This window comes from Paenalicyclobacillus cellulosilyticus (assembly GCF_014647315.1).
In the GTDB taxonomy this organism is placed as follows: domain Bacteria; phylum Bacillota; class Bacilli; order Alicyclobacillales; family Alicyclobacillaceae; genus Alicyclobacillus_J; species Alicyclobacillus_J cellulosilyticus.
This window is the reverse complement of sequence record NZ_BMOY01000020.1, coordinates 1-51,230: the sequence shown is the minus strand read 5'-3', so window position 1 is coordinate 51,230 and position 51,230 is coordinate 1. Positions and strand designations below refer to the sequence as shown.

Sequence of the window (51,230 nt, the reverse complement as noted above, 5' to 3'; positions counted from 1 at the left end):
CGCGCAGGCTGCGGCGCGGCTGCTTGCGGACCCGGCCTTTGTGGCGCCGGGCCAACCGGCGGCCGCGGCGGCGCTGGCGCGCGGCACCGCGTTCCACCAGGTGCTGCAGCACCTCGACTGGCGGATTGAACCGACGGAGGAAGCGGTGGCGCGTGCCCTTGACGATCTCGTCGCATCCGGACGGCTCGCGGCCGATGCGCGCCAACAGGTCCGTCTGGCGGACATCTGCCGCTTCCTCCGGCATCCGCTCGCACAACGCCTGCGCCAGGCGCGGCGGGTGTGGCGCGAGCAGCCGTTCTACCTCCGGCTGCCCGCCGGCGCGCCTGGCGCGCCGCCGGAGCACAGCGTCATCGTCCAGGGCGTGATCGACTGCCTGGCGGAAGAAGCGGACGGCTGGCTGGTGGTGGATTACAAGACGGACGAGGTGACGGAGGCGGAGGCGCCGCGGCGCGCCGCAGCATACCACGCCCAGGTGGCCGCATACCGGGAGGCGGTGCGCGCGGCGACCGGTGCGGCCCGTGTGGAGGCATTCGTGTACTTTGTCGGGCCCGGGGCGGCGTTCCCGGTGCCCGCGGTCGATCTCGCCGCCGTCTGGCGGGCGGCGAGCGCTCGTGCGGAAGCGGCGGGGACAGAGGAGGAATGCGTGTGAGGGAACGGTTTGTCATGGCCGTGGATCAAGGCACGACCAGCACGCGGGCTGTGCTGGTGGACCGCCACGGCACCATCCGCGGCATGGCGCAGGAAGAGCTGCGGCAGTACTATCCGCAGCCAGGTTGGGTGGAGCACGACCCTGTGGAGATTTGGGAGTCCACGCTGCGCGTGATGCGGACGGTCTTGGCGCAGACCGGCACGGATGCGTCGCAGGTGGCGGCGCTGGGATTGACCAACCAGCGCGAGACCACGGTGGTGTGGGAGCGGGCGACCGGAAGGCCACTGTACCGGGCGGTGGTGTGGCAGAGCCGGCAGACGGCTGATCTCTGCCAAAAACTGCAACAAACCCCCGGCGTGCCGGAACTCGTCCGTGCGCGCACGGGCCTGGTCATCGACGCGTACTTTTCGGCGACGAAGATTCGCTGGCTGCTCGATCACGTCCCGGGTGCCCAGGCGCGGGCGGAGGCGGGTGAATTGCTGTTCGGCACCATCGACGCCTGGTTGTTGTGGAACCTCACCGGCGGGCGCGTGCACGCGACCGACGTCACGAACGCATCCAGGACGATGCTGTACAACATCCGCGACCTGCGGTGGGACGACGACCTGTTGCGCCTGCTCGCCATCCCGGCGCCCATGCTGCCGAAGGTTTGTCCCACGAGCGGTTTCTTCGGCGAACTGGACCCGCGCTGGCTGGACGGCGCGCGCATTCCGGTGGCCGGCATGGCGGGCGACCAGCACGCTGCGCTGTTCGGCCAACACTGCTTTACGCCGGGCACCGCGAAAAACACTTACGGGACCGGGTGCTTCCTGCTCATGCAGACCGGGGCGCAGCCCGTATGGTCCCGGCACGGCCTGCTCACGACGGTGGCGTGGGCCATCGGGGATGCGGTCGAGTATGCGTTGGAAGGCAGCGTGTTTGTCGCGGGGGCTGCGGTGCAGTGGTTGCGGGATGAACTGGGCCTCATCGCGACTGCGGCCGAGACGGAGGCGTTGGCGCAGAGCGTCGCGTCCACCGGCGGGGTGTACGTGGTCCCGGCGTTCGCCGGGCTTGGGGCGCCGTACTGGGACATGGACGCCCGCGGCGCCGTCTTCGGCCTGACCCGCGGCACGAGCAGGGCGCACCTGGTGCGGGCGGTGTTGGAGTCATTGGCGTATCAGACGCGGGACGTGCTGGAAGCGATGGTTAAAGACGCAGGCATCGCGCTGCAGCGGCTGCGCGTCGACGGGGGTGCCGCCGCGAACAACTTTCTCATGCAGTTCCAGGCCGACATCCTCGGCGTGCCGGTGGAGCGGCCCGTTCATGCGGAGACGACGGTGCTCGGCGCAGCGTTTTTCGCTGGCCTCGCCGTCGGGTTCTGGCAAAGCCGGGACGAGATCGCCAGCCTCGGCGGGACAGAGCGGGTGTTCCTCCCGCAGATGCCGAGCGCGGAACGGGAGCGGCTGTACCGCGGCTGGCTGGATGCGGTATCCCGCACCCGGTCGGTGCGCCCGTAAGCGGGCTGGCGAGGAAGGGACCGCCGCGGATGCACCCGCGGGCTGCGGTTGTACCGCGGATGCACCGCGGGCTGCGGTTGTACCGCGGGTGCGGCGGATGCACCGCGGGCGCCGCGTCAGCGGATGACGGAGAGGTCGCGCAGTGGCCACACGACCAAGTCCGCCCGCCCGACGATGGCGGAACGGGCGACGAACGGGTGTTTCCAGAAACGGCTGTCGAGGGAATCGTTGCGGTTGTCGCCCAGCATGAAATAGTGGCCGGGCGGCACCTTATAGGGACCGTAGGTGCCGTCGGTGGTGGTGTGCAGGTACGGCTCAGCCAGGCGCTTGCCGTTGATGTACACATGGCCGTCGTGGATGCTCACCACGTCCCCGGGCATGCCGATGATCCGTTTCACAAAGATCTGCGACGGGTCGTCCGGCCAGTGGAACAGGACGACCTCTCCCCGGTACGGCGCAGCCAACTCGGTCGCCAAATGGTCGACGAGGATGCGGCTCGGATACGGGATGGTGGGATACATCGATCCGCTCGGCACGCGCGCCTGGCCGATGCCCCAGGTGGTGATGCCTTTCGCAGCCGCGACGCCGATGGCGATAGGGATGAGATAATTGACGAACAAGCTCTGCAGCCACGCGGTACGGCGGCCGCCGACGGAACGTGCGGATGGCTCGGCGGGCACGCCGGTGGGTTTGAGACCAGAGTAGTCGGACAAGGTGACACCCCATTTACGGTGGCATGGGCCTGGGGATCTCCGCAGAAAGGTGGGCGCGAGGCGGTAGACAGTGAGATCGCGTCCTCTGTATGTAACGACCGCATGCCGCACCAGAATCGTTCTCTCCCAAGTATATCATGAACGCGTGCACGGGCGGAGGTGGTGTGCACCGATGCCGAACATCCAAAGATTGAGCGAAGGCTGCGTGTTCATCCAGTGGACGGAGACCCATGCCCCGGGTCCGGCCGCCCTCGCGGCGTGGGCGGCGGCGTGGGAGGAGACCCCGTTTCGCGGCCTGCGCGAGATTGTCCCTGCGTACACCTCGGCCGCCGTCCACTTCGATCCTCGCCAGGCCGGACTGGATTGGGTGTGCGCGGAACTCAAGCGCCGCCTGGATGTACTGCCGGAAACCGCGGCCGCCCGCGGCCGCACTGTCCTGGTGCCGGTCCGCTATGGAGGCGAGTATGGTCCGGACCTGCCGGAGGTGGCGCGGCGGCTGGGTATGAGCGAAGAGGAGGTGGTGCGCCGGCACGCAGGTGCGGCCTACACGGTGGCGTTCCTCGGTTTTGCGCCGGGCTTTCCGTATCTGCGCGGCTTGCCTGCGGAACTGGCGCTGCCGCGCCGGGATACACCCCGCTTGGCCGTGCCCGCTGGTTCGGTCGCGCTGGCGGGCGGGCAAACGGGCATCTACCCGCTCGCGACCCCGGGAGGATGGCACATCATCGGCCGCACGCCGCTGCGGCTGTTTTGTCCTGAGCAAGACCCGCCCGTGCTGCTGCGCCCGGGCGATGAGGTGCGGTTTGTGCCCATCTCACCCGCGGAATTCGCGCGCATTGCGGATGCGACGGGACATCACGCGTGCTTGGCTCCGGATGGGGCAGGCCCGCGCAACCAAGCGGAACCAGGCGTGCACGGCCAGGCAGCCTCCTGTCCCGCCGGCGGCCGGTGGTTGCGCGTGCTGGAGCCCGGGTTGTGGACGACGGTGCAGGACCTGGGACGATGGGGGTATCAGAAGTACGGGATATCCGTCGGCGGAGCGGTCGACCCGTGGACGCTCCGCATCGCCAATGCTTTGGTCGGCAATGAGGACGACGCCGCGTGCTTGGAGGTGACGATGTCCGGCCCGGTGCTGGAGTTCGGGCACGATGCGCGGGTGGCGGTGTGCGGCGCAGAGTTTGAGGCGTGGGTGATGCGTCCGGGCGGCAGCCGGCGCCCTTTGCCCGGTTGGTGTGCGGTGACGGTGCGGGCGGGGGAGCGGCTGGTACTGGGTTCCGCGCGCTGGGGGGCGCGCGCGTATGTGGCGGTCGACGGAGGGGTGGACGTGCAGCCGGTCCTGGGGAGCCGCAGCACCGACGTGCGTGCAGGGATAGGCGGCCTTGGCGGAAGGCCGTTGCGCGCGGGAGACCTGATACCGGTCGGACCTCCGCGCATGTCGCCGGGTGCTGAGGCGGGCGGCACGGGCAGGCCGGTCTCGGCGGTCTGGCGGCGCCGGCTGCTGTCCGGACGGGTCCGGTTGTTGCCCGGTCCGGAGTGCGGCTGGTTTTCGCAGACCGACCGGCAGCGCCTGGTGAGCGCGACCTATACCGTCACCGGCCGCCAGGACCGCATGGGTATCCGCCTGGAAGGGCCGCCGCTTTCCGCCGCGGGGGCCGGCGGGATGGTTTCGGGTCCGGTCACCCACGGGACCGTCCAGGTTCCGCCCGACGGACAGCCGGTGGTTTTGGCGGCGGATCGCCAACCGACCGGCGGGTATCCGCGTCTCGCCCAAGTGGTCATGGCCGACTGGGCCAAGGTGGCGCAGTGGCGGCCTGGACAGCATGTCCGGTTTCGCTGGGTGTCGCTGCAGGAGGCGCTTTGCGCCATGGCGGCGTGGGAGCGCCTGGTGGCGATGGTCCGTGCGGGTGTGGTGTATGCGCGAGACGGAGGGATGCGCGGTGTACGGTGAACACGTGAACGGACGACGCACCATCGACTTAAATGCCGACGTGGGCGAAGGTTTTGGACGCTACCGGGTGGGCGACGACGCGGCGCTCATCCCTTGGGTCACGTCGGTGAACATCGCCTGTGGCATGCATGCGGGCGACCCGGAGACGATGCTCGCCACCGTGCGGCTCGCCAAGCGGTACGGTACCCGCATCGGCGCTCATCCCGGGCTGCCGGATCTTGTGGGATTCGGGCGGCGGGAGATGCGCGTCACGCCGCGCGAGGTGTACGCGCTCGTGGTCTACCAGATTGGCGCGCTGTGCGCCTTTTGCCGCGCCGAAGGCGCGCGGCTGCACCATGTGAAACCGCACGGGGCGCTGTACAACATGGCTGCGGCGCATGCGGAGTTGGCGAGAGCCATCGCGGAGGCGGTGCGGGATACCGATCCGGACTTGGTGCTGGTCGGGCTCGCCGGCAGCCATCTGATTTCCGAAGGAGAAAAGCTGGGGTTGCGGACGATGAGCGAGGTCTTCGCCGACCGGAGATACCGGCCGGACGGCACCTTGGTGCCGCGGCACCATCCGGACGCGGTCCTCACCGACGAGGAGACAGCCATCCGGCAGGTCGCAGAGATGATCCGGAGCGGCCGGCCGCCGGGATGGGATGCCGCGTCCGCCGCTGCCGCCGCTACACCCGCGCCGTGGCGTGCAGAGACGGTGTGCGTCCACGGCGACCATCCGCAGGCGGCGGCGTTTGCGCGCAAGCTGCGCGCGCGGTTGGAAGAGGCGGGCATCCGCGTCGCACCATGGTCCTAGCTCACACGGGCCTGGCTCGTGTGGTCCTGGTTCGCACGCATGGTCTTGGCTCGCGTGGTCCTATCGGTGCATCCGCTTATCGGATCACGGTTGGCTCATCAACTTCGGGAGCCATTGCTTCATGTCGCCCGACGCGTCCTTGTTCGCCACCAACACCTGGTTTTCGTGGCAGACGACGAGCAGGTTGGACACGTCGTACAGATAGACCTCATGATTCGGTGCAAAGACAATGGAGTCGTGTGCCTGCAGCGACTTGACGGCGCCCAGGGTGCAGTTGCCGTTTTGGTCACGGCTGAGGACGCGCTCCAACGCCGACCAAGACCCCAGGTCGTTCCAGGCGAAGAACGCCGGGACGACGAGCAGGCTGTCCATCTTCTCCATGAGGCCGTAGTCGATGGACACCTTCGGCAAGGCCAGGAACAAGTTGCGCTGGCGCGCCTTGTCCTCTTCCTCGATGAGGCGGTGGTGGTCCGGCAGGTGTTTCGCAAACCCCGCGAGGGCGGCCTGCACCGGGATGGCGAAGATGCCGCAGTTCCACAGGTACCGGCCGGAGCGGACCATCTGCAACGCCGCTTCGCGGTCCGGCTTCTCATGAAAGCGGACGACCGGGCAGACCGGGCCGTCGACCCGTTCATACTCGACGTATCCGTATCCGGTCTCCGGGTAGTTGGGCACAATCCCGAGCAGCGTGATGCGGTTTTGCCGCCACGCCGCTGCGAGCGCGGTCTTGAGGGCCGTGTCCCATTCATCCCCGTCCTCGATGTGATGGTCCGCCGGACAGAACAACAGCACGTCGCGCCGCCGCTTCAGCTTCGCGATGGCCAGCGCGATGGCGCCCGCTGTGTCGCGGCGGGCCGGTTCTTCGATGATCTGTTCGCCGGTCACCGTCGGCAGTTGATGGAGGACCGTGTCCCGAAACGCCCGTTGCGTGATGATGTAGATGTCGTCCGCCGGGAAGTGTTTGCGCAGGCGGGCGTACGTTTCCTGCAGCATGGATCGATTGCCGAGCAGAGGCAGGAACTGCTTCGGGTATTGAGCGCTCGAATATGGAAACAGCCGTTCTCCGGAACCTCCCGCAAGAATGACAGCAGCGGCATTCATGCGTTCATCATCTCGCTTTCTTCCATAGTCTTGCACGCAATCCCCGTGCCCCATGCGAACCGCGCACGTTACGCACGCGCGTGTCCGCCGGAGCCAAACGAGTTCACCGTCAACCGCAATCCGGGTTGTTGCTGCAACCCTTGGTTGACCTGCTCGACGACGGATGCCGCCAGGCGGGGATCCGCCATGGCGAACGAGATGTTGGCGCGCAGCCAGCCTTCGAGATGGCCGATGTCGTGACGAATCCCGGTAAACTGGTACGCGAACGCTTGGCCGCGCAGCGCAAACTGCTGGATGGCGTCCGTGAGCTGCAATTCTCCGCCGTGCCCCAAGGGCGTGCGCTCCAACACGTCGAAGATGGAAGGCGGCAGGATGTACCGGCCCAACACGGCCAGATTCGAGGGCGCTTGGGCGACGCTCGGCTTTTCGATCACGCTGCGGACCGGGATCACACCGCCTGGGGCGATGTCGGCGCCGCCGGGATCGACGATGCCGTACTTTGACACATCCTGCGCCGGCACATGCTGGACGCCGAGCAGAACACTGTCCGGGCGGTCGTATTGTTCCATCAACTGCTTGGTCACGGGAACATCCGATTGAATGATGTCGTCTCCGAGCAACACCGCGAACGGTTCTTGCCCAACAAACGAACGCGCACAGAGGATGGCATGACCGAGACCGAGCGGCGTCTTCTGCCGCACGTAGTGAATGTCCACCAAGTCCGAGATGGCCTTCACTTCGGTCAAGATGGAGGATTTGTGGTTCTGCTCCAGGTGAAACTCAAGCTCTGGTGAACGGTCGAAGTGGTCTTCGATGGCCTTCTTGGTCCGCCCGGTGATGAGCAGAACCTCTTCGATGCCCGCGTAGACCGCCTCTTCTACAATATATTGTATACAAGGTTTGTTGAGAATTGGCAACATCTCTTTGGGAACCGCCTTGGTGGCTGGCAACATGCGGGTCCCAAACCCTGCTGCCGGAATGACCGCTTTGCGAACTTTCACGTCATCACCCCGTTTGACCGGTTCCCGCAACCCCTGTGCGCACAGCCGCGCGCTCTGTCCGCACGCGTGTCTTTCTGCGCCGTTCGCAGGCGTTTCTCACCATTTCCATTCTCCAATCTTACACGAGATTCCTCTTTCCCCCAAACGCGACGGCGTTTGGGGGCGCAAAACTTTTGCCACGCGGAACGACGCGCTGTCCTCGCGGCCCGGGACGCGTTTTGGGCGTGTATGCTGAGTTTTGGCCTGCCATCAGGGGTTCAGCGCCTGAGAAACAGCGTGTAGAATGAGGGGGAATTCCAAGGCCGGAGGCGCGCGATGCAGGTCTGGCAACGAAACCTGTGGGTGTTGTGGGTCGGCGCGTTCGTCACGTCGGCCAGCTATTCGATGGTCATCCCGTTTCTGCCCCTGTTTTTGCTCCAGATGGGGGTCCACCGTCATGTGGAATTGTGGTCCGGGGCGCTCTTCAGCGCATCGTTTCTCGCCGGGGCCGTCGCATCCCCGTACTGGGGTTCGCTCGCTGACCGGTACGGGCGCAAGCCGATGATCATCCGGGCCGGATTGGTGTTGTCGCTGATTTACACCGGCACGGCGTTCGTTCACCACCCGTACGAGCTGTTGGTGCTGCGCATCCTGCAGGGATTGTTGACCGGGTTCATCCCGGGGGCCATCGCCCTCGTGGGGACCAACACGCCGGAGGACCGCGTGGGATACGCGCTGGCCATGATGTCGACCGCCACGGCGACGGGCGGCATCTTGGGCCCGCTGTTCGGCGGGGTGTTGTCGCAGTTGTTCGGTTCCCGGATTGCCTTTGCGACGGCTGGCCTCATGGTGTTTTGCGCCACCTGGCTCGTCGTCTTCTGGGTCAAGGAAGAGCGGTTCGTCCCCGGCAAGGCGCGTGTTTCGGTCTTCCAAACCGTCGGCGAGGCGGTCAGAAACCGCCGCCTGCTCATGGTCCTGTTGCTCAACGTATGCACCTCGTTTTCCATCATGACCATCGAGCCGGTGCTGCCGCTCTACATCGCAAGCCTCGGCGGCCAGAGCGCTGCCCGGCACGCCTCGCTGTACGCCGGGATTGTCTTCTCGCTTTCGGGCGTCGCGAGCATCGTGTTTGCACCGCGCTGGGGGAGGCTCGCCGACCGCATCGGCTTTCGCAAGGTGGTCATCGTCGGCCTCATCGGCGGTGCCCTCGGCAACCTGGCCCAGATCCCGTTCCACCACATCGTGGCGTTCGCCGCCGTGCGCTTTGCGTACGGCGCGTTCTTCTGTGCGGTGTTTCCCGCCATCCAGGGCCTCATCGTCCACTGCACGGAACCGCGTTTTCGCGGCCGGGCGTTCGGCCTCAACCAGACGGCCAACCAGATTGGCAACATGCTCGGCCCCATGATTGGCGGCTGGGTGGGCGGAGTCTGGTCGGTGCACGCGGTGTTCTGGTTGACCGGCCTCTTGCTCGCCGCCACCGTGGGTTTGGCCGTATGGACGGTGGACGTGGCGCCGCGCAACTCCCAGGCGGCTCCGGCAACCGTCCGTCACGGCGGATAAGGTGCGCTTGGGCGGGTCCGGCGGCCATGGTAATCTGGAAAGGACGACGGCTTGTGGAACAGGAGGTCGCGGCCATGGAAAAGACGAAAATCATCCTCGATGTGGACACCGGGGTCGACGATGCGCTGGCGGTGTTGTACGCGCTCGCCAGCCCCCGGCTGGAGGTGCTGGGGCTGACGACGTGCTTCGGCAACGTGGACGTCGATACCGCCACGCGCAACACCCTCGCGCTCGTCGCGTTGTCCGGGCGGGATGTTCCCGTGTACCGCGGCTCTGAGGCACCGCTGTTGCGGCCGTGGTCAGGTCCCGTGCCGTGGATCCACGGAGAGAATGGGCTCGGCAATGCACCGGTGACGGCCAGCGGGCGTCCGGCTGAGGAAGACGCGGTCCATTTCATCCGCCGGGTGGTGCGCGAGCATCCGCACGAGGTGGTGCTGGTGCCGGTTGCGCGGCTGACGAATGTCGCCAAAGCATTCCTGTTCGACCCTGAACTGCCCCGCTTGGTCCGGCGCGTGGTGGTGATGGGAGGCGCGGCGTTTTGCCCGGGCAATGTGACGCCGGTGGCGGAGGCCAACATCTGGGGAGACCCGGAGGCTGCCCGCATCGTGTTTAAATCCGGTGCGCCTGTCACCATGGTGGGCCTCGATGTGACCATGCGCACCCTCCTTGTCCACGAACAACTCGCCTCGATGGCAGCACGCCCGTACCGGGCGCTCGTCCAGGAGGCCGTCCGGTTCTACATGCACAGCTACTATGCCGCGGGCCGCGTGCCGTCGCTGTCCTGTCCCCTGCACGATCCGCTCGCCGTCGGGGTTGCGGAAGACCCCGCGCTCTGCACCGTCCGCCGTTATGCGGTCGACGTCGAGACGCAGGGCGAACTGACCGCAGGCATGACGGTGGTCGACGCGCGCGCGGACAGCGCTGCGGAGAAGAACGTCGACGTGTGCGTGGACGTCGACGCGCCCGCCTTTCTGCAGCGCTTCTGTGCGGTGCTCGGGATGGATGCCTCGGCGTGAGGAGGTCGTCCGCATGGGCGAATGGACGTGGCTGCACGTGTGGTTTCCGTTGGCCGACGTGGAACTGATGTCGGGTCCCATCGATGCGAAGACCGCCAATGTCTTGGTGCGGGCGGTGCGCCGTTTGCCGGAGGCGGAGGCGCAAAAGCTCGGTCTGCCGGAAGGTGAGGCGTGGTATGAGGTGCGCATCGCCCCGCACCACGTGGCCCCGTTTCGCGGCGGCCCTTGGTTGGGCCGGTTTCCGGAATCGGCGTTGCGCCAACCAGACACTGCCCTGTTCCAATTTCGGGAACGCCTTGCGGCGGCGGTGGAAGCAGCAAAGCGCGCGCAGACGCAGTGAAGCATGCGCGCCCGGCACAGCGTCATCCGGGCGCGCGGTGTGGATGCGGGGATGGTTGCGACGGTTGCGGCAAGGTCAAGCCGCGGCGGAGTGTCAAGCCAGGATGGCCTCAATCTCCTTCAACGTCTCTTCATCGAGCTGGATGCCGGAAGCCTTGGCGTTCTCGACCACCTGCTCCGGCCGGCTCGCTCCGATGAGCGCGCAACTCACGCTCGGCAGGCGCAACACCCATGCCAACGCGAGCTGGGCCAGGCTGATTTCGAGCCGTTCGGCCACCTGGATGAGCCGTTCCACCTTCTCCAGGTTCGCTTCCGTCAGGTAGCCTTTGATGAAATGGCTGACCTGTTCGGTCGTGGCGCGCGAGCCTTCCGGCAACGGCTTGCCCTTGCGGTATTTGCCGGTCAACACACCCTGCGCCAGCGGCGAGAACACAACCTGGCCGATGCCCGCCTCGTCGCAGATGGGGATGACGGCGTGCTCGATGTAGCGGTTGAACATGTTGTACACCGGTTGGCTGGCGGCGAACTTGCGCAGCCCGAGCTCACGCTGGATGCGCACCCCGAGCGCAATCTTGTCGGCCGGCCACTCGCTCAAGCCGGCGTACAACACCTTCCCCTGCGCCACCAGGTCGTCGAGGGCGCGCAGCGTTTCCTCCAGGTCGGTCTCCGCGTCGTAGCGGTGACAGTAGAAGATGTCGACGTAATCGGTCTTGAGCGCCTTGAGGCTCTTCTCGACCTCGCTGAAGATGTGCTTGCGGCTGAGGCCGCGGTCGTTTGGGCCGCTTCCCACCGGCCAATACGCCTTGGTCGTCAGGATGTAGCTCTCCCGCGGATACGGGGCCAGCGCTTCGGCCAGCACCTCTTCCGCCGCGTGCGGCCGGGCGCCGTAGACGTTGGCGCAGTCGAAATGGTTGATCCCCAGGTCGTACGCTTGTTTGACGCAGGCGATGGCTTGCTCCCGTTCGGTTACCGTGCCGTATGTCAACCAGCTGCCGAGGGCAATCTCCGATGTCTTCAAACCGCTTTTTCCCAGTCGCCGATACTGCACGCGCGGCCACCTCCATGATCAGGATCACGTCCCATCATAGGCGGATTTTTCCGGAAAGGCAAGCCGTGCATCCGGTTCGGGCATCATCCGGCACGGCAGGCCGCGCCCGCAAGGCTCTCTTCACCCTTTTTCGCGATCCCGGTGTTCCGAAGCGTGATCGGCCACGGGGTCTGGATGGAGGAGGGGATCAACCCGCCGCCATGTGTTCAGCTCGTTGATGCGGCTCGCATAGTCCGAGATTTCGGCGAACAACGCGGCAATCTCGTCCCAGTCCTCCCGTTCGTGGACTTGGCGCAGCTTGTCTTCAATCACCGCTTCAAACTTGAGGATCTGTTCGGGGATGCGCGCCTTGATGCGCTCCCACTGCGCGATGACCTCTTCCTGCTCGGCAGGCGTCAGTTGCTCGAACTCGAGCTCGGGATTGGGCAGCGGGATGCCCAGCCGCTCGTCCAGCAAGAACTGCACTGCCTCCACCTCCTCCGGGGGCATGGCCACCGTGTTGCAGGCTCACACCATCAATTTATCTGATATCTATGATAAAATCTGTGGCGCAAGAATGCCAGGCGTTCATGCCCATGTTCATGCTGGGAGGAGTTGGCCGGCTTGGATGAAGCGCAGGTGACGGCATGGCTCACCGGGATGTTGGACTGCGGCGTCTTGTGCGATCCGCTGCTGGCAAACCACTTCGCCCTGGCGTCGGATGCGTCCGTGTGCGACACGGCTCGCCAGGACGCGGCGCTGCTCGCCGCCCGCCACGCGCCGGCGGACGGCACCCCGGCGGTGCTGGGGACGGTGCCGTTCGCGCCGTCGCTGTTCCCGCGGGCGGTCTTTTCGGCGCTCATCGCCACCGCGGTCCATCTCGCCCGTGAACAGGCGGGCCGCCTCGCCCGCAACCACGACATGTTGCGCACCATGTTGCACACAGCTTGCGGCAAGGTCGCCGCGTTTTTAAGCCGATACGGCGGGGAGCCGCTCTATTTCATCTACCTGTTGGTCGCCGGGTACGACATGATGCAGCCGCTGTGCCGCCACCGGCAGCTGGAGGAGGCGGAGTGGCTGCAGGGCATCCGGCATCACCCGTATCCGCCGGAAGAGTTGGAGACGCTGTTGCTCATCGCCTTGGCGATCGGTGCCATCCGGCTCAAACCTGCGGCAGGGCGGGGCGGCCGCGTGGTGCAGGTCACGCAGGCCGGAATGCGTGCCTGCCGGTGGCTCACCGGGATGTTGGAAAACTCCGGTTATCAGGCGGCGCGGGCGGCGTATGCGTATCTGTACCACTTCGATCACGTGATCGATTGGGATGACATGTGCCGGGAGGTCTGGCCGGACGCCGTGTCGGTGCGGTCCCGGTTTGTGGAATGGATCGGCGTGTCTGCGGGCGCGCGTGTGCTGGAACTGGGATGCGGGACCGCAACCATGGCGTGGGAGGCGGGGTTGTCCGCGGCCGTCGGTCCGCACGGCCGCTTGGTCTGTCTCGACGAATCCGCATCCGCCCTGGAACGCGCAGCGCGGAAGCAGGCACCTTGTCCGGGCGGCGCGTCCGTGACGTTCCTGCACGGGAGGTACGACGATCTGCCGTTTGCGGACGCCTCGTTCGACGTCGTGCTGGGGGCGGGGTTCCTCCACGAGCGGAACGGGCAGGCCGTGGTGCGCGAGATGGCGCGCACCGCGGTCCCGGGCGGCGTGATCGCGGTGTTGCAAGGGTTGCAGACCCACCTCTTGCGGCCGTTCTTTCGCGAGTGGTTCGCCCCGTTGTTCGACCTGGCCGGTATCCGCTGCCCGACGGCGTTTCAACAAATTGCGCCGACGGAAGCCGACATTCTCGCCTGGTTTGCCGGCGCCGGGCTGACCTGCATCGAGGTGGCGCGCGTCGAGAGCCGCTGGGTGTTCAACCAACCGGACGTGGTCGTCCAACACATCATCCGCGGGTTTGCGTTCTTTCAGACGGCGTTGATGGGACTGCCGTGGGATGACCGTCGCACCATCCTCCATGAACTGGTCGACCGCGGGGTCGACGTCTGTCGCCGTTACCCGCTGGCCGAGCGCACCGTCTATGTGCCGATGCTCATGGTCCGCGCCGCCCGTCCCGGTGCCCGTCCGCCCCGGGCGGACGCGGGGGAGCGGCGCGTTGTGGTATGATGGACGCAAAAAGGGGTCGGACGGATGTCGGGACGCGTCGCGTTTGTGACGAGCGGTGCCCGCGGATTGGGACACGCCACGGTGCGGGCGTTGTTCGCCGCGGGGTGGGATGTGTTCTTCACATTCGGGAAGAGTGAACAGGAGGCGGCGAACCTGATTGCGGAAGCGGAACGCCTCGGGCGGCGCGCGGGCTGCCGCCGGACGGACCTGTTCAACCCGCACCAGGTCCGCGCCGCCCTGCACGCTTGCGAGGCATTGTTCGGCCGCGTCGACGCGGTCGTTCACAACTTCGGTCCTTTTGTCTTCGAGCGGGTGGCCTTGGCCGATTACACGGACGATATGTGGCGGATGATGGCGGACGGGAATCTGACCAATTTCTTTTGGTTGTACCGGGACGCCGTCCCGGGCATGCGCGCGCGCCGGTTCGGCCGCTTCGTGACCCTGGGCTTCGACGGTGCCGGGCGGGCGGCCGGATGGGCGTGGCGTGCCCCGTACGCGGCGGCGAAATCCGCCTTGGCGTCTCTGACGCGTTCCATCGCGCGCGAAGAGCGGGAGCACGGCATCACGGCCAACATGGTCTGCCCGGGCGACATCCGGGGCGAGGCGAAGATGCAGCGGATTGTGGAGGCGCCGCGCGGCCCGGACGGAAGACGCCTGCCGGTGGGCGAGGATGTCGGCCGGGTGGTCGCGTTTTTGTGCAGCGAGGAGAGCGCGTACATCAACGGGACTGTGATTGAAGTGACCGGCGGGGAGGACGTGCTGGGGATCCGCCGCGAGGGGAGGGATGCGCGTGACGCTCGCTGACAACCTGCGCCGTCACTTCCCGGTGGTCCGCCATACGGCGTATTTGGCGACCTCGGTGCGCGGTGCGGTGCCCGACCTGGCGTTGGAGGCGATGCAGAAGGCGCTGGCGTGGGAAGCGGAATTCGGCGGCGGGCACCCGGAGTACGCGCAGCGGTTGCAGCAAGCCCGTGCGCGCGTGCGGGAACACCTGGCTGCGCTGCTATGTACTCGTCCCGACCGGATTGCGCTGACGGACGGCGCAGCGCATGCGGTCCAGCTGGTGTTGCACGGGTTGCCGCTTTGGCCTGGCGACGAGGTGGTGGTCAGCGACGACGTCGACGCTGCGGTCTGGCTGGCGGTTCATCTGCAGCGGCAACGGCGGGGCATCGTGGTGCGCGTGGTCGATGGCCGGCTCGCGCCGGACGACCTGGTGGCGGCGGTGAATGCGATGACCGGGCCGCGGACACGGTTGGTGGTCACCGCGCACGTCTCGCCGGCGACCGGGCAGCGGCAGCCGGTGGAGCGTTTGTGCGAGGTGGCGCATGCGAAGCAGGCGTTTCTCTTGGTGGATGGCCGCCAGGGCGCGGGCGTGGATGCGGTGGACGTGGAGGCCGCAGGCATCGACTTCTACGCGGTGGACGGCGGGACGTGGCTGTGCGGGCCGGAAGGCGTGGGCGCGCTGTATGTGCGCCGCGACGCATGGTCTGTCCTGGAGCCCGCGTTCGCCGGTCCGTCGGCACTCGCCGCGCCGGGCGCCGTCCAGCCGTACGGCGGGTTTTGGCTGGCGCCGAATGCGGCGCGGTTCGACTGTGCGCACGCCGGACTGGCCGCCTGGACGGGCTGGGCGGAAGCGCTCCGCTTCCTGCGCGCGGAGGCGGGCTGGGATTTCATCCGTACCCGCGTCCGCGGCCTGTCCGGCTATTTGCTGGATCGATTGTTGAGCATGGACGGGGTGCGCGTATGGACGCCGCGCGAAGGCCGGGCCGGGTTGGTCGTGTTCCAGACGGCGCGGCTGGCGCCGGACGCGGTGGCGGCCGCCTGCGCGGCGCGCGACGTCCGGGTGGAGGTGCTGCCAGACGCCGTGCGCGCGGCGACCGCCATGTACAACCAGGAAGCGGACATCGACCGCTTGGTGCAGGCACTGGCTGAAGCCGGATCGTTGCGCGGCCGGGACAGTGCGTCGCTGCACGGCCATGACGGAGCGGCAGCGGCGGGGGCCGCTGCGGCGGGGACCGCGGCGGCCGGGACGGAAGCGGCTCACGACCTGTCGTCCGGCGCGCGGCCGGGGCGCTGACCAGCGCTTGACTGTGCCTCGTGGGCACGGCTGGTCGCCCGCGCTGCCGCGCGCAGGCGGCGGCTGAGCATGTACTGCAACCCGGCCGCAAACAGCACGGCCGCGGCGAGGTAAAACGGGTGTTGCCGCACGGGCCCGCATCCTCCTTTTGCATGATGTCCCGGCGTTTTGACCCGGGCGTCTTGACACGGGCGTCTGTGAGCAGGGCGTCTTGACCCTTGCCTGTTGACCCGAGCGTCCCAGGTTGCCCGGGCTGCCCGCGTGTAGCATGGCCGGTTTGCGGCGGCGCATGCGCCGGATGCCCGGATGCCCGGTCGGGGCGCGATGTCCGGGTCAGCGGCGGATGGAGATGTGGCCGTTGCGGGTTGCGCAATGCAGGTGCACCACGGTTTCCTCCGCCGCGCCGAGACTGCGGAAGCTGGCGAAGCGGGCGGCCTTCGGCTGTTGCGGGTCGTCGTATTCGACCTCCATCCCCTCGCCGCTCACCTCCACCCGGCCGAGCCCCGTCTTGGCGCTCCCCGTCACGCCGGCCTCGGCCGGCAGGCCGAGGACCGTGATGCCTCCCATCCGGGTTTCCAGGTGCACGCTCCGGCTGTCCGGACCGAGGCACTCGGTCAGGTGAATGGCGCCGTTGCGCGCAGCCACGCGCAGGTGTTCCGCCGTCGTGCGGTACAGGACCACGTTCCCGTGTTGGGTCACCAGCTCCATCTCCTGCGCATGCACGTCTTCTGCCTGGATGCCGCCGGTGTGCGCCTTGGCGGTGAGCGTGAGCGCGCTGCCGGACGGCAGCCAGAGATCCACGTCGGCAGCCAGCACACGGTCGTCCCGCACGAGCAGGATGCGGCACACCCCGTCCGCCTCTTCCAAGTGCAATTGGCCCGCCAATACCTGGCGCGCTTCCGGCAGGGAGGACCCGCGCACCTCTGCCCGCACCGATGCGCGCAGGGTGTGGTCGGGGGCGGGGAGCAGGTGGATGCGGCCGTGGTGCGTCTCGACCGTCAACCGCCGCACGCCGGCACCGAGCTCCCAGTCCTTGCGGACGCGCAACTGGTCGGCCCGCGGCGCCATCTCGCCCAGCTGCTGCTCGATGGTGCGGCGCGCTTCCTTCATCGCCTGGGCAACGGTCGCTGTCACCGCCGACCCCAAGTGTTTTAACTCATCCTTCCATTCGCTGAGATCCGCCAAGTCTTGCAGTTCGCGGAATTTGCCGTCCCACCGCCAACGAAAGGGCCGCCCTTGCCCCGGCCCGTGCGGGGGATGCGGGTGCGCTTTCCGCCCCGAGAGGGCGGCGAGCAGGCGATCCGCTTGTTCCGCCGTCAGCTTGCCGGCTGCCAGCATCTCCAACACCTTTTTGCGCTCTTCCATCGCTCACTTCTCCTCCAGGCGCCGCAGCGCTTCTTCAAACGTCAGTTCTCCGCGCGCCAAGGCCTCCAGGATGTCGGACGGCTCCGCTTCCGCCTGCGGCTCGGCCGCGCCAGGCTCCACCGGGTACCCCATCGCCGTGAGGATCTGATCCAGGCGGGATCGCACCGTGGGGTAAGAGATCTTGAGGTCCCGTTCCACCTCGCGGATGTTGCCGCGGCAGCGCAAAAACACCTCGACGAATTGGAGTTGCTCCGGCGTCAGCCGGTGCAGGGCGCTGGCGGCAAACTGCCCCTGCACGCGGGTGCCGCAGCTCGGGCACGAGAGTTCGGTGACCATCATCGCGTCGCGGCAGGCCGGGCAGGTGAACGGCATGGTATACACAGGCACAGGCATCTCCTCCTCGTGTACCGGCGCGGGCGAACCGGGCCGGTTTGTGTCCATTATGAACCTTGCAGTGGATGATTTCAATATGTCATATGTACGATGTTGATGATGTGCATCAACATCATTCAAGTTGATCCTTCAAGAGCGCCGTTCTTGGCTGCAACCGGTGTACGGGGGTGTGACCAGTCCGCGCCGGCGCAGCCCCTTCGGATACAGGTTGTTGATCCGCCCGTCGCTGGCGCGCCCCCAGCCCAAGGGCAGGCCGCCAAGATGGAGCCAGCGCCAACCAGCCTCCCCGTCCGCCGCAGGCAGGGCTTCGCCAGCCAAGAACGCCGCTGCCTGCTGCGGGTCGAGCGCCAGGGGGTGTGCCGCCGCGCCGTGGGCAATGGCCATCGCCAGCGCGTGGTGGGGAACAAGGCGGCGGCCTTGTTCGCTCGCCACCGCCAATCCTGGGCGCAGGGCGCGCAGCGGCGCAACGAGCAGCCGCACACCGTCCGGCGGGCAGGCGAACCAGACGTTTCCTTGGCGTATCCATGCCGCGTCCGCCAGGTCGAGCGGTGCAAGACTGCGCTCCGGATGGGCGAGCAGGTCGGCGAGCAGTCCGGCGAGCAAGGCGCCGGCCGCGCGGGAAGCAAACGGTCCTGCGGCACCTGCCGGGCGGCGTGACCATACGGCGGGACCTGGCTTGATCGCGTGGCCGTGATGAGAACGGGGACGCACAGACCGCTTCCCGCCTTGGCTTTGGCCGGAGACATCCCCCGGTACGGTGTCCAACAGGTGCATGCGTGCGACGAAATGGCCTTCCCCGCGGCCACGATGAGGCCACAGGCGGCGGGTGTGCACCAAGTCCGGGTGGCCGTCCGCCCACTCCGGCCGGCCCGGCTCCCAGCCCGGCCAAGCCGGCAGCGGATCGAGGGCGACCGGGAAATGCGCGCGCAACCAGGCCACCACCTGCTCGTTCTCGACCGGGTTGAACGTGCAGGTGGAGTAGACCAGCCGGCCGCCCGGACGCAGCAAGCGCAGTGCGGCGACCAGGATGTCCCGCTGGCGCATGGCGCACAGCGAGGGTGCCTCCTCGTGCCACGCCGCGCACGCCGTTTCATCCTTGCGAAACATGCCCTCGCCGGAACACGGGGCATCGACCAGCACGGCGTCGAAGCACGCGGGCCATGCGTCCGCCAGCACGTCCGGCGCAGCCTGGGTGACGATGGCGGGCACGCCTGTCCGCTCCAGGTTCTGTGCCAAGATTTCCGCCCGCTGCGGGTGGACGTCGTTGGCGACCAAAACGCCGCGGCCGCGCAGGCGGGCTCCGATGGCCGTCGCCTTGCCGCCCGGGGCTGCACACAAGTCCAACACGGCTTCTCCCGGTACGGGATCGAGCGCAGCCACGGGCGCCATCGCGGACGGCTCTTGGATGTAAAACGCTCCGGTCTCATGGTGGACGCTGTGGCCGAGCGGGCTGGTGAGCGGCAGGTAATACCCGTCTTCCGCCCACGGCACCGGCGGGCCGAGCGCGGCGGCCAACTCCGGCGGCAGGGGGAGTCTCTCGGCCGCCACGGCCAGTCCGTCGGCTGGCGGGCTCGCCTCGCTCGCCAGAGGCCAGTGTCCCTGACGGCCGGGCGTGTGGTTTGTGCATGCGCCCGCGTGCCCCTTCAGGGAATGGACGGGTTGCAGCCGGTGCAAGCGCACGCCGCGCACCGGCGGCTCTTGGAAGGCGGATGCCAGCTCGTCCAACTCGGACGGGTGCATCCACGCTCGCATCATCGCCCAAAACGCGGAAGGAACCGGCATGTCCTGCAAAGACCTCCCTGTGCGCCGCCAGCGCCCTGCCCGGGCGGCCCGCTGCGGCCGCCGCAACACGTATCGGCGCTTTGGCGCCAACCTCGTGGTCATCATCATACCACCCGCCGGGGGCCCTTGCGTTGCGCAGGGTGCGGCCGGCAAGTATAGTGGTGTTCGACAGTTGACCTGCGCGAGGAGGGAAACCATGGCGACACGCCCGTCCAAAGAACTTGTGGTCGTGCCGAACCCGCACCCGGACCGGGTGTACGATGTCGAGATGACGACGTCCGAGTTCACCACGCTGTGCCCGATGACCGGCCAGCCGGACTTTGCGACCATCACCATCTTCTATCAACCCGGACCGCACATCGTGGAGCTCAAATCGCTGAAGCTGTATCTGTGGAGCTTCCGCAATGAAGGCCACTTCCATGAGGATGTCACGAACATCATCCTCAACGACTTCGTCGCCGCGGTGAAGCCGCGCTACGCGCGCGTCACCGCCGATTTCACCATCCGCGGCGGCATCCACACCAAGGTGACGGCCGAGTACCGCGCTCCGGAAACAAGCGCCTGAAGCGTGCCGGCCGCGGCGGGACGCGGGCGTCACGGCGCGGCCGGATTGCCTGCGCCCGCGCCCGCTTGACCGATGCCCGCGCCCGCTTCTCCTGTGCCGGGCGCGATACGCTCCACCCGCTCCACGCGGTTGTGCGCGTCCACGAACACCACCGCCGGCATGACGGTGTCCCATGCGGTGTCATCGACCCAGGCCAGAGACAGGATGATCACCGCATCGCCCGGTTGAAAGTGGCGCGCCGGCGGCCCGTTGAGGCCGATGACCCCGGATCCGGCCGGGGCGGCCAGCGCGTACGTCTGCCAGATGACCCCGTTGGCCAGGTTGGTCACCTGGACCATCTCGTACGGCCGGATGTCGGCCGCCGCCATCAGGTCCGCATCGATGCTGATGCTCCCCACGTAGTTCAGATGGGCGTGCGTCACCGTCGCGCGGTGGATCTTCCCCTTGCACACTTGTCGCAGCCATCCCACGCCGTGGTCTCCCCTCTCTCCATCGCGGCTTGTGCCGCTCGTCGCCGCGGCCCGGGCGCCGCACCGCGTTCCACATATCATGTGCATGACGCGAAACTGAGGTGACGCACATGGCTTATGTGGTTGGCGTGGCGACGACCGTCCGTCCGCGTGTGCGCGCGGACGGGAAGCTGCGGCCGCCGCGCTATGTATGCCTGCTGGCGGAGGAAGTGCGCGCTGGCGGAGGGACGTTGATCCTGTTCGACCCTGCGGCCGCCGCCCGCCGCGATCCGTTTCCAGCCTGGACGCCTGTGGATCCGGCGCGGCCGTTCGCAGCGTGGCGCAGGGTGGTTCACCCGTGGCCGGATGCGGTCTATGAAAACGCCTATGTCCACCTGGCGGTCGCCGGGTACTGCCGCGGCATGCGGATGGCGGCCCGCGCGCGCCGCTGCCCGGTCTTCAACCCGGTGCTGCCGGGCAAGTGGCGGATGGTCAAGCTGTTGCAAGCCGCGGGGCTCGCCGCATACCTTCCCGAGACACACCGTTTGGCGGGGGCAGACCAAGCGGCAAGATGGATAGACGGCTGGGGGGCGGCGTACGTGAAACCGGTCGGCGGTTTCGGCGGGATGGGCGTGGCGAAGGTGGAGCGGCGCGGCGGCAGGTACCTCATTCGGATGGACCGTGTGCCCGGGCGGCGCGGCCGCCTCTGCCGGGAGGTCGACCGGGCCGGTTTGCTGCGTTGGCTGGCGTCGCGCCGCCGGGTGCCGCACCTGGTGCAGCAGGCCGTCCCGCTCCTTTGCCTGCGCGGCCGCGCGGTCGACTTTCGGGTCGTCGTCCAGCGGGACGGCGAAGGTCGCTGGCAGTTGGTCGGCATCATCCCCAAGTGGGCGGCCAAGGGGGGCGTGGTGACGAATCTCGTGGCAGGCGGGGAGCGTTTGTCGCTGGCCGCGTGCGAGCGCATGGCGCGCGCGGAAGGCAAGTCGGTGCCGTCCGAGCGGCTGGCGGCGTGTGCGCTTTCCATCGCAGAAGCGCTCAGCCGCCGCCACCCCGCCTGCGGCCTCGCTGGGTTCGACCTTGGGGTCGATGAGGACGGCCGCGTCTACATGATTGAAATGAACCCCAAACCGGCCAGGTCGTTGTTGACCGATGCGATGCGTACTCGTTCGGCGCGCCTTGCCGCCAGATTCTTGCTCTATCTTGCGTCTTCGCGGGCGGAAAAGCCCGGCGGGACGTCCGTTGTTGGTCTTGCCAGCCGGGAACCAGTACAATGAAACCGAGGTGTCATCGGAGGCGCATGCCGCAACGATGTGGTATGCGCGAGGGAGAGGAAGGTCGGCGCATGCGGGATTGGCCGCGACGGCGCGTACCGTCCGGGAAGAGGAGTGTGCGAAGGGAACGGTGTCCGCAGCCAAGGCACCGCGCGCGCACGCTGGCATGGGCTGCCGCGGCGGCGTTGGCGGCAGGGGCGCCGTGGCCGGCGGGTGGCGGCGCGGTCGGGACGGCGCAGGCGCGCACCGTGATCGAGATGACGCCTGTCGTCGGTTTCGCCGGGTATTATGCGCGCAACCACTGGGTCCCGGTCGATCTCGTCATCCAAAACCGCGGCCCGGCGGTCTCGGCCACGTTCACCCTCGACGTCGATCAAGCCATCGACACCGGGCGCACGGCGCAAGGCGTCTTGGCCTGGTCGGCGCGGTTGCCGGCGCACGGGTGGGCGCACGTCCACATCGCGGTGCCGGGGAATCTCATCGACGGGATGGCGGGCGTCGACTGCTGGGTGGGAGGGCAGCCGGTGGCGACCGCGTTTCTCAGCGGCAACGCGGTGAGCAACGTGGCGCTGGTCGCCGTGTTGACCCACAACGCGCAGGATGCTCAGTTTTTGACCGGGGCCACGGAGGGTCCTCAGGGCAACCCGGTGTTGCCGGTGGTGGTCGATCCGCTCAACTTTCCGACCACCCCCAACGCGTTGACGGCGCTCTCTGCCGTCGCCGTCACGCCGTCGGTCCTCGCGGCGTTGTCTCCCGCGCAAGCCGCGGCGCTCAAAGCATGGATCAAGTTCGGGGGCATGCTCATCTGGATGGGCGCCGGCCCGCCGCCATCCGGATGGGCGGCGTGGGCGCCTTTGCGGCCCGGTCCGGTGCGTGCCGTGTCCGGACAAGCCCTCGCGGCGAACGTGGGCAACACGTCGGCGAAGATCGGCAAGGTGTGGGTGGCGGCCGCGGGCGTGGAGCCCGCTGCCGCGCTGTGGGCCGGCACGCCGGACGCCCCGCTGGTCGCGGCGCAGCCCATCGGGCGCGGGTGGGTGGTGCAGACGGCGTTCTCCCCGCTGTCGCCGCAGCTGTTGGGGTGGTCCGGCAACGCGGAGATGTGGACGGCTCTCCTCGGCGCGGGGATGCCGCACGGTTGGAGCGCATGGGTGGCGCCGCTCGACCCGGCGGGGGTGCTCGGTCTCACGGCCGCCAGCGACGCCCTCTCGCCGCTGCGGGTGCCGTCGCTGCGCGCGTGGGCGTGGGTGTTTGTCGCTTACACGCTCTTGGCCGGGCCCGTTTTGTTCCTGTGGTTGCGGCGCAAGAAGCGGGAGCCGTGGGCGTGGTTCATTCTGCCCGCCCTGTCGGTGGTGACGACCCTCGGCATCTACGGGTTCGGCGTCGCCGAACGCCCGCCCGGCATCCTGACGGACGGGCTCGGGGTGCTCGAACTCGCCGGGGATGGGACCGCGTTTGCGTACGGCATCCGCGGTTTCATGGCTCCGTTCACCGTGAATGCCCGCATGGACGCGCCGGCGGGTTCGCTCGTGTTGCCGCTCGCGGCGCAGACCGTGCGCCAGTTGGGCAGCGCGGTGGTGCGCGAGGGCCGGCAGGTGACGGCGTCCTTCAGCGGCGTCGGGCGGTGGGGCATCCGGTATGCGTACGTCTCCGCCCCGGCCGGCGGCCAGGGAGCGGTGTTCGCGCTGCTCACCGCGCGCCGCGATACCGGCCTCTACGGTTACGTCCGCAACGACACGCCGTATCCGCTGCACGATGCGGCCCTGTGGTGGAACGGGCGGCTCTATGAACTGGGCGACCTCGATCCCGGCACCGCGCGGCCGGTGGGGGACGCGACCGCACAGACCACCGCGGAGCCGACCGCGTTCGCGGCGTACGCCGCCTACAACCGCGACTTGGCGAGAGGATTCGGGCGCCCGCTGGCGAACTTTGCCGCACAGTACCTGTTTGCCGCCAGTTTGCCGCCGGGCCAGGCGATGTTCGTGGCCACCACGGACAGCCGGACGCCGGCGCTGCCTTCGCTTTTGACCCGGCAGCGCGTGGCGTCGGACCAGCACCTGGTGCTGGTGCGCCAGTTCGTCCCGGTCAGCGCGGGATGGGGGTGATGCGTCGTGATCGACACCCACAACCTGAGCAAGCGGTACGGCCGGGTGGTCGCTGTGCGCGACCTGAACCTGAGCGTCCGGCGGGGGACGGTGTTCGGCATGGTGGGGGAGAACGGCGCCGGCAAGACGACCACCCTGTCCATGTTGGCGACCCTGACCACACCCAGCTCCGGGAAGGCGTACATCAACGGCTACGAGGTGACGCGCCAGGCGCAGGAGGTGCGGCGCTGCATCGGCTACATGCCGGATTCGTTCGGCGTGTACGATGACCTGAGCGCCGAGGAGTACCTGTTGTTTTACGCCGATTGCTACGGCTTGCCCCGCGACGTGGCGGTGCGGCGTTGCCGCGAGCTGCTCGCGTGGGTCAACCTCGGTGACAAACGCACGGCGTACGTCAACGACCTGTCGCGCGGGATGCAGCAGCGCCTTGAAATCGCCCGCTGCCTGATGCACGATCCGCCGGTGCTCATCCTCGACGAGCCGTCGTCCGGCCTCGATCCCCGCTCACGGATCGAGATGCGCGGGGTGCTGCGGCAGCTGCGGTCGCTCGGGAAGACCATCCTCATCAGCTCGCACATCCTCTATGAATTGAGCGAGATTGCGGATGAAATCGGGATCCTGCGCGGCGGCGAGCTGGCAGCGGTGGCTTCGGTCGGCGTCATGCTCCAGCACGCTTCCGGTTTCCGCACCATCGGCATTGCCGGGCGCGGTCCGCTCACCGTCTGGGAACGTGTCTTGCGCGACGACCCGCAGGTGGTGGACGTCCGGTTTTTGGGCGAGGGCGTCGAGGTGGTCTACCGGGGTTCCCTCGACGACCAGGCCCGGCTGCTGCGGGCGTTGCTGGAGGCGGGCATCGCGGTGTATCAGTTCTCCGAGCGGCCGACCGACATCGAGCAACTGTTTTTACGTCTGACGGAACGGACGGTGGAGGAAAGATGATCCGCAACCCCTTGCTGCACAAGGAATTCCGGCAGCGGATGCGGACGAACCGCGCGCCCGTGGTCATCGTGGGGTATTTGGCGAGCATGTCGGCTCTGACCTTCTTTTTGCTGTATGAGAACGTCCAGGGCCAACTGCTGCAGTTCCAGCCGGCGCGCAGCGAACAGGTGTTCTTCGTCCTCAGCCTGATGCAGATGGCGGTGGTGGCGTTTCTGACCCCCGCGTTTGCGGCCGGGTCCATCAGCGGTGAGCGGGAGCGGCGGACGCTCGCGGTGCTGTTGACGACGCCCATTTCTCCGCTCGGCATCCTCGTCGGCAAGGTCCTGTCGTCGAGCGCCCTGCTGATCCTGCTCCTCGTGGTCACCCTGCCGCTGTACAGCCTCGTGTTTTTATTCGGCGGCGCGGTACCGCAAGAGGTGGTGGCCGTCATCGCCTTCCAGCTGTTCACCATCGTGATCATCGCCGCCATCAGCGTGTTGTGGTCATCCATCGCGCTGCGCTCGGGCTGGAGCACGGTGCTCGCTTACGCCACCGTGGGATGGATGGTGTTTGTCACCGGGTTTGTCGGGTACGGGTTGAACTTCATCGCGCAGCACAGCCCGGTGGCGTACTTCGCCGGCCGCTGGGCGGAGCGGGTGTTGTCGCTCAATCCGTTGTGGATCGAGGCCGTGCTGGAAAAGGCGGTGCGGGCAGACCCGCACGACTGGGTATGGTTCGCCGTCTTCTACTCCGCGGTCTGCCTGGTCCTGCTCGGACCCGCGGTCTGGCGGCTGCGCCCGCAGGCGCTCTATTGGCTGCCTTGGCTCGTGCGCGCGGAGGAAAAACACTACCAATGACAGGCGGCGAGGAAAAGGAGAGGAGTGGCATGGCGTGCTGATTGCGCTCGCGGCATTGTGGTTCGTGTTGTTGGGGGCGCTCGTGTGGGTGAACGTGCGGCTGATCCGGGGCGCGAGCGGCCGCCAGGTTGGCCCGGCGGGGGAGGAAGGCGCGCATCACGTGCCCGGACGTGACGCGGGCGGCCTGGCGCAAGCGGATCGTCCGCCGGCCCGTCCGCCGCAAGGCGGGGAGCGGGACACGGCGGCTGCCGACCTGCGTGCCGGCACGCTCGCGGTTACGAACTCCGGTTCCCAAGCGGCCCACGCGTCCGCACTGCGGGCGGAACCGGTGGAGGTGGTCGAGGGCAAGCGCAGCGGCGCCAAGGTGTTCGCCCGCGGCGGTGCACCGTACGTGCTCCACGACGTGTCGGTGCCCGCTTTCGCCGAGGAGACCTGGCGCCGCTGTTTTGCCGCGTTGTGCAGCGAACCGGCGGTGGTCGGCTGGGTGGCGTTTGCGGGCGAAACGGTCGGGGCGGCGGATCGGGAGTACGACGACGATTTTCTCGACGTGTTGCGCCAATACCGCCGCAGTGCCGGCAAGTTGCGCAAGGAGGTCGGCCTGTCGGACGCCGCCGAGACGACCATCGTGGGCGAGGAAGGCCAGGTGTACATCTGGACCGGTCTCGACGACATCTGGATGGTCCTGTTCGTCGAGCGGCAGGCGGACGCCCGCCAATTGGCGGCGCGGGCCCTTCAGAGCGTATCGGAAGTCATATCTCGTCCCGGCCTGACGTAGAGTCTATGGAGAGTGCGGCCGCGCGTGCGGCCGCCAAGCGGCCAAAGGCCGGGGAGGGTTACCGGGTGCACGCCGTCCTGTCGATGCTGCTCGCCTTGGCGATGGTCTTGTTCGGCGCGGAGCTCTTCACCAACGCCGTCGAATGGCTCGGCCACAAGCTCCGTCTGGGGCAAAGCGCGGTCGGCAGCGTCTTCGCCGCCTTGGGAACGGCGCTCCCGGAAGCCGCCGTCCCCGTCACCGCCATCGCGTTCGGCCAAGACCATCCGCACGCGGAAGAGGTGGGCATCGGCGGCATCCTCGGCGCTCCGTTTTTGCTCGCCACGCTCGGTTCGTTGATGGTGGCGGTCTCGTTGTACATCACCCGCCAGGTGCGCGGCCCGGGCGCCCTGGCGGTGGAGCGGTCCGTCTTTCAGCGGGACATGACGTTCTTCCTCATCGCGTACGCGCTGACGCTTTCCGCCGGGTGTGTGCCGCTTGCGGCCGTCCACGCGGTTGTGCCCTGGCTGCTTGTGGGCCTGTACGCCTGGTTCCTCATCCTCAACCTGCGCGCTCCGGCGCAGCCGCACGACCCAGGCCGACTGCATCCCCTGTACCTCCAATGGAAGTCGCCTCATCCTTCGTTCCTCGCGGTCCTCTTGCAGTTGGCGTGCGCGCTTTGCGCCATTGTCGGCGGGGCGCAGTTGCTCACCGACGGGGTGGAATTCATCGCGTCCTGGCTCGCGGTCCCTCCCTTCGTCCTCTCCGCCCTGCTCGTCCCGTTGACGACCGAACTGCCCGAGACGTTCAACAGCGTGGTATGGATCCGCCAAGGCAAGGACAGCCTAGCCATCGGAAACATCACGGGTGCCATGGTGTTTCAGAGCACCCTCGTACCCGCCCTCGGCATGTGGATGACGGCGTGGAACCTCTCCGCGCAGGCGTTGCTGACGGGCGGATTGACGCTGGCCGCGAGCGCGCTCATCTTCGGCGTCTATCGCCTGCGCGGGAAGCTGACACCGGACGTGTTGATTGCGGCGTCTCTGTTGTACTGGATCTTGCCGCTCTTGGCCTTGGCCGACCTGTATGCGGCGGAGGCGCTGTACTGGGGGCTCGCGGGAATTGTGGCGGCGTTCATGGGGTTCGCGGTGCGGGCGGGTCTTGTCGCCCGCGGCGCATAAGCCGCCTCCCGGCCGCACGTCCCGGTGTGGTGCACCTCGGGGCGCACAGTGGTATAATCAGGGCGCACGTGCCAGCAAAGGAGGATGAGGATATGGCAACCGCCGTCGTGACGGATCAGACGTTCGATCAGTTCATCCAATCCGATAAACCTGTGTTGGTCGACTTCTGGGCGACCTGGTGCGGCCCGTGCCGCATGATGGCGCCCGTGCTCGAAGAGGTCGCCAACGAGTATGCGGATAAACTTGTCGTCGGCAAACTGGACGTCGACCAGAACCCGGAAACCGCCACCCGCTTCAATGTGATGAGCATTCCGACGCTCATCCTGTTCAAGGACGGCAAGGTGGTCAAGCAGATCATCGGCTACCGGCCGAAGAGCGACCTGGTCGCGCAGTTGGCTGACGTGTTGTGACGGCGCACGCAGGACGGCCGCGGCGGGCCGGCGGGGGTTCACCCGCCGGCCCGTTCGGCTGCCATCGCCTTGAACGCCCCTTCGACCGCGGCGAGCGTCTGATCCACGTCCGCCTCGGTGTGAGCCGCGGAGACGAACCACGCCTCGTATTTGGACGGCGCGATGCAGACGCCGCGGTCCAACAGGGCGTGGAAAAAGCGGGCGAAGCGGACGCCGTCGGTGGCCTGCGCGTCCGCATAATTCCGTACCGCATGGCTGCCGAAAAACACGGTCAACGCGCCCCCCACCCGGTTGATGGTCACCGCTTCCCCGTAGGTGTCCGCCAACTGTCGAATCCCCTCTGCCAACCGCCTGCCGAGTGCGTCCATGCGTTCGTAAATCCCTGGTTCCGCCAAAACCTCGAGACACGCCATGCCGGTTCGCATCGAGGCGGGGTTCCCCGCCATCGTGCCGGCCTGGTACACGGGTCCGAGCGGCGAGACCTGTTCCATCACGTCGCGCCGTCCGCCGTAGGCGCCGATGGGCAGTCCGCCGCCGATGATCTTGCCGAGAGCGTACAAATCGGCGTGCACGCCGTACATCTGGGCGGCCGTGCCATAGTGGAAGCGAAAGGCGGTGATGACCTCGTCGAAGATCACGAGCGCGCCCGCGCGGTGGGCCAGGTCAATCACGTCGCGCAAATAAGTGGGGCTCGCCGGAGCGACGATGCCGAAATTGCCGACGATGGGTTCGACCAGGACACAAGCGGTGTCCTCCCCGTGCACGGCGAGCGCGGCACGGAGGGCATCGAGATCGTTGTACGGCACGGTGACCACATCGTGGGCGGTGCCCGGCGTGACGCCGGCGCTGTCCGGCACGCCGACGGACGACGGGCCGGACCCGGCTGCGACCAGCATCGCGTCCGAGTGGCCGTGGTAGCACCCGGCGAACTTGATCACCTTGTTGCGGCCGGTGACCGCGCGGGCAATCCGGATGGTGGTCATCACCGCTTCCGTGCCGGAATTGACGAAGCGGATGCGTTCCAGGTCCGGGATGGCCGCCTGGAGCCGTTCCGCGAACTCCACCTCCCACCGGGTGGGGGTTCCGTACAAGATGCCGTCGTACGTCGCCTCACGCAGCGCCGCCATCACCTTCGGATGGGCGTGGCCGAGGACCAGCGGGCCGTACGCGGCCAGGTAGTCGATGTACTCGTTGCCGTCCACGTCCCAGATCCGCGCCCCTTGGCCTCTCGCCATCACCACCGGCGTCCCGCCGCCCACCGATTTGAACGAACGGGAAGGGCTGTTGACGCCGCCTAAAATCACCCGCTCTGCGCGCGCAAACCATCGCGCTGACTGCGTGCGGTCCATGCGTTCGCTCTCCTCTCCGTCGGGCGTGTTCTGCCTTCCCATGCTAGCACGGGGCGGCTGTCCGGGACAAACCGCCGGGCATGCGGCGTGCCGCGGGTACGCACACTACGCGCAACACCCCTCGCGGGAAAGGAGACAACCAGCGTGCGCAGACCTGCACAGACGCTCGCGGCCAGCGCGCGGCAAGGCGCGGGCGATCCCGGCGAACCCCGTTCCGCCAGCCTGCAGATGACCGCGGAGGATGCGGCCGGTCTCCCTCCGGTTGGCTTAAGGACGCTCTCCGGCGCTTGCGACGCGCGCGAGCTCGCGCTGCTGCACCGCGTTTTGCGCCGGCGCTGACGCGGGCGCTTCCCCTCGGTCTACTTGTCCGTTGCCGTCCCGCCTGTCCCCTGCATGAGATCCATGAACCACTTGTCTTGCCCGCAACGGGCCATCGTGTCCGCGCGGGTGCAAAGGGGGATGCGCGCATGGACATCCTGGTCACCGGTGGCGCCGGGTTTCTCGGCTCGCACCTGACGGACCGGCTGCTTGCGGCCGGCCATCGCGTCACGGTGCTCGACGATTTCTCGAGCGGGCGGCTTGCGTTCCTGACACGGGCGCTGAGGCATCCCCAGTTTCGCCTGGTGGAGGGCAGTGTGCTCAACGAGCGTCTTGTCGCACAGCTCGTGCGCGATCACGACGCCGTGTTCCACTTCGCGGCGGTGCTCGGGGTGCGCTGCTGCGTGGAAGACCCCGTCCGTGTCCTCGAAGGCAACGCCACCGGGACGCGCCATGTGGCGGCCGCGTGCCACGAATTCGGCCGGAAACTGGTGTTCGCTTCCACCTCGGAGGTGTACGGAAAGAACCCATCCGTCCCGTTCGCCGAGGACGCAGACCGCGTGCTCGGTCCCGCGACGGTGCACCGCTGGTGTTACGCGACGGCCAAGGCGCTCGGGGAGCATCTGTGTTTCGGTTATGCCAAACGCGGGCTCCGGGTGACGGTGCTGCGGTACTTCAACGTGTACGGGCCGCGGGCGGTCGCGACGCCGTACGCCGGCGTCATCCCGGTGATGATAGCCCGCGCGCTGGCCGGCCGCCCGGTGGTGGTGCATGGCGACGGATCGCAGACCCGCTGTTTCACGCACGTGGCGGATGCGGTGCGCGCCACGGAAGCCGCCCTGTCGCCGGCGGCGGACGGGATGGCCATCAACGTCGGCGGGCGGGAGGAGGTATCCATCCGGCGCCTCGCCGAAACCATCGTCCGCCTCTCCGGCTCGGCGTCGCCCATCATCCATGTCTCGTACGAAGCAGCGTTCGGCCCCGGTTTTGAGGACACGCCGCGGCGTGTACCGGACGTCACGCGCCTTGGCGCCGTCCTCGGCTGTGCACCTGCGGTGCCGCTCAGCCAAGGCCTCACCGACACCATCGCCTGGCACCGGGCGCAGGCGGAGGAGGGAAGCCGCGATGCGGTCTGAGATGCGGTCTGTTCCGAAGCGCCTGCACGTACACCCGCCTCGTGGCAAAGGGCGGTTGGCCGTCGTCATTCCCGCCGGCGACGAAGCGCGGACCATCCAGGCGGTGCTGCGGTCGGTCGCCCGCCTGCGCCCGCACACGGCGGTGGTCGTCGTCAACGGATCGACCGACGGCACCGCACGTCTCGCCCGCCGCGCCGGGGCCCGCGTCCTCGTGTATCCGCGCCGGCTCGGCAACGACGTGGGCCGTGCGGTGGGGGCGCTCGCCGCGGACGCGGACATGTACTTGTTCGTGGACGCAGATTTCGCCGTGCCGACGCCGGTCTTGCGGCGCCTGGTCGCGGCGGTGGAGGCGGGGGCCGACGTGGCGTTGAACAGCCTCGGCTGGTTGGCGCAGGCACGCCGTCCCGACATTCCGACGCTCGACCGCTACGTCCTCAACCTGTTTTTGCGGCAAAGGGCGCTTGGTCTGGAGAACCTGCTCACCGTCCCGCACGTCCTCAGCCGCCGGGCTGTCGAAGCCATCGGTGCCTCCACCCTGGCCAATCCCCTGCTCGCCACCGCGGTCGCCTTGGACCGGCACCTGCGGGTGGCGGTGCCGACGAAGTTCAACGTGCTCGCCATCAACCGCCGCCGGCCGAACCACATTCGCCGCAAAGGCCAGGCGATGGCGCCGGCGACGCAGCGGATCCACGGGGATGCGGTGGAGGCTGTGCGCTATCTCCTCGACCAATACGGACGCCGGGGCGGGTACGCGCTTGGCGGTGAGGGGCGGCAGGTGTTCGCGGCATACCGGAACCCCTCCTGGCCGGAGCGGGGGGACGGACCGCCGCAGGTGAGCGTTGTCTTCAGCGCCCGCCAGGCGGACGGCGGGCTGTGGGCGCGGGTGCGCGGGCTCGCGGCGGCGGGCGCGGAAGTCGTTCTGGTGGCACAAGGTTCGGATCTCCTTGGCGACGGGGGCAATCCGCCGCCGCAGGTCCGCGTGGTGCATGTGCCTGCGGAAGCCGGCAGCGACGTCGCGCTGGCGGTCGGCGCCACGTATGCCCGCGGCGAAGCCGTCGTCTTCTGCGATGCGGCCGTACCGGCCACGGCAGAGGAGCTATGGCGATTCGCCCACCCCGTCATGAACGGGGAAGCCGATGGGGTGGTGCACGACCAGCGGCCGTTCTGCGGCCCGCTCGCCCGGATGCACCCTGTGCACAGCGCCGGGTGGTTCGCGAACGTCACGATGGGGCGGCGGGAATGGTTCGGGTCGACCTGGCTCGTGCCTCCGTACGCCGTGCGCCGGGAAGCGCTCCAGGCGCTCGGGCCGGAGGTGTTGCAAAGCCCTTGTCTTGCGCAGATGCGCGCGCTCGACCAGGGTTGGCGGCTGCGGTTGGGTCCGCACTTGCCGGCGGTGCGCCCGGACGAGGAAAGCAGCGCTTTCATGCTGGATCGCGTCCTCGGCCACGTCCTGGAAGGGCTGTGGTACTGGACCGAGCGGTACGGACGCCGGGGCGGCTTCACGGACGAAGGGCGGCGGCGCGACGTGTTGCCGCCCGTCCCGGGGGTGTACCGGATCGACCGGGCGGACGGTGAACCGCCGCGGGACGTGGATCTTGGCTGGCTGTGCCCGTGACCCCAAAGGACGCTTGTCCGTCGCGCACGCTGCCTTGCGGCGCATACGATGGCTTGGCCACGCCGAAAAGGCGAAAGGAGGTTGTCTTTGTGCGCGACGATGAGCCACAGCGGCCATCTCAGCCAACCCACGTCTGCGTCATGGGGTTAGGATTCGTCGGCTTGCCGCTCGCCATCCATTTTTGGCGCAGCGGTCTTTGCGTCACCGGCATCGACACCGACCGCGACAAGCTCGACCGGCTCCGGCAGGGGAAGAGTTACCTGTGTGATGTGGCGGATGCCGACATCGCACGCATGCGCTCGTCCGGCCGCTTCGCCTGCACCGAGGATGCAGGCGCGGCAGCGGCGGCGGACGCCATCCTCGTGTGTGTGCCGACGCCGCTTCGCGAAGACGGCGAGCCGGATTTGCGGTTCATCTTGCAGGCGTGCGCATCGCTTCAGCCGCACGTAAGACCCGGTCAACTGGTGGTGCTTGAGAGCTCCACCTTTCCCGGCACGACCGACGAGTGGGTCGTCCCCATCTTGGAAGCGACCGGAATGAAAGCGGATGTGGACTTTTACGTCGCGTATTCGCCGGAGCGGATGGATCCTGGCTCCCATGTCCAACTCGCCCGCATCCCGAAGCTGGTCGGAGGCGTCGGGCCGGCGTCGCTGCGCAAGGCGGTCGCTCTGTACGCGCAGGCGTTCACCACCGTGGTGCCCGTCTCATCCGCCCGCGTGGCCGAGATGGCGAAGCTGCTCGAGAACACGCAGCGGTTTCTCAACATCTCTCTGATGAACGAACTCGCCATGGTTTGCCACCGGGCCGGGATCGACGTCTGGGAGGTGATCCGGGCGGCGGCGACCAAGCCGTACGGGTTCAGCGTGTACCTGCCCGGGCCCGGGGCCGGCGGCCACTGCATTCCTGTCGATCCGGTCTACCTCGAGTGGTTCGCGGCACAACAAGGACTCCCGTTGCGCGCGGTGCGCTGGGCGCGCGAGGTCAATGCGAGGATGCCGCGCTACGTCGCGGAACGTGCGTGGGCTGCGGCCAACAAGGACATGCCGCGGGTGCTTTTGTGCGGGGTCACCTACAAACGGGATGTCAACGACACCCGTGAGTCAGCCGCCCTGCGCGTGATGGAGGAGTTGCTCCGCATGGGCGCAAAGGTGGCTTACACCGACCCGTACGTTCCCCACGTCGCCGTCGCAGGGCGCAGGTTCGAATCGGTCGCCTTGACCGAAGACGAGGTGCAGGCGCACGACATCGTCGTCATCCTGACCGATCATGCCTGCATCGACTACCGGTGGCTGGCGGACCAATCGCGCCTCGTGCTCGACACCCGCGGTGTGTACCAAGGCGCCGACCATCCGCGGGTCGTCCGGCTGTGAGGAGGTGGCGAGGATGAAGGTGGCGGTCGTCGGGTGCGGTGCCATTGGCGAGCGGCACGTCCGCGCGTGCGCGAAGGTGGACGGGATGGTCGTGCGCGCGGTCTGCGACACGGATACGGCGCGCGCCGAGCGCTTGGCGGGGTTGTACCAAAGCCTGCGGCCGGATGCGGAACCGGTGGCGGTGGTGGGCGACTATGCCGACCTGTTGGCGAATGGGACGGTGGATGTCGTGGCCCTCGCGGTGCCGAGCGGCCTGCACGCAAAGACAGCCATCCAGGCGCTCCAGGCGGGAAAGCACGTGGTGTTGGAAAAACCGATGGCCCTGTCCACCCGGGATGCGCAGGCGCTCATGGCGCTCGCGGCGCGGGGGGAGCCGCGGCTCGTGGTGTGCCACCAAAAACGGTTCTACCCGCATCTGCGGCAGATTCGGAAGTTGATGGAAGATGGTTGCCTGGGCCGGATGGTCGCGGGCAGCCTGTCGCTCGTGTACCACCGCGACGACGCGTACTACCAGGCGAGCCCGTGGCGCGGGACGTGGGAGATGGATGGCGGCGTGCTGTTGAATCAGGCCATCCACGACATCGACCTGTTGTTATGGCTCGCGGGGGAACCGGTGCGGGTGGCGGGCTGGATGGCGCGGCTTGATCGGCCCATGGAGGCGGAGGACACGGCGCTTTTGTCCATCCAGACCGCGGACGGTGCACTCCTTTCCGTCACGGCCAGCGTGTGCGGGCCACCCGGTACCGCGGTGGAAGAGCTCACCATCACCGGGACGCGCGGTGGATTCCGGCTCACCGGCAAGGCGTTGCACCCAGCCGGGTGGTGGGTGGACGCCCCGGTACCGCAGGTGTTGGAGATCGATCCGCACGCCGCGGTGTACCAAGACCTGGTGCAGGCGGTCGCGGCAGACCGCGCGCCTTGGGTCGGCGCCAAGGAAGCCTGGCCGGCGCTCCACGTCATCTTTGGCGCGTACGCCTCCTGGCTCAAGGGCGAATGGGTGACGTTGCCTGCGGATGGTTCCACCTTCGACCTGAAACGACGCGTGCGTTGGCAGGGAGGGAACGGCCATGGTTGAACGGACGCGGGCCCTGGTGACCGGCGGCGCCGGGTTCCTCGGCAGCCGGTTGGTGGCGCGGTTGACGGGTTTAGGGTTACACGTGGTGGTCATCGATGACCTGACGACCGGCCGCCGGGAGGCAGTGGCGGACATACCCGGCGTGACATGGGTTCAGGGCTCGGTGGCCGACGGCTACCTGATGCGGCAATGGTTGCCGCACGTCGACTATGTGTTTCACTTTGCGGCGCGCAACATCGTCCTGTCGGTCGAACAACCCGAATCCGACTTCGCCGTGAACACGCACGCCACCGTGCAGCTGTTGCTCGGGGCCTTGCCGTACCGCGATCGGTTGCGCCGCGTGGTGTACGCGTCGACCTCGTCCGTCTACGGGATGAGCCCGGTGTTGCCAACGCCGGAAGGCGGCTACGACGTGTCGACGCCGTACTCCGCCAGCAAGCTGGCGGGAGAACTGTTCGCGCAGGCGTTTTGCAAAACGTACGGCTTGCCGGTGACCTGCCTGCGCTTCTCCAACGTGTACGGCCCGGGCCAGACGAGCGCCAACCCGTACTGCGGCGTGGTGGCCAAGTTCATGCAGGCCATGCTCGACGGCGAGCCCCTGACCATCTACGGTGACGGCACCCAGACCCGGGACTTCACGTTCATCGACGACGCCATGGACGCCGTGCTGCTCGCCGCCACCTCCGCGCATACCGTCGGTTGTTCGCTCAATGTGGGCACCGGCGTCGAGACCGCCGTCTTGCACCTCGCCCGGCTGGTGCGTGAGGTCGCCGGCAAACCGGGACATCCCGTGGTGCACGCGGCGAAGCGCAAAGTCGACACCGTGGCGCGGCGGGTGATTGACGCGTCGCGCTTACGGTCGCTGACCGGATGGCGCCCCCGTCACACCCTTGCCGAGGGCTTGGCGGCCACGTGGCGCTGGTTCCTCGCCGAGTCAGGGGCGCAAGGAGGTGGCACGGCATGACAGAGGCGTTCATCCACCCGGACGCGGTCATCGGCGTCGGGTGCAGCATCGGCCGCTTCGCCGTCATCCACGCCGGCGTGGTGCTCGGCGACGGCGTCCAAGTCGGCGATCACGCCGTCATCCATGCCGGCACCTGCATCGGTGCCGGCACGCGCGTCGGCGCGCACGCGGTGCTCGGGGGCGATCCGCTCGCCAACCGCCGCGTCCGGCGGAAGCCCAAAGCCGTCGGCCCGCTGCGCATCGGCGCGGGCGCGGCCATCGGCTGCGGCGCCGTCGTCCTCGCAGGCACGGAGGTCGCGGACGGGGTATTGATTGGCGATCTGGCGTCGGTGCGGGAAGGGGTCGTCATCGGCGAGGACGCGGTCATCGGGCGGGCCGCCATGATTGAGCTCAACACCCGCATCGGGCAACGGGTGGTGGTGCAGACAGGGGCGTACATCACCGGCGACAGCGTCCTGGAGGACGACGTGTTCATCGGCCCGGCCGTGGCGACCGCGAACGACAAGTACATGGGCCTCTCACCCGTGGTGTACCGCGGCCCGTATGTCGAGCGCGGGGCGCGGGTGGGCAGCCACGCCACCCTGTTGCCCGGCGTGCGCATTGGCGCCGGTGCCGTCGTCGGGGCGGGGGCGGTGGTCACCCGGGACGTCCCGGCAGGCGCGGTGGTGGTCGGCGTGCCCGCGCGGCCCGTCGCGCGTTGGGACACGGTGCCGGATGCGCCGGCGCATGCAGCGCGGATGCAAGATGTGCCGGCGCGCAAAGAGCAGGCGCGCAAAGAGATCATACCCGACGTGCCGGCGGAGGGGGGAGAGGCATGAGCGTCCCGTTTTTGGACCTGCGCGGCACATGGGAGGAACTGCGGACACCGCTTTTGAGGGCGTGCGCCAAAGTCCTGTCGCAAGGCCGGTACATCCTCGGGGACGAGGTGGCGGCGTTGGAGCGGGAGGTTGCGGCGTACTGCGGCATGAACCACGGGGTCGCGGTCGGCAACGGCACGGACGCCCTGACCTTGTCCTTGCGCGCGCTCGGGGTGGGACCTGGCGACGAGGTGGTGACGAGCCCGTTCACCTTTTTCGCCACCGTGGAATCCATCCTCCAGGTCGGCGCGACGCCGGTGTTCGCCGACGTCGATCCGCGCGGGTTCACCATCACGCCGGCGACGGTGGAACCGCGGATCACGGCGCGGACCAAGGCCATCCTCCCCGTCCACATCTTCGGGTTGATGGCCGACATGGCGGGTCTGCGCGCGCTGGCCGACGCGTATCGCCTCGTCGTCGTCGAAGACGCCTGCCAAGCCATCGGGGCCACGTGGCGCGGGTTTGGCATCGGCCATTACGGGGATGCCGCAGCGCTGTCGTTCTTTCCCACGAAGAACCTGGGCGGTTACGGCGACGGCGGCATGATTCTCGTGCACGACGCGGAACTGGCGGCGCGGCTGCGCCGGCTGCGCGCCCACGGCAGTGCCATCAAGTACATCCATGAGGAGCCGGGATGGAACAGCCGCCTCGACGAACTGCAGGCGGCGCTGCTGCGGGTGAAGCTGGCACATCTTCCCGCATGGACGTCCGCACGGCAGGCGCTCGCCGCCCGGTACGACGCCGGGTTGGCCGGGCTCGGGCTGCAGTTGCCGTGGGTGCCTGCGGAAGCGAACCACGTGTATCATCTGTACACCGTCCTTGTGCCCGACCGGACGGCGTTGCAGCGCTTTCTGGCGGAGCGGGGCATCGAGGCGCACGTGTACTATCCGCTGCCGATGCACCTGCAGCCGGCGCTCTCCGGGTTGGGGTATCGTCCCGGCGATTTTCCTGTCGCCGAGCGCATCTGTCAGCACGCGCTGTCACTGCCCTTGTACCCAGGGCTCACGGCGGCGCAGCAGGATGAGGTCATGCGCGGGGTGCGCGCGTTTCTCCACCGCCGCGGCGCACCGAGCGCACGCGCGGAGAAAGAAGGCAGGTGAAGCCGATGCGCACGGTGGTGCACGCCCCCATCGACATCGCCGGTCAGATGGGGGCACTGTGCGAAGGATTGCGCCGACTTGGTTGGCGGGCCAACGGGTACAACTGGTTTTCCACGTACCTGCAGTACCGGGGCCCCATCGTGCAGACGGACGCGTACGAGTTGATGGAGGTATGCGAAGAGTTGGTGCGGGCGGCAGACATCCTCCACTTCCACCACGGCGACACGATGCTCTTGGAGTACCGCGATCTGCCCATGCTCGCGTCCCTGGGCAAGCCGATGGTGATGCACCACTGGGGCAGCGATGTGCGTCGGGTCGAGGTGGTGAACCAGCGGCAGAAGCACCCGTTGCCGCCCGGTTACTTTACGAGCGAGCAGATCCACGCCCGGCTGTCCACCGTCAGCCGGTACATCCAGCACGCCATCATCCAGGACCACGAGTTGTACGAATTTGTGGCCCCGTATTACCGGCGTGTGCATGAGTTGCCGCTCGCGGTGGACACGAAGGCCATCCAGCCTGTCTATCCTGATCCGGACAACCGGGAACCGCTCGTGGTCCACGCGCCGACCCAGAGCGCGTTCAAAGGCACCGCGTACATCGAACAGGCCATCGAGCGGCTCCGGCGCCGCTTACGCTTCCGCTACCGGCGCATCGAACGGGTGAGCCATGCCACGGCGATGCAGTGGTTCGCCCAGGCGGACATCGTGGTGGACCAAGTGTTGTGCGGCACGTTCGGACTGGTGAGCATCGAGGCGATGGCGATGGGTAAGCCGGTCATCTGCTACATCCGCGACGACCTGCGGCCGACCTACCCGGGCCGCCTGCCCATCGTCTCGGCCAATCCCGACACCTTGGCGGAGGTGCTTGCCCAACTGCTGCAGAGCCCGAAGCGAAGGCGCGAACTGGGGCGGCAGGGGCGGCGGTACGTCGAACAATTCCACGACATGCGCGTCGTGGCCCGCCGGCTTGTCCGCATCTATGAAGAGGTCCTGGCGACGCCCGGGGACGCGGCGCAGGAGGAGGCGAGGGAACGTGACACCTGGTGAAGACTGTCCGCACGGCCGCCCGTTCGGCCCTTCGTTCGCCCATCCGCCAGCCGCATGGCCCGTTCAACCGTACATCCTGCGCTGCGGCGTGCTGGCTGCTCCGCTGGGGAAAGCGGTGCGGCGATGGGATGAGGATACCCTGTGGCCTTGCCTCGCGCATCTCGCGCGGGGAAGGGTGAACGGTCCGTTGTTCGGCGGCGTGTTGTTCGAAGCGGACTTCACACCGGGCGGGGCGATGCTCTCCCCCCGCGCGACAGGCTTGGGCGCCCTGCCGACCGCGGCCGACTGGGCGCTTGCCGCAGACGCCATGCTGCAGCCAGGCGGCAATGCCGCCGCCCTGCTCGCCGCCGCAAGGCGCCTGCCAGAAGGCGCAGCCGTCGACCTCTGGCTGGCGGTGCCGTATCCGTTTGAGCAGCAGGCCGACTTCGGCGCGCTGTCCGGCAGGCGCCTCAACTTCCGCGATCACCCGGAAGACAGGACCGCGGCGGTGCTGGCGTGGATGGCGCGGGTGTCGTCCGGGTGGCGGGCGGCCGCCGGAGAAGACCCTGCCGCACGCGTGCGGTTGCGCGGCTTCGCCTGGACACGCAGCATGTTGTGGCCGGGCGATCTCGCCGTCATCCGCGCCGCGGCCGACTGGGTGCACCAGCGCGGCCTGATGTGGATGTGGTGTTACCTCCACGGCAGCGACGGGGCGGAGCGCGCCGACGCGTGCGGGTTTGACCTCTGCCTCGGCCGTCCGTCTCCGGCGGACACCCCCCATCGCTTGGGGGACGCGCTGGCGCGCGCGGGCAGCCTTGGCCATGGCCTCATCCTCGCCTGGGATGCCGAACCCACGGCGGACGGGCTGGCCGAGGTGTTGCGGTCGGTGCCGCCGCACCAGGTCCGCGCCCTCCTCGTCGATCTTCCGTTTTCCGCCATCCCGCGTTGGCATGCGCAGGGAGACCCAAGGTACGAGCGGATGGCGCAGTGGTTGACGCAACCCGCATGGCGCGCGGAAGAAGGAGGTGCGGGCGCGTGAAGGTGTTGCATGCCCCGACCGAGATCGCGGGACAGATGGGGATATTGACCCAGGGGTTGCGCCGGCGGGGTGTGACGGCGACCGCCTACAACACGTTCCACAGCTATCTCGGGTACCGGGATCACATCTACAACCTGGACGCCGCGGAGCTCGCGGTTCTGGCCGCGGACGCCATCCGCCACTTCGACCTGTTTCACTTTCACTACGGTCAGAGCCTCACCTCCGACCTGACGGATGTGGCGGAGATTGCGCGGCTGGGCAAGCCGATGCTGATGCACCACTGGGGAAACGACGTACGCACGCACGAGGTGGCGGCGCGGAACAACCCGTACGTGTACACCGGGGATTCGCCGCCGCCCGAGCGCATCCACGCGCGTCTGACGCAGCTTTCGCGTTTCATCCAGCATGCCGTCGTCCAGGACGAGGAGGTACGGGCGTACGTGACGCCTTATTACCGAGAGGTGCACGTGTTGCCCATCGCGTTTGACGTCCATCGCGTCGCGCCGAGCTATCCGGCGGCGGACGAGACCTGCCCGCTGGTGGTGCACGCGCCGACGAACCCGGCGTTCAAAGGCACGCATGTCATCGAGGCGGCCGTCGAACAGCTGCGGGCGCAAGGCGTGCGCTTCCGGTATCTGCGCGTGGAGAAACGGAGCAACCGGGAGGCTTTGGCCTTGTACCGGGAGGCAGACATCGTCGTCGATCAGGTTCTGTGCGGCTCGTACGGGTTGCTGGCGGTGGAGGCGATGAGCTTGGGCAAGCCGGTGTTGGGGTTCATCCGGGAGGATCTGCGGGCCACGTTCCCCGAACCGCCGCCCATCGTGTCCGCGCGGCCGGATCAGGTGGCGGACGCGCTGCGCGAACTGATTGAGCACCCGGCGCTGCGCATCGAGAAAGGGCGGGCAGGCCGGCGCTATGCCGAGCGCCATCACGCGTCCGACAAGGTCGCGCGCCGCTTGCTGGCCATCTACGAACAGGTCGTGCAGGACAGGGAGGGTGGGCGAGCGTGAAACAAGACAGGACAGGCGGCGCGTACCTGCCGCGCGGTGTCCGTGGCCATCAGAGCCCGCTGGTTCACCTGTGGTGCGGCGGACGTCTGGCGGATGCGGAGATGGTGCGCTGGCGTACGGCCGATCTCGCCGATTACTTGGTATACCTGATCGACGGCCGGCCGTGTGACTCGTTGTTTCGCGCGGTGTTGTTCTCGCCGAACCGGGCGCCGAGCGGGCGCTTCCTCAACCCGGTGTACACCGGGTTTACGCCGCCGGCGGACGCCGAGGATTGGCAGGCGTGGCTGGATGAATTGTTTCACCCGGGATACAACCTGTCTGCGCTCGCCGCGGCCGCCGCGAGCGGACCGCCGGCCGTCGCGCCGGTGGATGTGTGGATCACCGTGCCCTATCCGGATCCCCGCCTCGCCTCGTTTCGTACCGGGTGGGGGTCGGCGCTGCACTTTGCGCATACCGGGGACCGGGTCGCCGCGGTCACCCGCTTTGTGGACGACCTGCTTCACCGCTGGCGACAGGCCGGGCTTTGCGGCACGCTGCGCCTGCGCGGCCTCAGGTGGCCGCGCACCGTGCTGGATGAGGCGGACGCGGACGTGATCGCCAAGGTGAGCGAGGCCGTTCACGCCGCCGGGCTCGATTGGCTGTGGCTGACCCATTACGGCGCGGCGCGCGCCGCCGACTGGGCGCAGCTTGGCTTCGACGCGGCCGTGTTGCACCCCAATTGCTATGGACGCACCGTATGCGATCGGCAGTGGATCCACCACGCGGCCCTGTTTGCCCGGGTGCACGGGTGCGGCCTGCATCTGGTGTTCGGGCGCGGCCTGTTGCACCATCCCCGGGATGCGTACGATTACCTCAACTTGGGCTTGCCGGGGGAACTCGGCTACGTGGATGAGGCGTTCTGCGTGGTGTCGTTCCCGGGCACGAGCCCGCGCACGCTGTATGAGGAAGACCTTCCCCTCTACATCGCGGTGTACAGCTTTGCGAAAGGGATCCTGCGCATGCCCGTCCCGCTGCCGTTGTCGCGGTGAGCGGCCGCGCGGCGCATTGACAGGGCCGCGCCGGGCGCATAACATGGACAATAAGTGCATCTGGACGAAGGAGACGCCGCGGCCGGGCGGCGGTCACGGGTGCCTTTTCGTCCCTCTCTGCCTGGGGATGAAAGGGCGTTTTTTGCTGCGCGAGGAGGGCGGTGAACAGCATGCTGACACAGCGGCCGCGCGGGACGGCGGACATCTACGGCAGCGCCATCGCGGCGTGGCGTGCGCTGGAGGAGGTGGTGCACGCCACGTTCCGCGCGTACCACTACGAGGAGATCCGCACACCGGTGTTTGAACACACCGAGCTGTTTGAACGCGGCGTCGGCGAGACGACCGACATCGTGGAGAAGGAGATGTACACCTTTCTCGATCGCGGCGAACGCAGCCTCACCCTGCGCCCGGAGGGGACGGCCGGCGTGGTGCGCGCCTATGTCGAAAACAAGCTGTACGCCGCGCCGGGTGCGGCCAAGTTGTATTACATCGGCCCCATGTTTCGCTATGAGAAGCCGCAGAAGGGGCGTGAGCGGCAGTTCCACCAGTTCGGGTGCGAGGTGTTGGGTTCGGACGATCCGGCTGTCGACGCGGAGGTCATCGCCCTCAACGTGGACGTGTTGAACCGGTTCGGCCTCGCCGGGCTCACCGTGGAACTGAACAGCGTCGGTTGCCCGGTTTGCCGCCCGGAGCACAGGGCGCGCATGGTGGCGGTGCTCAAGCCGGCCGCACACCGCCTGTGCCCGGACTGCCAGCGCCGGCTTGATCGCAACCCGTTGCGGATCTTCGACTGCAAGCGAGGCTGCCGCGAGGTTTTGGCGGAGCTTCACGCACCGTCCATCCTCGATGCCCTGTGCCCGGATTGCCGCCAACACCTGGCGGCGGTCGAGGCACTGCTCACCGCGCTCGCGGTGCCGTACGTGCGAAATCCGCACCTGGTGCGGGGACTCGATTACTATACCCGAACCGCCTGGGAAGTCACCGCACCGGAACTCGGGACGGTGGGCGGCGGCGGCCGCTACAACGGGCTGGTGGCCGAGGTCGGCGGCCCGGATACGCCGGGCATCGGGTTCGCGGTCGGCATGGAGCGGGCGCTGTTGTTGCGCGAGCTCCAGCACGGGCCGTGGCCGGCGGAACCCCGCCTCGACCTGTTTGTGGCGGTGGCGGACCCGTCGGCGACGGCGGCCGCGATGCAGATGCTGCAGGCGGTGCGCCAGGCCGGTTTTACGGCCGATCGCGATTACCAAGGGCGGGGGCTCAAGGCGCAGCTGAAGCAAGCGGACCGTCTCGGGGCGCGCCTGGTCGCCATTCTCGGCGGCGACGAGTTGGCGCGCGGTGCCGCGACGGTCAAGGACATGGCGAGCGGCGAGCAGCGCGACGTGCCGATGGACGGCGTGGTGGACCTGTTGCGCCGGCTGGCGGACGGTGCACAGATTTGAGATCACCGTGAGCCGGCCACGGGGCTTGCGCGCACCGGGGCACGGCAGAGATGACGGGCAGGAGGAAGGCGGATGACACAAGGGATCAGATTGCGGCGCACGCATATGGTGGCAGACACCATCCGGGTGCCGGGAGGCACGGAAGTGGTGCTGGCCGGATGGGTGCAGCGCCGCCGGGACTTGGGCGGCATCATCTTCGTGGATCTGCGCGACCGCACGGGCTTGGTGCAGTTGGTGTTCGACCGGGAGCGGGGCACGCCCGCGGCCGTGATGGAGGCGGCGGACCACCTGCGCAACGAGTACGTCGTCGCGGTGCGCGGCGAGGTCGTGGCACGGGCCCCGCACACGGTGAATCCAAAGATTGCGACCGGCGAGATCGAGGTGGTGGTGGCCGACCTCGATGTGCTGAATGCGGCGAAACACCCGCCGTTTCCCATTGAGGATGGGATCGACGTGGAGGAGCCGGTGCGGCTGCGCTACCGCTACCTCGACCTGCGGCGGCCGCAGATGCAGCAGATGTTGCGGCTGCGCCATCAGGCGTACCGGTTTTTGCGCCGGTTCTTGGACGACCACGGCTTTCTCGAGGTGGAAACCCCCATCCTCACGAAGAGCACGCCGGAGGGGGCGCGCGACTACCTGGTGCCGAGCCGGTTGCAGCCCGGTTCGTTCTACGCCTTGCCCCAGTCGCCGCAGCTGTTCAAGCAACTGCTCATGGTGGCCGGGGTGGAGCGGTACTATCAAATTGCGCGCTGCTTTCGCGACGAAGACCTGCGGGCGGACCGCCAGCCGGAGTTCACCCAGCTCGACATCGAGCAGTCGTTCATGGACATGGACGAGTTCCTGCACCTGATGGAAGAGATGGTGGCCGGGCTGTTCCGCGAGGTGGCCGGCATCGAGGTGGCGACGCCGTTCCCTCGCCTGCCGTACCGGGAGGCGATGGAGCGGTATGGCTCGGACAAGCCCGATTTGCGGTTCGAGTTGCCGCTCGCCGACGTGGCGGACGCGGTCCGCGGCACCGAGTTCCGGGTGTTTCAGGACGTCCTGGCGCGCGGCGGGGTCATCAAAGCGCTCGTCGCACCAGGGTGTGCCGGGTATTCGCGCAAACAGATCGACGAGTTGATCCAGTTTGTCGCGCCGTTCGGCTTGAAGGGCCTCGCGCCCGTCGCGGTGGAGGAAGGCGGGTTCCGTTCCCCCGTCGCCAAGTTTCTCGGCGATGAGCGGCTCCGCGCCATCGCCGAGCGGGCGGGCGCGCAACCTGGGGACCTGGTGCTCATCGGGGCGGCGGATCGCCAGGTGGTGTTGCCGGCGCTCGGAGCGCTGCGGAACAAACTCGGGCACGACCTGGGCCTCATCGACACGTCCCAGTTCCGGTTCGTCTGGATCACCGACTTTCCGCTGCTCAGCTACGACGAGGAGGAAGGGCGGTGGGTGGCGGAGCATCACCCGTTCACGATGCCGCGCTGGGAGGATGTCCCGCTGCTCGATACCGACCCGGGTGCGGTGCGGGCGCAGGCGTACGACATGGTGCTCAACGGGTATGAGATCGGCGGCGGGAGCATGCGCATCTACCGCCGCGACATCCAGGAGAAGATGTTCACCGCGCTCGGTTTCAGCCGGGAAGAGGCGTACGACAAGTTCGGCTTCCTGCTCGACGCGTTCGAGTACGGGACGCCGCCGCACGGCGGGATCGCGTTCGGTTTGGACCGGATCATCATGATCCTCGGCGGCGGCCAGTCGCTGCGCGATTGCATCGCGTTCCCCAAGACTTCTTCGGGCGCGGATCTGATGGTGGGTGCGCCGTCGCCCGTCAACCGGGAGCAGCTCGACATCCTGCGCATCCAGGTGCGGCAGCCGGAGCCAACGGCGCCAAAGGCTTGAGGCTTGCGGCGGCGGGCCGGAGGTGTTACGATAAGGGCACACAAAGCCGCGCGGCCGCCAGGCCGCGCGGCGGACAGTCGAGTCCCTGCGCTGTTGGTGTAAGCCTTTATGTTTTGAGCCAACACCCGATTGAAAGGGAGCCCGGAGTCTCCCCGGGGAGCAAACGCCTCAGGCCCGACGGGTCTCGTGGACTTGCAAGCCGGATGAGCAGGGCACCCACCTGCTGGAGAGCAGGTTCAAAACAAATGGAGTCACGGCAGCCGCGGGGCGACTGTTTGCGCACGACGCGACCAGATGCACGGTCGCTTTTTATTTTTTGTCGAAAGACGAAGCGGGTTATCGCACGATATGACAACAGACATCGCCTCGCCATGCAATCGTTTTCGCCGGCAAGCATTTCGTGATACGAAGTTGCTCCGTGCGGCCAGACCGCTTATAATGAGAAATGGCGAGTGAGAAACTAGGAAATCGACGCGCGGTTTGCGGCGACGAAGGGCCATGCGCGGTGAGGGAGCGTGTCGTGAGCCTTGGACCTGTTCGCAGCACAGGCGGAGCGGGAACGGGATGCGGAGGCGCCGTTGGCTTATCGCATGCGGCCGCGGACGCTCGATGAGGTGGTGGGGCAGCGCCACATCATCGGACCGGGGTCCCTGTTGCGGCGCGCCATCGAGTCAGACAGGCTGATGAGCGTCATCTTCTTCGGACCGCCCGGGACCGGCAAGACGACGCTCGCCCAGGTCATCGCCCATCACACCAAAGCCCGCTTCGAGACACTGAACGCGGTGTCGTCCGGCGTGTCCGACATCCGGCGGGTCATCGAGGCGGCGCAGGAAGAACGGGCGTTGTACGGACGCAAAACGGTGTTGTTCATCGACGAGATCCACCGCTTCAACAAAGCGCAGCAGGACGCGCTGTTGCCGTTCGTGGAAGCGGGGCTCATCGTGCTGATTGGCGCGACGACCGAAAACCCGTATTTTGAAGTGAACCCGGCGCTCGTCTCCCGTTCGCACGTCTTCCGGCTCGAGCCGCTGGCGGAGGAGGATCTGCTCATCCTGCTGCAACGCGCCCTGGCCGACGGCGAACGCGGACTCGGCCGCTATCATCCGTATGTGACGGAAGCGGCGCAACGCCTGCTGGTGCGGGTGGCGGCCGGGGACGCCCGCCGGATGCTCAACGCGCTGGAGGCCGCGGTGCTCTCCGCGCCCATCGACGCGCAAGGGCGCGCGGTGGTGGACGAGGAGCAGGCTTCGGCTTCCCTCCAGGAGCGCCAGGTGGTCTACGACCGGCAGGGAGACGAGCATTACGATACCATCTCCGCCTTCATCAAGTCGGTGCGCGGCTCGGATCCGGACGCTGCCATGCTTTGGTTGGCGAAGATGCTCCACGCCGGAGAGGACCCGCGGTTTATCGCCCGCCGCCTGACCATCCTGGCTGCCGAAGACATCGGCAATGCCGATCCGATGGGGCTCGTGGTGGCCATCGCCGCTTGGCAGGCTGTGGAGCGGATCGGGATGCCGGAAGGCCGCATCGTGCTGGCGCAGGCGACCGCCTATTTGGCGACGGCGCCGAAGTCGAACGCGGCCTATGTGGCCATCGACAAGGCGTTGGCGGACGTGGCACAAGGTTTGCCGCTCACCGTCCCGCCCCATCTGCGCGGGACGGGCTATCCTGGTGCCGAAGCCCTCGGCAGCGGGCGCGGGTACCTGTATCCGCACGATTTCCCCGGCCATTACGTCGAACAGAGCTACTGGCCGGAGGGGGTTGAGCCGCGCCAGTACTACATCCCGCCGGTCCCCGCACACGGGAAGCGCAAAATGGCCCGGACCGGAGAGCGGGAGGCGACAGAGGATTGAAGATCTCGACCAAAGGCCGTTATGGACTGATGCTGATGGTGGACTTGGCTGCCGGCGACGGCAAGACGCCGACGTCGTTGAAAACGGTCGCCGAGCGCCAGTCCCTCTCGGAGCACTATCTGGAACAGCTCATCGCCCCGTTGCGGAATGCGGGTTTGGTCAAGAGCATCCGCGGGGCGTATGGCGGCTACATCTTGGCGCGTCCCAAGACAGAGATCACGGTGAAGGACATCATCCTCACCCTGGAGGGCCCGCTCACCCTGGTCGACCAGGACGTGGAAGACGGGTTGGACGAGTTATGGGACCGGCTGCGTCAAGCCATCCTGTCCGTGATGGAGTCGGTGACCCTGCAGGATTTGGTGGACATGAAACACCGAAGCGAAGGCACGTACATGTTTTACATTTGAAGAAAGACTTTTCATGGATGGTTGCTTCCGGCATGTTTCGCCGGCTGACCTGGTTTCCCAAGCCTGCGCGGGCGGTGGTGGGAAGAACGTGGGGGCGGGTGTGATCTACCTCGACAACGCGGCCACGACGCCGATGGCGGACGAGGTGTGGGCGGCCATGGCGGCGGTGGCAGCTGAATACGGCAATCCTTCGAGCCTCCATGCCCGGGGCCGGGACGCGCGGGCGGTGGTGGAAACCGCGCGGCGGCAAGTGGCCGCGTTCATCGGCGCGGCGCCGGGAGACGTCGTCTTCACCAGCGGCGGCACAGAGGCGAACCATCTGGCGCTGTTCGGCGCTTGGCTGGCGGCGGGGGCCGACGGACGGGTACGCCGCCATGTGGTGACGACGGCGGTTGAACACCACTCGGTGCTCGAACCATGCCGGGCACTGCGGCAATTCGGCGCCGAGGTGACCTTCGTCCGGCCGCGGCCGGACGGGACGTTGGCCGTCGCGGACGTGGTCTCGGCACTGCGCCCCGATACCTTGTGCGTCTCGGTGATGGCGGTCAACAACGAGACCGGTGCGGTGTATCCTGTGTCAGACATCGCGGCGGCCGTCAAACAAGCGGACAGCCAGGTGGTCGTTCACTGCGACATGGTCCAGGCACTCGGCGTGGTTCCGGTGCGCGTCGAGGACACCGGTATCGATCTCGCCACGTTTTCCGCCCACAAGATCCACGGCCCGAAAGGGGTCGGCGCGTTGTACGTTCGCCGCGGCACCCGCTGGCAGCCTGTCCTGCGCGGCGGAGCCCAGGAGCGGGGGCGGCGGGCGGGGACGGAGAACGTGCTCGGTATCGCAGGTTTCGGCGCGGCGTGCGCGCGCTTGGCGCGCATCGGGATGGAGGAGCACACCCGCCACCTGGCCGAGGTCCGCGCCGCCTTCTGGCAGCCCGTCTCCCGGCTGCCGGGCGTACGGGTCAATTCGCCGCCGGACGGGTCGCCCGCCATTTTGAACGTCGCGTTTCGCGGCGTGCGCAACGACATCCTGCTGATGCGCCTCGACCTCGAGGGCGTGCTGGCCTCGGCGGGATCGGCGTGCACCGCGGGGAGTTTGGAGCCGAGCCACGTCCTGTTGGCGTGCGGCCAGGCGGAGGAAGAGGCGCGCGAAGCGGTGCGCTTCAGCTTCTCGGGCATGACGACGGTGGACGAGGCGCGGGCGGCCGGTGAGCTGGTCGTGCGCGTGGTCTCTCGGCTGCGCCGTGCGTGACCTGTCCTGCGGCGGCCGCAGGATGATGAGCGAACTGTGAACGCACGTTGCGGCTGCCAACCCTTGGCCGGATGGCTTACTTGCGTCGTTTGCCGCGGTGCGTTAGGATTCGTAAAAGGGATAGTTGGCTGCCGTATAGGGGTTCCTCCGTCAGGTTACGATATGAAGTGGTGGTTGGATGGCAGGGGATGAACGTGGATGTCCGGGGTGGTCCCGGCACAACCGAAACGTGCGAAGGAGTTATGTACGATGAGATGCCCACATTGCAACTGCAAGGATATCGGCAAGATTGGCGCCAATCAGTATTACTGCTGGGGTTGCTTCATGGAGTTCAACGTTTCGGGCGAGGAGGTCCGCCTGTACGAGGTGGCGGAAGACGGGTCCCTCGTCGCCGTGGACCATCCGCCCGAACTGCAATTCGGCACGGGCGCTTGACGCAAGGCGGGATGGTGTGCCAGCCGGGTGTATGCCCGGCTTTTTTCATAGGTACAGGCCGGCGGCGGCGGCCGCCATACCGAGCACAAAGGTCAACCCCAGGTACAGCGCGGCCACCGCGAACCTGCCCTCCCGCCAGAGCATGGTCATTTCATAGGCGAACGTCGAAAACGTGGTGTACGCACCGCAAAACCCCACACCGGCAAACAGCATGGCACCCGGGCTTGCCGCCGGAAACCACAGCGCGATGTGGCGGGTCAGCAGGCCGAGCAAGCATGAACCGGACACGTTGATGAGCAGGGTGGCGAGCGGGAACGAGATCGGCATCCGTTCGCCAAGCCACTTGGAGATGCCATAACGGGCGAGTGCGCCGAGGATGCCGCCGCAACCAATCAAGAAGAGCGCCGTCACGGGGCCTCGCCCTCCCCTTCGCCGGCCCATCGCAGGCGCGATTGCCGCATCGCCAGGCGATAGCCGACGCCCGCCGCCGCGAGCGACAATCCCATCGACGCCGTCGCATAGGCAAGCGCCATGCCGAGCGCCCGGGCGTCCACAAGCTTCCAGGTTTCGACGGCGTACGTGGAGTAGGTGGTGAACGCGCCCACCAAGCCCGTGCCTATCCCGAGCCGAAGGTGGGGATGGATAGGAAAGCGTTCCATCGTATACGTATAGAACCAGGTGAGAAACAGGCTTCCGGATGTGTTGATGAGCAGCGTCGCCGCCGGGAAGCCGTGCCAAGTCGCCATCCATTCGCTGAGCAGATAACGCAACACCGCCCCGGTGAACCCGCCGAGGGCGACCGCGAGATAAGCCAACCTCATCCCTCCACGCGGACGGAAGGCGTAACCGCTGGCGCGGACCGCCTTTCATGATGCGTCCATGTTTTGCATATACTTTTCTCTGCGGTGCACCGGCGCGGCATCGCGGCGCGCCGCGTCCGGCGCGGGAGAACTGCGCGAGGCCGGGAGGGGAGAGGATGCCGGATTCCCGCCGTTATCTCCGAGCGGCCGTCTCCTTGCTGGTGACGCTGGCCTGTATATACATCTTGGGACAGCTGCGCGGTTTCATCCACGACGTGTGGGTGGTCGTGCGCTCCGTCGTGGTCCCGTTCGTCATCGCCATGATCTGCAGCTACCTCTTGCAGCCGCTGGTCGACATCCTGGTCCGCCGCCGCATGCCGCGCGGGGCGGCCATCCTCACCATCTACTTGGCTTTTATCTTACTCTCGGCCGTGGCCGTGCTCAACGCCATCCCGCTGGTTTCGCGGCAGCTGACGGACTTGTCGCAACACCTGCCGTCGCTCGTGCAACAGGCGGACGCATGGATCGACGGGCTGGCCCACAAGCGCCAGTACCTGCCGGAAGCGTTGCGCCGCGGGATTGAGGCCGCCCTCAACCGCGCGGAGCAAAACGTCACCCTGTACGCCGCCGGCGTCCTGTCGATGCTCACCAATACCTTGTCCTTCATATTCATGCTGTTCGTCATCCCGTTTTTGGTGTTCTACTTGCTCAAGGACGGCCAAGCCATCGGCCGGGCGGTGGTCCATCTGACGCCGGCCAAGTACCGGCAGGCCATGCGGGACATCCTCGCCGGGATCGACGACACCCTCGGCCGTTACGTGCGCGGCCAGCTGCTCGTGATGCTCGTGGTCGGCGTCCTTACGTACGCCGGCCTCCTCGTGGTGGGGATGCCGTATGCGCTCTTGTTGGCGCTGTTCGTCGCGCTGACCAACGTCATCCCGTATCTCGGCCCGTTCCTCGGCGCGGCGCCGGGGTTGTTGCTCGCGTTGTCCATCAGTCCGCAGATGGCGCTCAAGGTGTTGGTGGTCAACGTGATTGTCCAACAGCTGGAGGGGAATCTGGTGTCGCCGCAGATCATGGGCCGCACGTTGCAGCTGCACCCGATGGCCATCGTCGCGGCGCTGTTGCTCGGGGAGCAGGTGGGAGGGGTGCTCGGGCTCATCGTCGCCGTTCCGGCTTTGGCGGTGCTCAAAGTCATCTGGATCCACGTGCGGAAGCTGCAGACGACGTGAGGCATGCGTTTCACCGGGTGTTTTCAACTTCATCAACAGGTGTTTTCAACTTCACCAGGCAAAACAGGACTGCCGCCGCGGCGCGACGTGTCAACTCACGAAAAAATCTAACCCAAGGGGAAGTGGATCACTCATATGAAAATCAAACTATTTGACC

The 51,230-nt window shown here is 67.6% G+C and carries 50 protein-coding genes and 1 other RNA gene; 38 read left to right on the top strand and 13 right to left on the bottom strand.

All coding sequences use genetic code 11. The features are described from left to right. Together IEX97_RS07640 and glpK are read left to right on the top strand one after the other, a co-directional pair. Positions 1-649 (top strand): PD-(D/E)XK nuclease family protein (locus IEX97_RS07640; protein ID WP_188882152.1); only part of this gene is annotated, 649 nt, incomplete at its 5' end. Beyond that, positions 646-2,145: a glycerol kinase GlpK gene (gene glpK / locus IEX97_RS07635; RefSeq protein WP_373289422.1), complete on the top strand. Its 1,500-nt coding sequence runs from the start codon at positions 646-648 to the stop codon at positions 2,143-2,145. The genes IEX97_RS07640 and glpK, both read left to right, overlap by 4 nt. Positions 2,146-2,261: 116 nt before the next feature. Here glpK and lepB read toward each other — a convergent pair whose 3' ends face one another. Next, positions 2,262-2,858, bottom strand: a complete 597-nt coding sequence (lepB, locus tag IEX97_RS07630; RefSeq protein ID WP_229776619.1) for a signal peptidase I — start codon at positions 2,856-2,858, stop codon at positions 2,262-2,264. Between the two features lie 172 nt (positions 2,859-3,030). Between lepB and pxpB the strand changes: the two genes are divergently transcribed. Together pxpB and IEX97_RS07620 are read left to right on the top strand one after the other, a co-directional pair. Then, positions 3,031-4,803 (top strand): 5-oxoprolinase subunit PxpB, encoded by a 1,773-nt coding sequence (gene pxpB / locus IEX97_RS07625; protein WP_188882149.1) that lies wholly within the window; start codon positions 3,031-3,033, stop codon positions 4,801-4,803. Next, positions 4,793-5,596 (top strand): LamB/YcsF family protein, encoded by an 804-nt coding sequence (locus IEX97_RS07620; RefSeq protein WP_229776617.1) that lies wholly within the window; start codon positions 4,793-4,795, stop codon positions 5,594-5,596. Before pxpB ends, IEX97_RS07620 begins: the two co-directional genes overlap by 11 nt. A gap of 84 nt (positions 5,597-5,680) precedes the next feature. On the opposite strand, the gene IEX97_RS07615 is transcribed toward IEX97_RS07620, so the two are convergent. Continuing rightward, complete coding sequence (locus IEX97_RS07615; protein WP_188882148.1) at positions 5,681-6,697, bottom strand: mannose-1-phosphate guanylyltransferase; 1,017 nt, start codon at positions 6,695-6,697, stop codon at positions 5,681-5,683. A gap of 68 nt (positions 6,698-6,765) precedes the next feature. Then, positions 6,766-7,698, bottom strand: coding sequence for a UTP--glucose-1-phosphate uridylyltransferase GalU (gene galU, locus IEX97_RS07610; protein ID WP_188882147.1), 933 nt, complete (start codon positions 7,696-7,698; stop codon positions 6,766-6,768). 315 nt (positions 7,699-8,013) lie between these two features. On the opposite strand from galU, the gene IEX97_RS07605 reads away from it, so the two are divergent. The 3 genes from IEX97_RS07605 (at position 8,014) to IEX97_RS07595 (ending at position 10,593) form a co-directional block, all read left to right on the top strand. Next, entirely contained in the window at positions 8,014-9,237 is a 1,224-nt protein-coding gene (locus IEX97_RS07605) for an MFS transporter (RefSeq protein ID WP_188882145.1), read from the top strand. A gap of 74 nt (positions 9,238-9,311) precedes the next feature. Beyond that, complete coding sequence (locus IEX97_RS07600) at positions 9,312-10,253, top strand: nucleoside hydrolase (RefSeq protein WP_188882142.1); 942 nt, start codon at positions 9,312-9,314, stop codon at positions 10,251-10,253. 13 nt (positions 10,254-10,266) lie between these two features. Further along, positions 10,267-10,593 carry a hypothetical protein gene (locus IEX97_RS07595; protein ID WP_188882140.1) on the top strand — a complete coding sequence of 109 codons (327 nt, stop codon included), beginning with the start codon at positions 10,267-10,269 and terminating at the stop codon, positions 10,591-10,593. A gap of 93 nt (positions 10,594-10,686) precedes the next feature. Here IEX97_RS07595 and IEX97_RS07590 read toward each other — a convergent pair whose 3' ends face one another. Together IEX97_RS07590 and IEX97_RS07585 are read right to left on the bottom strand one after the other, a co-directional pair. Then, positions 10,687-11,640, bottom strand: coding sequence for an aldo/keto reductase family protein (locus tag IEX97_RS07590; protein ID WP_188882139.1), 954 nt, complete (start codon positions 11,638-11,640; stop codon positions 10,687-10,689). A gap of 120 nt (positions 11,641-11,760) precedes the next feature. Continuing rightward, positions 11,761-12,105 carry a hypothetical protein gene (locus IEX97_RS07585; protein WP_188882138.1) on the bottom strand — a complete coding sequence of 115 codons (345 nt, stop codon included), beginning with the start codon at positions 12,103-12,105 and terminating at the stop codon, positions 11,761-11,763. Positions 12,106-12,243: 138 nt separating this feature from the next. Here IEX97_RS07585 and IEX97_RS07580 point away from each other — a divergent pair, with 138 nt between their 5' ends. Genes IEX97_RS07580 through IEX97_RS07570 form a run of 3 tightly spaced genes read left to right on the top strand, consistent with a single transcriptional unit; the run spans position 12,244 to position 15,856 of the window. Beyond that, complete coding sequence (locus IEX97_RS07580) at positions 12,244-13,779, top strand: class I SAM-dependent methyltransferase (protein WP_188882136.1); 1,536 nt, start codon at positions 12,244-12,246, stop codon at positions 13,777-13,779. A gap of 24 nt (positions 13,780-13,803) precedes the next feature. After that, the gene (locus tag IEX97_RS07575; protein ID WP_188882134.1) at positions 13,804-14,583 is read left to right on the top strand and encodes an SDR family oxidoreductase; all 780 of its coding nucleotides are present in this window, start codon (positions 13,804-13,806) and stop codon (positions 14,581-14,583) included. After that, on the top strand, positions 14,570-15,856 hold the full coding sequence (locus tag IEX97_RS07570) for an aminotransferase class V-fold PLP-dependent enzyme (protein ID WP_188882132.1): 1,287 nt from the start codon (positions 14,570-14,572) through the stop codon (positions 15,854-15,856). The genes IEX97_RS07575 and IEX97_RS07570 overlap by 14 nt, the downstream gene beginning before the upstream one ends. Here IEX97_RS07570 and IEX97_RS07565 read toward each other — a convergent pair. The 4 genes from IEX97_RS07565 to IEX97_RS07550 all read right to left on the bottom strand — a co-directional run bounded on the left by IEX97_RS07565 (position 15,820) and on the right by IEX97_RS07550 (position 19,396). Next, entirely contained in the window at positions 15,820-15,987 is a 168-nt protein-coding gene (locus IEX97_RS07565; protein ID WP_188882131.1) for a hypothetical protein, read from the bottom strand. The genes IEX97_RS07570 and IEX97_RS07565 overlap by 37 nt on opposite strands. A 202-nt stretch (positions 15,988-16,189) precedes the next feature. Beyond that, complete coding sequence (locus IEX97_RS07560) at positions 16,190-17,221, bottom strand: SHOCT-like domain-containing protein (protein WP_188882130.1); 1,032 nt, start codon at positions 17,219-17,221, stop codon at positions 16,190-16,192. Positions 17,222-17,224: 3 nt separating this feature from the next. Further along, positions 17,225-17,608, bottom strand: coding sequence for a DUF2089 domain-containing protein (locus IEX97_RS07555; protein ID WP_229776615.1), 384 nt, complete (start codon positions 17,606-17,608; stop codon positions 17,225-17,227). Positions 17,609-17,743: 135 nt separating this feature from the next. After that, entirely contained in the window at positions 17,744-19,396 is a 1,653-nt protein-coding gene (locus IEX97_RS07550; RefSeq protein WP_188882128.1) for a methyltransferase RsmF C-terminal domain-like protein, read from the bottom strand. A gap of 196 nt (positions 19,397-19,592) precedes the next feature. On the opposite strand from IEX97_RS07550, the gene queF reads away from it, so the two are divergent. Then, positions 19,593-19,961: a preQ(1) synthase gene (gene queF / locus IEX97_RS07545; protein WP_188882127.1), complete on the top strand. Its 369-nt coding sequence runs from the start codon at positions 19,593-19,595 to the stop codon at positions 19,959-19,961. Positions 19,962-19,990: 29 nt separating this feature from the next. Here queF and panD read toward each other — a convergent pair whose 3' ends face one another. Then, positions 19,991-20,431 carry an aspartate 1-decarboxylase gene (gene panD, locus IEX97_RS07540; RefSeq protein WP_229776613.1) on the bottom strand — a complete coding sequence of 147 codons (441 nt, stop codon included), beginning with the start codon at positions 20,429-20,431 and terminating at the stop codon, positions 19,991-19,993. Between the two features lie 110 nt (positions 20,432-20,541). On the opposite strand from panD, the gene IEX97_RS07535 reads away from it, so the two are divergent. From IEX97_RS07535 to trxA, 7 genes are all read left to right on the top strand, one after another. After that, the gene (locus tag IEX97_RS07535) at positions 20,542-21,681 is read left to right on the top strand and encodes a YheC/YheD family protein (protein ID WP_188882126.1); all 1,140 of its coding nucleotides are present in this window, start codon (positions 20,542-20,544) and stop codon (positions 21,679-21,681) included. Positions 21,682-21,794: 113 nt separating this feature from the next. Next, positions 21,795-23,780: a hypothetical protein gene (locus IEX97_RS07530; RefSeq protein ID WP_188882124.1), complete on the top strand. Its 1,986-nt coding sequence runs from the start codon at positions 21,795-21,797 to the stop codon at positions 23,778-23,780. A gap of 6 nt (positions 23,781-23,786) precedes the next feature. Beyond that, complete coding sequence (locus IEX97_RS07525) at positions 23,787-24,719, top strand: ABC transporter ATP-binding protein (protein ID WP_188882122.1); 933 nt, start codon at positions 23,787-23,789, stop codon at positions 24,717-24,719. Next, a complete protein-coding gene (locus IEX97_RS07520; RefSeq protein WP_188882120.1) occupies positions 24,716-25,555 on the top strand; it encodes an ABC transporter permease in 840 nt (279 codons plus the stop codon). Before IEX97_RS07525 ends, IEX97_RS07520 begins: the two co-directional genes overlap by 4 nt. 34 nt (positions 25,556-25,589) lie before the next feature. Further along, on the top strand, positions 25,590-26,330 hold the full coding sequence (locus IEX97_RS07515; protein WP_188882119.1) for a hypothetical protein: 741 nt from the start codon (positions 25,590-25,592) through the stop codon (positions 26,328-26,330). Between the two features lie 65 nt (positions 26,331-26,395). Next, positions 26,396-27,487 (top strand): sodium:calcium antiporter, encoded by a 1,092-nt coding sequence (locus tag IEX97_RS07510; protein ID WP_188882118.1) that lies wholly within the window; start codon positions 26,396-26,398, stop codon positions 27,485-27,487. Between the two features lie 92 nt (positions 27,488-27,579). Beyond that, the gene (gene trxA / locus IEX97_RS07505; RefSeq protein WP_188882117.1) at positions 27,580-27,897 is read left to right on the top strand and encodes a thioredoxin; all 318 of its coding nucleotides are present in this window, start codon (positions 27,580-27,582) and stop codon (positions 27,895-27,897) included. A gap of 38 nt (positions 27,898-27,935) precedes the next feature. Here trxA and IEX97_RS07500 read toward each other — a convergent pair whose 3' ends face one another. Continuing rightward, positions 27,936-29,246: a glutamate-1-semialdehyde 2,1-aminomutase gene (locus tag IEX97_RS07500; protein ID WP_188882116.1), complete on the bottom strand. Its 1,311-nt coding sequence runs from the start codon at positions 29,244-29,246 to the stop codon at positions 27,936-27,938. 144 nt (positions 29,247-29,390) lie between these two features. Here IEX97_RS07500 and IEX97_RS07495 point away from each other — a divergent pair, with 144 nt between their 5' ends. The 19 genes from IEX97_RS07495 (at position 29,391) to IEX97_RS07405 (ending at position 49,041) form a co-directional block, all read left to right on the top strand. Then, on the top strand, positions 29,391-29,585 hold the full coding sequence (locus tag IEX97_RS07495) for a hypothetical protein (RefSeq protein WP_188882115.1): 195 nt from the start codon (positions 29,391-29,393) through the stop codon (positions 29,583-29,585). Positions 29,586-29,713: 128 nt separating this feature from the next. Next, a complete protein-coding gene (locus IEX97_RS07490; RefSeq protein WP_188882114.1) occupies positions 29,714-30,700 on the top strand; it encodes an NAD-dependent epimerase/dehydratase family protein in 987 nt (328 codons plus the stop codon). Further along, on the top strand, positions 30,690-32,315 hold the full coding sequence (locus IEX97_RS07485) for a glycosyltransferase family 2 protein (RefSeq protein ID WP_188882113.1): 1,626 nt from the start codon (positions 30,690-30,692) through the stop codon (positions 32,313-32,315). Before IEX97_RS07490 ends, IEX97_RS07485 begins: the two co-directional genes overlap by 11 nt. 89 nt (positions 32,316-32,404) lie before the next feature. Then, positions 32,405-33,685: a nucleotide sugar dehydrogenase gene (locus IEX97_RS07480; protein WP_229776611.1), complete on the top strand. Its 1,281-nt coding sequence runs from the start codon at positions 32,405-32,407 to the stop codon at positions 33,683-33,685. A gap of 13 nt (positions 33,686-33,698) precedes the next feature. Then, a complete protein-coding gene (locus IEX97_RS07475; protein WP_188882112.1) occupies positions 33,699-34,760 on the top strand; it encodes a Gfo/Idh/MocA family protein in 1,062 nt (353 codons plus the stop codon). Then, positions 34,753-35,724: an NAD-dependent epimerase/dehydratase family protein gene (locus tag IEX97_RS07470; RefSeq protein WP_188882110.1), complete on the top strand. Its 972-nt coding sequence runs from the start codon at positions 34,753-34,755 to the stop codon at positions 35,722-35,724. Before IEX97_RS07475 ends, IEX97_RS07470 begins: the two co-directional genes overlap by 8 nt. After that, positions 35,721-36,542, top strand: coding sequence for a DapH/DapD/GlmU-related protein (locus IEX97_RS07465; protein ID WP_188882109.1), 822 nt, complete (start codon positions 35,721-35,723; stop codon positions 36,540-36,542). Before IEX97_RS07470 ends, IEX97_RS07465 begins: the two co-directional genes overlap by 4 nt. Further along, the gene (locus tag IEX97_RS07460; RefSeq protein ID WP_188882107.1) at positions 36,539-37,681 is read left to right on the top strand and encodes a DegT/DnrJ/EryC1/StrS family aminotransferase; all 1,143 of its coding nucleotides are present in this window, start codon (positions 36,539-36,541) and stop codon (positions 37,679-37,681) included. Before IEX97_RS07465 ends, IEX97_RS07460 begins: the two co-directional genes overlap by 4 nt. Before the next feature lie 5 nt (positions 37,682-37,686). Beyond that, complete coding sequence (locus IEX97_RS07455; protein ID WP_229776622.1) at positions 37,687-38,727, top strand: glycosyltransferase family 4 protein; 1,041 nt, start codon at positions 37,687-37,689, stop codon at positions 38,725-38,727. Beyond that, a complete protein-coding gene (locus tag IEX97_RS07450; protein WP_188882103.1) occupies positions 38,714-39,745 on the top strand; it encodes a DUF4855 domain-containing protein in 1,032 nt (343 codons plus the stop codon). The genes IEX97_RS07455 and IEX97_RS07450 overlap by 14 nt, the downstream gene beginning before the upstream one ends. Further along, on the top strand, positions 39,742-40,755 hold the full coding sequence (locus tag IEX97_RS07445) for a glycosyltransferase (protein ID WP_188882101.1): 1,014 nt from the start codon (positions 39,742-39,744) through the stop codon (positions 40,753-40,755). The genes IEX97_RS07450 and IEX97_RS07445 overlap by 4 nt, the downstream gene beginning before the upstream one ends. Then, a complete protein-coding gene (locus tag IEX97_RS07440) occupies positions 40,752-41,783 on the top strand; it encodes a DUF4855 domain-containing protein (RefSeq protein ID WP_188882099.1) in 1,032 nt (343 codons plus the stop codon). The genes IEX97_RS07445 and IEX97_RS07440 overlap by 4 nt, the downstream gene beginning before the upstream one ends. Before the next feature lie 170 nt (positions 41,784-41,953). After that, positions 41,954-43,222, top strand: coding sequence for a histidine--tRNA ligase (gene hisS, locus IEX97_RS07435; protein WP_188882098.1), 1,269 nt, complete (start codon positions 41,954-41,956; stop codon positions 43,220-43,222). Between the two features lie 72 nt (positions 43,223-43,294). Then, a complete protein-coding gene (gene aspS, locus IEX97_RS07430) occupies positions 43,295-45,100 on the top strand; it encodes an aspartate--tRNA ligase (RefSeq protein WP_188882096.1) in 1,806 nt (601 codons plus the stop codon). 79 nt (positions 45,101-45,179) lie between these two features. Continuing rightward, a non-coding RNA gene (gene ssrS, locus IEX97_RS07425) (6S RNA) lies at positions 45,180-45,373 on the top strand. A 254-nt stretch (positions 45,374-45,627) separates the two neighbouring features. Continuing rightward, the gene (locus IEX97_RS07420; protein ID WP_188882095.1) at positions 45,628-46,953 is read left to right on the top strand and encodes a replication-associated recombination protein A; all 1,326 of its coding nucleotides are present in this window, start codon (positions 45,628-45,630) and stop codon (positions 46,951-46,953) included. Then, complete coding sequence (locus IEX97_RS07415) at positions 46,950-47,360, top strand: RrF2 family transcriptional regulator (protein WP_188882093.1); 411 nt, start codon at positions 46,950-46,952, stop codon at positions 47,358-47,360. The genes IEX97_RS07420 and IEX97_RS07415 overlap by 4 nt, the downstream gene beginning before the upstream one ends. Positions 47,361-47,448: 88 nt before the next feature. After that, a complete protein-coding gene (locus IEX97_RS07410) occupies positions 47,449-48,606 on the top strand; it encodes a cysteine desulfurase family protein (RefSeq protein WP_229776609.1) in 1,158 nt (385 codons plus the stop codon). A 249-nt stretch (positions 48,607-48,855) separates the two neighbouring features. Next, positions 48,856-49,041, top strand: a complete 186-nt coding sequence (locus tag IEX97_RS07405) for a hypothetical protein (protein WP_188882092.1) — start codon at positions 48,856-48,858, stop codon at positions 49,039-49,041. A gap of 45 nt (positions 49,042-49,086) precedes the next feature. On the opposite strand, the gene crcB (IEX97_RS07400) is transcribed toward IEX97_RS07405, so the two are convergent. Together crcB (IEX97_RS07400) and crcB (IEX97_RS07395) are read right to left on the bottom strand one after the other, a co-directional pair. Then, a complete protein-coding gene (crcB, locus tag IEX97_RS07400) occupies positions 49,087-49,452 on the bottom strand; it encodes a fluoride efflux transporter CrcB (protein ID WP_229776607.1) in 366 nt (121 codons plus the stop codon). After that, positions 49,449-49,856, bottom strand: coding sequence for a fluoride efflux transporter CrcB (crcB, locus tag IEX97_RS07395; RefSeq protein ID WP_229776605.1), 408 nt, complete (start codon positions 49,854-49,856; stop codon positions 49,449-49,451). Before crcB (IEX97_RS07395) ends, crcB (IEX97_RS07400) begins: the two co-directional genes overlap by 4 nt. A gap of 161 nt (positions 49,857-50,017) precedes the next feature. Between crcB (IEX97_RS07395) and IEX97_RS07390 the strand changes: the two genes are divergently transcribed. Next, complete coding sequence (locus IEX97_RS07390) at positions 50,018-51,073, top strand: AI-2E family transporter (RefSeq protein ID WP_188882088.1); 1,056 nt, start codon at positions 50,018-50,020, stop codon at positions 51,071-51,073. Positions 51,074-51,230: the final 157 nt, after the last annotated feature.

Excerpts from the sequence above, each read along its gene's own strand:
- IEX97_RS07520 (WP_188882120.1), top strand. The coding sequence starts at position 24,716 with ATGATCCGCAACCCCTTGCTGCACAAGGAATTCCGGCAGCGGATGCGG.
- hisS (WP_188882098.1), top strand. The coding sequence starts at position 41,954 with ATGCTGACACAGCGGCCGCGCGGGACGGCGGACATCTACGGCAGCGCC.
- IEX97_RS07615 (WP_188882148.1), bottom strand. The coding sequence starts at position 6,697 with ATGAATGCCGCTGCTGTCATTCTTGCGGGAGGTTCCGGAGAACGGCTG.
- IEX97_RS07600 (WP_188882142.1), top strand. The coding sequence starts at position 9,312 with ATGGAAAAGACGAAAATCATCCTCGATGTGGACACCGGGGTCGACGAT.
- trxA (WP_188882117.1), top strand. The coding sequence starts at position 27,580 with ATGGCAACCGCCGTCGTGACGGATCAGACGTTCGATCAGTTCATCCAA.
- IEX97_RS07500 (WP_188882116.1), bottom strand. The coding sequence starts at position 29,246 with ATGGACCGCACGCAGTCAGCGCGATGGTTTGCGCGCGCAGAGCGGGTG.
- IEX97_RS07490 (WP_188882114.1), top strand. The coding sequence starts at position 29,714 with ATGGACATCCTGGTCACCGGTGGCGCCGGGTTTCTCGGCTCGCACCTG.
- IEX97_RS07390 (WP_188882088.1), top strand. The coding sequence starts at position 50,018 with ATGCCGGATTCCCGCCGTTATCTCCGAGCGGCCGTCTCCTTGCTGGTG.
- aspS (WP_188882096.1), top strand. The coding sequence starts at position 43,295 with ATGACACAAGGGATCAGATTGCGGCGCACGCATATGGTGGCAGACACC.
- IEX97_RS07595 (WP_188882140.1), top strand. The coding sequence starts at position 10,267 with ATGGGCGAATGGACGTGGCTGCACGTGTGGTTTCCGTTGGCCGACGTG.
- IEX97_RS07560 (WP_188882130.1), bottom strand. The coding sequence starts at position 17,221 with ATGGAAGAGCGCAAAAAGGTGTTGGAGATGCTGGCAGCCGGCAAGCTG.
- IEX97_RS07455 (WP_229776622.1), top strand. The coding sequence starts at position 37,687 with ATGCGCACGGTGGTGCACGCCCCCATCGACATCGCCGGTCAGATGGGG.
- IEX97_RS07405 (WP_188882092.1), top strand. The coding sequence starts at position 48,856 with ATGAGATGCCCACATTGCAACTGCAAGGATATCGGCAAGATTGGCGCC.
- IEX97_RS07470 (WP_188882110.1), top strand. The coding sequence starts at position 34,753 with ATGGTTGAACGGACGCGGGCCCTGGTGACCGGCGGCGCCGGGTTCCTC.
- queF (WP_188882127.1), top strand. The coding sequence starts at position 19,593 with ATGGCGACACGCCCGTCCAAAGAACTTGTGGTCGTGCCGAACCCGCAC.
- IEX97_RS07575 (WP_188882134.1), top strand. The coding sequence starts at position 13,804 with ATGTCGGGACGCGTCGCGTTTGTGACGAGCGGTGCCCGCGGATTGGGA.
- IEX97_RS07475 (WP_188882112.1), top strand. The coding sequence starts at position 33,699 with ATGAAGGTGGCGGTCGTCGGGTGCGGTGCCATTGGCGAGCGGCACGTC.
- IEX97_RS07485 (WP_188882113.1), top strand. The coding sequence starts at position 30,690 with ATGCGGTCTGAGATGCGGTCTGTTCCGAAGCGCCTGCACGTACACCCG.
- IEX97_RS07460 (WP_188882107.1), top strand. The coding sequence starts at position 36,539 with ATGAGCGTCCCGTTTTTGGACCTGCGCGGCACATGGGAGGAACTGCGG.
- pxpB (WP_188882149.1), top strand. The coding sequence starts at position 3,031 with ATGCCGAACATCCAAAGATTGAGCGAAGGCTGCGTGTTCATCCAGTGG.
- IEX97_RS07550 (WP_188882128.1), bottom strand. The coding sequence starts at position 19,396 with ATGCCGGTTCCTTCCGCGTTTTGGGCGATGATGCGAGCGTGGATGCAC.
- IEX97_RS07605 (WP_188882145.1), top strand. The coding sequence starts at position 8,014 with ATGCAGGTCTGGCAACGAAACCTGTGGGTGTTGTGGGTCGGCGCGTTC.
- IEX97_RS07535 (WP_188882126.1), top strand. The coding sequence starts at position 20,542 with ATGGCTTATGTGGTTGGCGTGGCGACGACCGTCCGTCCGCGTGTGCGC.
- IEX97_RS07465 (WP_188882109.1), top strand. The coding sequence starts at position 35,721 with ATGACAGAGGCGTTCATCCACCCGGACGCGGTCATCGGCGTCGGGTGC.